The 49411-nt window shown below is 72.2% G+C and carries 39 protein-coding genes; 12 read left to right on the plus strand and 27 right to left on the minus strand.

The window, feature by feature from the left end; all coding sequences use genetic code 11:
- The 5 genes from BU204_RS31870 to BU204_RS31890 form a co-directional block, all read right to left on the minus strand.
- The coding region (locus tag BU204_RS31870) for a DUF6187 family protein (protein WP_233160829.1) at positions 1–284 on the minus strand (284 nt) is incomplete at its 3' end.
- A complete protein-coding gene (locus tag BU204_RS31875; protein ID WP_075129511.1) occupies positions 277–1569 on the minus strand; it encodes an FAD-dependent monooxygenase in 1293 nt (430 codons plus the stop codon). The genes BU204_RS31870 and BU204_RS31875, both read right to left, overlap by 8 nt.
- Entirely contained in the window at positions 1566–2114 is a 549-nt protein-coding gene (locus BU204_RS31880; protein WP_233160832.1) for a DUF6423 family protein, read from the minus strand. The genes BU204_RS31875 and BU204_RS31880 overlap by 4 nt, the downstream gene beginning before the upstream one ends.
- Positions 2115–2233: 119 nt before the next feature.
- Entirely contained in the window at positions 2234–3871 is a 1638-nt protein-coding gene (locus BU204_RS31885; protein ID WP_075129512.1) for an FAD-dependent oxidoreductase, read from the minus strand.
- Positions 3868–4449, minus strand: a complete 582-nt coding sequence (locus BU204_RS31890) for a DUF5987 family protein (protein ID WP_075129513.1) — start codon at positions 4447–4449, stop codon at positions 3868–3870. Before BU204_RS31890 ends, BU204_RS31885 begins: the two co-directional genes overlap by 4 nt.
- A 244-nt stretch (positions 4450–4693) precedes the next feature.
- On the opposite strand from BU204_RS31890, the gene BU204_RS31895 reads away from it, so the two are divergent.
- Positions 4694–5524 (plus strand): helix-turn-helix domain-containing protein, encoded by an 831-nt coding sequence (locus BU204_RS31895; RefSeq protein WP_075129514.1) that lies wholly within the window; start codon positions 4694–4696, stop codon positions 5522–5524.
- Between the two features lie 79 nt (positions 5525–5603).
- On the opposite strand, the gene BU204_RS31900 is transcribed toward BU204_RS31895, so the two are convergent.
- The 6 genes from BU204_RS31900 to BU204_RS31925 form a co-directional block, all read right to left on the minus strand.
- A complete protein-coding gene (locus tag BU204_RS31900) occupies positions 5604–6992 on the minus strand; it encodes a cytochrome P450 (protein ID WP_075129515.1) in 1389 nt (462 codons plus the stop codon).
- Positions 6989–8008: an RnfABCDGE type electron transport complex subunit D gene (locus tag BU204_RS31905; RefSeq protein WP_075129516.1), complete on the minus strand. Its 1020-nt coding sequence runs from the start codon at positions 8006–8008 to the stop codon at positions 6989–6991. The genes BU204_RS31900 and BU204_RS31905 overlap by 4 nt, the downstream gene beginning before the upstream one ends.
- Positions 8005–9936 (minus strand): CRTAC1 family protein, encoded by a 1932-nt coding sequence (locus BU204_RS31910; RefSeq protein ID WP_075129517.1) that lies wholly within the window; start codon positions 9934–9936, stop codon positions 8005–8007. Before BU204_RS31910 ends, BU204_RS31905 begins: the two co-directional genes overlap by 4 nt.
- Positions 9933–10913 (minus strand): DUF1702 family protein, encoded by a 981-nt coding sequence (locus tag BU204_RS31915; protein ID WP_075129518.1) that lies wholly within the window; start codon positions 10911–10913, stop codon positions 9933–9935. The genes BU204_RS31910 and BU204_RS31915 overlap by 4 nt, the downstream gene beginning before the upstream one ends.
- 106 nt (positions 10914–11019) lie before the next feature.
- Positions 11020–12018 carry a DUF1702 family protein gene (locus BU204_RS31920; RefSeq protein ID WP_075129519.1) on the minus strand — a complete coding sequence of 333 codons (999 nt, stop codon included), beginning with the start codon at positions 12016–12018 and terminating at the stop codon, positions 11020–11022.
- A gap of 30 nt (positions 12019–12048) precedes the next feature.
- On the minus strand, positions 12049–12885 hold the full coding sequence (locus BU204_RS31925; protein ID WP_075129520.1) for an AfsR/SARP family transcriptional regulator: 837 nt from the start codon (positions 12883–12885) through the stop codon (positions 12049–12051).
- Positions 12886–13076: 191 nt separating this feature from the next.
- Between BU204_RS31925 and BU204_RS31930 the strand changes: the two genes are divergently transcribed.
- Genes BU204_RS31930 through BU204_RS31955 form a run of 6 tightly spaced genes read left to right on the plus strand, consistent with a single transcriptional unit; the run spans position 13077 to position 23392 of the window.
- Entirely contained in the window at positions 13077–18914 is a 5838-nt protein-coding gene (locus tag BU204_RS31930) for a type I polyketide synthase (protein WP_075129521.1), read from the plus strand.
- 3 nt (positions 18915–18917) lie between these two features.
- Entirely contained in the window at positions 18918–19397 is a 480-nt protein-coding gene (locus BU204_RS31935) for an acyl-CoA thioesterase (RefSeq protein WP_075129522.1), read from the plus strand.
- Positions 19394–19969, plus strand: coding sequence for a flavin reductase family protein (locus BU204_RS31940; protein ID WP_408608066.1), 576 nt, complete (start codon positions 19394–19396; stop codon positions 19967–19969). Before BU204_RS31935 ends, BU204_RS31940 begins: the two co-directional genes overlap by 4 nt.
- A 19-nt stretch (positions 19970–19988) precedes the next feature.
- Positions 19989–21017 (plus strand): SDR family NAD(P)-dependent oxidoreductase, encoded by a 1029-nt coding sequence (locus BU204_RS31945; protein WP_075129523.1) that lies wholly within the window; start codon positions 19989–19991, stop codon positions 21015–21017.
- 44 nt (positions 21018–21061) lie between these two features.
- Positions 21062–22660: an acyl-CoA carboxylase subunit beta gene (locus tag BU204_RS31950; protein WP_408608069.1), complete on the plus strand. Its 1599-nt coding sequence runs from the start codon at positions 21062–21064 to the stop codon at positions 22658–22660.
- Between the two features lie 15 nt (positions 22661–22675).
- A complete protein-coding gene (locus BU204_RS31955) occupies positions 22676–23392 on the plus strand; it encodes a maleylpyruvate isomerase family mycothiol-dependent enzyme (protein ID WP_075129525.1) in 717 nt (238 codons plus the stop codon).
- On the opposite strand, the gene BU204_RS31960 is transcribed toward BU204_RS31955, so the two are convergent.
- Positions 23355–24059, minus strand: a complete 705-nt coding sequence (locus BU204_RS31960) for a TetR/AcrR family transcriptional regulator (RefSeq protein WP_075129526.1) — start codon at positions 24057–24059, stop codon at positions 23355–23357. The two genes, BU204_RS31955 and BU204_RS31960, sit on opposite strands and share 38 nt — an antisense overlap.
- 94 nt (positions 24060–24153) lie before the next feature.
- Between BU204_RS31960 and BU204_RS31965 the strand changes: the two genes are divergently transcribed.
- From BU204_RS31965 to aroH, 3 genes are all read left to right on the plus strand, one after another.
- Entirely contained in the window at positions 24154–24465 is a 312-nt protein-coding gene (locus BU204_RS31965; RefSeq protein WP_075129527.1) for a DUF6235 family protein, read from the plus strand.
- Positions 24466–24529: 64 nt separating this feature from the next.
- Entirely contained in the window at positions 24530–25321 is a 792-nt protein-coding gene (locus BU204_RS31970; RefSeq protein ID WP_075129528.1) for a TIGR03084 family metal-binding protein, read from the plus strand.
- A 27-nt stretch (positions 25322–25348) separates the two neighbouring features.
- Entirely contained in the window at positions 25349–25711 is a 363-nt protein-coding gene (gene aroH / locus BU204_RS31975) for a chorismate mutase (RefSeq protein ID WP_075129529.1), read from the plus strand.
- 48 nt (positions 25712–25759) lie between these two features.
- Here aroH and BU204_RS31980 read toward each other — a convergent pair whose 3' ends face one another.
- The 12 genes from BU204_RS31980 to BU204_RS32035 form a co-directional block, all read right to left on the minus strand.
- Positions 25760–29161 (minus strand): glycosyl hydrolase family 95 catalytic domain-containing protein, encoded by a 3402-nt coding sequence (locus tag BU204_RS31980; protein WP_075129530.1) that lies wholly within the window; start codon positions 29159–29161, stop codon positions 25760–25762.
- Between the two features lie 112 nt (positions 29162–29273).
- Positions 29274–30257 carry an ABC transporter substrate-binding protein gene (locus tag BU204_RS31985; RefSeq protein ID WP_075129531.1) on the minus strand — a complete coding sequence of 328 codons (984 nt, stop codon included), beginning with the start codon at positions 30255–30257 and terminating at the stop codon, positions 29274–29276.
- Between the two features lie 3 nt (positions 30258–30260).
- On the minus strand, positions 30261–31262 hold the full coding sequence (locus BU204_RS31990) for an ABC transporter permease (RefSeq protein ID WP_075129532.1): 1002 nt from the start codon (positions 31260–31262) through the stop codon (positions 30261–30263).
- A 34-nt stretch (positions 31263–31296) separates the two neighbouring features.
- Positions 31297–32904, minus strand: coding sequence for a sugar ABC transporter ATP-binding protein (locus BU204_RS31995; protein ID WP_075129547.1), 1608 nt, complete (start codon positions 32902–32904; stop codon positions 31297–31299).
- Between the two features lie 24 nt (positions 32905–32928).
- Positions 32929–34206, minus strand: coding sequence for an L-fuconate dehydratase (locus tag BU204_RS32000; RefSeq protein ID WP_075129533.1), 1278 nt, complete (start codon positions 34204–34206; stop codon positions 32929–32931).
- A gap of 305 nt (positions 34207–34511) precedes the next feature.
- On the minus strand, positions 34512–36539 hold the full coding sequence (locus BU204_RS32005) for an amidohydrolase family protein (RefSeq protein ID WP_075129534.1): 2028 nt from the start codon (positions 36537–36539) through the stop codon (positions 34512–34514).
- Between the two features lie 43 nt (positions 36540–36582).
- A complete protein-coding gene (locus BU204_RS32010; RefSeq protein WP_075129535.1) occupies positions 36583–37401 on the minus strand; it encodes a class I SAM-dependent methyltransferase in 819 nt (272 codons plus the stop codon).
- Positions 37402–37404: 3 nt separating this feature from the next.
- Positions 37405–39891: a DNA gyrase/topoisomerase IV subunit A gene (locus BU204_RS32015; RefSeq protein ID WP_075129536.1), complete on the minus strand. Its 2487-nt coding sequence runs from the start codon at positions 39889–39891 to the stop codon at positions 37405–37407.
- Between the two features lie 28 nt (positions 39892–39919).
- The gene (locus BU204_RS32020; RefSeq protein ID WP_143229898.1) at positions 39920–41971 is read right to left on the minus strand and encodes a DNA gyrase/topoisomerase IV subunit B; all 2052 of its coding nucleotides are present in this window, start codon (positions 41969–41971) and stop codon (positions 39920–39922) included.
- Between the two features lie 262 nt (positions 41972–42233).
- A complete protein-coding gene (locus BU204_RS32025; protein ID WP_075129537.1) occupies positions 42234–43163 on the minus strand; it encodes a hypothetical protein in 930 nt (309 codons plus the stop codon).
- A gap of 46 nt (positions 43164–43209) precedes the next feature.
- Positions 43210–44034, minus strand: a complete 825-nt coding sequence (locus tag BU204_RS32030; RefSeq protein WP_075129538.1) for an alpha/beta fold hydrolase — start codon at positions 44032–44034, stop codon at positions 43210–43212.
- The gene (locus tag BU204_RS32035; RefSeq protein ID WP_075129539.1) at positions 44031–45524 is read right to left on the minus strand and encodes a flavin-containing monooxygenase; all 1494 of its coding nucleotides are present in this window, start codon (positions 45522–45524) and stop codon (positions 44031–44033) included. The genes BU204_RS32030 and BU204_RS32035 overlap by 4 nt, the downstream gene beginning before the upstream one ends.
- Before the next feature lie 106 nt (positions 45525–45630).
- On the opposite strand from BU204_RS32035, the gene BU204_RS32040 reads away from it, so the two are divergent.
- Positions 45631–46269 carry a TetR/AcrR family transcriptional regulator gene (locus tag BU204_RS32040; protein WP_075129540.1) on the plus strand — a complete coding sequence of 213 codons (639 nt, stop codon included), beginning with the start codon at positions 45631–45633 and terminating at the stop codon, positions 46267–46269.
- Positions 46270–46277: 8 nt separating this feature from the next.
- Here the strand turns inward: BU204_RS32040 and BU204_RS32045 are convergent, their stop codons facing one another.
- Positions 46278–46556 (minus strand): hypothetical protein, encoded by a 279-nt coding sequence (locus BU204_RS32045; protein WP_075129541.1) that lies wholly within the window; start codon positions 46554–46556, stop codon positions 46278–46280.
- A 380-nt stretch (positions 46557–46936) separates the two neighbouring features.
- Between BU204_RS32045 and BU204_RS32050 the strand changes: the two genes are divergently transcribed.
- On the plus strand, positions 46937–47431 hold the full coding sequence (locus tag BU204_RS32050; protein WP_075129542.1) for an ATP-binding protein: 495 nt from the start codon (positions 46937–46939) through the stop codon (positions 47429–47431).
- 8 nt (positions 47432–47439) lie between these two features.
- Here BU204_RS32050 and BU204_RS32055 read toward each other — a convergent pair whose 3' ends face one another.
- Complete coding sequence (locus BU204_RS32055) at positions 47440–48387, minus strand: DNA double-strand break repair nuclease NurA (protein WP_075129543.1); 948 nt, start codon at positions 48385–48387, stop codon at positions 47440–47442.
- Positions 48388–48397: 10 nt separating this feature from the next.
- The coding region (locus tag BU204_RS41630; RefSeq protein ID WP_143229899.1) for an AAA family ATPase at positions 48398–49411 on the minus strand (1014 nt) is incomplete at its 5' end.

Below are 49411 nucleotides of genomic sequence, written 5' to 3' on the forward strand. Positions count from 1 at the left end.
GCGTCGGCCGCGGCCAGCGCGGGCCGGACCGCCCGCCAGCGCCCGGCGCCGGCCGCGACGGCCGAGGCGAGCGTGGGGTGGTCCCGCGTGCCGTGCCGGAGCTGGTCGACCAGGAGCGTCGCGCTCACCGGGTCGCCGGCCTCGCCGAGGACGGCCACCCCGAGCCCGGCGAGAAGCCGCGGCGACTCCAGCCCCATCAGCAGCACGCCGAGCTCGGTGTCCGGGTCGTCGTCCACCGACGGGAGGGAGAAGGCCGTGTCGTAACCGTCGGCCGGTTCAGACATGGGCGGCCACCTCCGCCCGCAGCCGGGCGGCCACGGTCGCCACGATCCGCGCGCTGGCGACCCGGTGGCCGTCGATGTTGCGAGCCGCCGGACCCAGCACCATGCAGGCCGCCGCCCCGGCGGCGAACACCCGGGGCGCGCGGCGGTAGGCGAGCGTGCGCTCGTCGAGGTCGGGCCAGCCGTCGCGGGCGCCGACCAGCCGGTCGGGCAGCAGGCCGGTGCCGATCGAGGGCACCGTGCCCAGCGCGAGCACGACGTGGTCGCCGGCCAGCCGCCGTCCGTCGCCGAGCACGACCGCTCCGGCGTCGACCGAACCGACCGGCCGACCGCGGTGCACCCGCAGCCGACCGTTCGCCTCGGCCTCGGCCAGGATCGGCCGGAACTCGAACATGACCGACGCCCGCCGCTCGCGGGCCATCAGGGCCAGGCGCCGCTCCCAGGGCACGCCGTCGAAACGGGCTCTGCCCTCGGCGCGGAAGAACGAGGCGTTGACGTCGGAGCACTGGTAGCGCTCGGACTCCGCGCGCAGCACCCAGTCGACCTCGCCACCCCGGGCGAGCGCGTTGTGGATCACGTGCGCGGCCGTGAGCCCGGCGCCGACGACGACCACCCGCCGGGCGTCCGCCGGCACCGGCTCGTCCCAGTAGCCCACCCGCGCCGGCCGGTCGCCGGTCCACCAGCCGGCGGGCGCCGCGCGGCGCTCCTCCCCCTGGCACAGCACGACGTACCGCGCGTCGAGGTCGAACCCCTCCGCCCGCACCGCGACCCGGTCCTCGCCGACCTCCAGCGCGCGCACCTCGGCCGGCCAGAGCCGGTCCGGCACGTGGTGAAGCTCGGCGGTGTGCCGGCAGTAGGCCTCGAACACGTCGACCGGCACCACCGAGCGGTGGCCTGCCTGGGACATACGGACCTCGCCGCGCTCGACAGCGGTCAGCACACCCCAGTGCACCCTGGCGAAGTCGCGCAGCTCGCAGTCGCGGTAGCCCTCGACGCCGGGGTGGTGCTCGTAGGGCGAGCGCAGCACCCGCTGCTCGAGCCGGTCGACCCGGTCCAGGAACCGGCCGGCCGGTCGGCCGTCCCGGTCCAGCAGGACGACGTCGCGCACCCCCACGTGCCACAGCGCGGCCGTGACGGCGAGCCCCGCCGGCCCGGCGCCGACGACGACCACCTGGGCCGCGGTGGGCGGCCGGTCGGCGCGTACCGGCCGCGCCGGTTCTGGCCAGCGCGGCCACGGCCGGTGGCGGGGTGAGCCCAGCAGCCGGGGGTGGGGGACGAACCGGGTCACCCGATGACCGTGACCGGCACGATCACCTCGATGGTCGACCGCTCGGGCATGCCGTCGGTGACCACCTGCTGGAGCAGTTCCTCGGACCTGTCCGCGCCGTCGGAGGAGACCGGGCTGTAGCGCGCGTGCGCGTAGGCCGGCCGGCGCTGCTCGGTCTCGATCTCGAACACCTTGAGCACGGCCTCCCCGGGCCGCACCTCGCCGTCGTAGAAGGTCAGCCGGCGCATGTCCGGGGTGAGGAACGTCTTGGCGAACTGGCGCGACATCACCATCGCCTCGCCGCCCTCGACGAAGTGGGTGTACTCGTCGGTGGTGACCTGCATGGCGACCCAGGTCTGGTCGGTCAGGTTGGTCTCGGACTTGATGATCTGCCAGCGTCCCGGCTCCGGCAGGTTGATCGAGACCGAGACGTCGTAGTCGACCGCGTCGATGGCCCCGGAGATCATCAGCACCCGGCGTCGCAGGTCCGCGACCCCGGCCATCTGGATGTCCCTGGCCCGTACCCGGCCGGAGACGTCCAGGCCGGGAACCTCCAATGACGACATGGCGCACCTCCCAGCAACGGGCGGACGCGGGTCGTCCACCCACCACGCTCGTGTCCGCCCAAGCGTGGCACACGTCACACCGCCGCTCAATACTCCACGTGGTCCATAGTGGACCTCCGTCAGGCAGCCGGTTCCGCGGTCGGCGGGGAGGTGGCGGCCGCCCTCGGCAGCGGCGCGCCGTAGGTCACCTCGACACCACGCTCGCGCGCGGCGCGGACGATCCCGGGCACCGCCCGCTCGGCCAGCGCGGCGATGGTCAGCGCGGGGTTCACGGTCAGCGCGCCGGGCACGGCCGAGCCGTCGGTGACGAAGATGCCCGGGTGGCCGCGCAGTTCGTGCCGGTCGTCCAGTGCCGAGGTCGCGGGGTCGTCCCCGATCCGGCAGGAGGACAGCGGGTGCACCGTGTACGCCCCGACCACGTCGTTGGTCCACGGCGCGACCGTGGCCAGGCCGTCCCGCTCGAGGATCTCCTTCACCTGGGCGTCGGCCTCGGCCCACCCGCGCAGCGTGTTCGGCGTCGGGTCGTAGCGCAGCGGTCCGCGACCGAGCATCTGCTGGGAGATGCGGTAGGCGTTGCCGGTGGGCGGGGGCGCGCCGAACACGCCCTCGTTGTCGTCCTCGGTCATCAGGAAGACGGTGAGCCACGAGCGCCAGCGCTTGAGGATCTCCTTCTTCTCCCTGCCGAACCAGCTCGGCCCGGTCGCGCCCGGCGCCTGGGCGAGGATCGTGCCCAGGCCCGGTGGGAAGTACAGCTGCTCCAGGGAGAACCGGGAGTACTCCGGACGGGCGGCGTCCAGGTAGTCCCAGCAGGCGACGACCGGGCCCTTGCCGATCTGGTTGGCCTCGTAGACCGACCCGTCCGGCCGGCGCAAGCCGAGCAGCTCGCCCGCCCGCTCCTCGTTGACGATGGCGGTGTTGAGGCGTTCGCCGTTGCCGGAGAAGTACCGGCCGACCGCGTGCGGCATCCGGCCGAGCGTCTCCTCCGAGCGCTGCAGGATCACCGGGGTGGCGCCCGCGCCAGCGGCCAGGATCACGATCTTCGCGTCGATCTCCCCGGCGCCGGTGGTGACCCGGTAGTCCTCGCCGTCGATGTGGTTGTAGTGCACCCGGTAGCCGCCGTCCTCGGTGCGCGAGATCCGCTGCACCTCGTGCAGGGGCCGGATCCGCGCGCCGTGCGCGACGGCCGCCGGGAGGTAGTTGAACAGCAGCGACTGCTTCGCGTCGAACTTGCAGCCGGCCATCATCCAGTTGCAGTTGACGCACTTGGCGTTGTCGATGCCCACGGGCACCGGGTTGGCGCTGCGGCCGGAGTGGTTGCACGCCGCGGCCCACAGACCGCCCGCGTAGGTCACGTCGCCCCACCCCTGCTGGCGCACCGGCATGACCTCGGAGACCCGGTCGTACCAGGGGTCGAGGCTGTCCCGGTCGATGGCCGACGGCCACATCCGGCGGCCGATCGACCCGTGCCGTTCGAAGACGAACCGGGGTGCCCTGGGCAGCGCGGCGAAGTAGACGACGCTGCCGCCGCCGACACAGTTCCCGCCGAGCACGCTCATGCCGTCGCCAGCGACGAAGTCGAACACGCGTGTGTAGGACTTGCCGAGGAGGTAGTCGTGGTCGAAGTCCTTGCCCTCCAACCAGGGCCCGCGCTCGAGCACCGTCACCTTCGCCCCGCCCGCGGCGAGGTGGTAGGCGGTGATCGAGCCGCCGAAGCCGCTGCCCACGATGAGGACGTCGGTGCTCTCGGTGGCGCTCATTCTGGGCTCCCCGACTCGGTCGTGTTCGGATGGCGCTTGGCGAGCTCCTGGCCGTAGCCGTAGTCCGGGAAGCGCCACAGGCCGTCGGCGTCCGGTTTGGCGAAGCCCATCGCGAGCAGCCCCGGGTGTCCGTCGGCGATGGCCTCGGCCGTGCTGCGGTGCGCCGCGCTGTCGTAGGCCATGTTGCTGAACAGGGCCAGCAGCACCCAGCCGTCGCGCTCCGGGTGACCGGGGGCGGTCAGCTCCGCGACCAACGCCGCGCGATCGTCGTAGGACAGCGCCACGAACGGCGGCACGTCGGTGTCCACCACCCGCCCGTGCCGCTCCGCGAACGCGCTCGCGTGGGCGTTGAGGGCCTGCGACAGCGGGGTGAGGCCCTCGCTGACGCCGGTCGCGGGCGTCGCGAGCAGCTCGAGCGCGCCTGCCTCGACCGCGCCCGGATCCTCGCACACCCCGGCGATCGCGCGATCTCCAGGGAATCGTTTCACGCCCGGGACGATCGTGTCCGCGAATGCCTCCAGGGTAATGGTCCGGACCTGCTCGTCGAATTCTTCGGCTGAGCTCACGGTTTCTCCCATCGCTACCGGCTCCTCATTTTGTCCGGGCGGCCCACGTCGCTGCATCTTCGTCCGTGCCCAGCCAGAAAGGACGCCCGCACCTGCACGGACGCACTCCGCTGAAGCATCCCTTGACCACCGTTGACCCGGCAGTAGTGGGGTCGTCGAACAGGACAGGACCATGGTTGTAACCAATTACCAGCCGACCTACCGTCACTTTCAGACGAGCTTTCGAGCCTCCCTATACCATGAGCGGTGCCATCAAATGGACGACGTTATCGAGAAGGCAGTCGAGCGGGTGATCCGGTCCATGCACGCCAATCTGGGCGAGCCGATCACAATCGACGACATGGCCCGGACCGCGATGTTCAGCAAGTTCCACTTCTCGCGGATCTTCCAGCGGGTCACCGGGATCTCCCCCGGGCGGTTCCTGTCCGCGCTGCGGCTGCAGCGGGCCAAGTACCTGCTGCTGACCACCGACCTGACCGTCGCCGACATCAGCCATGTGGTCGGCTACAACAGCATCGGGACGTTCAGCTCCCGGTTCCGCACCAGCGTCGGCGTCTCGCCGACCGAGTACCGGCAGCACCGGGGGTGTGTGCCCCCGCTGGCCGGCTGGGACCCGCTGCCCAAGCCCCGCCGAGAGCAGCAGGACCGGCGGCCGAGCGTGCGCGGCCGGGTCTGGCAGCCGCCGGCCTGCCGGCCGGGACGGGTCGTGGTGGGGCTGTTCCCCGACCGCATCGCCCAGGGCACGCCGGTCCGGCACACGACACTGCCCGCGGCGGGCGAGTTCGTCCTGGAGGACGTGCCCCCGGGGACCTGGCACCTGCTCGCGCACTCGATGGAGAGCGACGGCGAGGCGGGCGAGGACAACGGTCTGGCCGAGTACGGCGAGCTCACCGCCAACCAGGCCTACGTCGGCGCGTTCGGGCTGGACGTCGCGTCCGGCCGCGCGGTGCACGAGGTCGACGTCTGGTTGCGCGCCCGGCGGATCTTCGACCCGCCGGCGCTGCTCGCCCAGGTCGACGCGCCGATGTGGACGACCGAGGCACGGGCTGCTGGCAGGGTTGAGCACGCCGCCCTGCCAGGAGCCTGACCAACACCGTCGGCAGACCACGAGGAGGCGCCCGCGGCCAAAGCCGCGGGCGCCTCCTCGTCGTGGTCGCCGCGGGGGCTCACCGCCTCGACACGCGCATCGGCAGGCCGCCGCGCAGCCGCAGGGACAGCATCGGCTCGGCGACGACCTCGTGGCCCGGCACCTTCGTCAGCCGCAGCTCGCGGGCGAGCATGGCCAGCACGAACGTCGCCTCCATCAGCCCGAGGTGGTTGCCGACGCAGAACCGCGGCCCGGCGCCGAACGGGATGAACGCGTACCGCGGCCGGTCGTTGGGCCGGTCGGGGTCGAACCGGTCGGGGTCGAACCGGTCCGGCTCGGTCCAGAACGAGGGGTGCCGGTGCATCGTGTACGGGCACACCATGACGTCGGCACCGGCCGGGACGCGGTAGCCGCCCACGACGTCCTCCCCCAGCGCGCGGCGGGTGAGGATCCAGACCGGCGGGAACAGGCGCATCGACTCGTTGATCACCATGGCCGTGTAGCGCAGCCGAGCGAGGTCGGCGAAGGTCGGCAGCCGGTCGCCCAGCACCGCCACCGCCTCCTCGTGCAGCCGCTGCGCGACCTCGGGGTGGTCGTCGACCAGGTGCAGCGCCCAGCCCAGCGTGCTCGCCGTGGTCTCGTGCCCGGCCAGCAGCAGCGTGGTCAGCTCGTCGCGCATGCGCCGGGCACCGACGCGCGGGTCCCGCTCCAGGCTGGTCGAGTGGATCAGCCGGGTCAGCACGTCGTCGCCGTCCGGTCGCGGGTTGGCCAGCCGGTCGGCGACCAGGGTGTCGACGATGCGCTGCAGGTCCCGGCGGGCCCGGCGGAACCGGCGCTGCTTGGGCAGCGGCAGCCACAGCGGGACCATGCCCATCGACTCCATCTCGAACATGGCCTGGTCCTGCACGGCCTCGAAGCTGTGCCCGATCGAGTCGAACGCGCCGAGGTCCGCGTCGAGCAGCGTGTGGCCGAGGACGCCGAGGGTGAACCCGGTGACCTCACCCAGCACGTCCACCGGCGGGCCGCCGGCGTGCGCGCGCAGCCGACCGAGCAACGCCTGCGCCTCGGTGGCGACCACGTCGGCCAGTCCGGTGATGCGCTTGCTCTGGAACACCGGCTGGATGGTCCGCCGCTGCTTGCGCCACAGCTCGCCGGCGCTGGTGAGCAGCCCGTCGCCGAGCGCCCGCTTGGCCTCCTGGTACCCGATGCCCTTCTCGTAGTTCCCGGCGTTGTCCGCCAGTACGTACTTGGCCGTGTCGGGGTGGTTGAAGAAGTAGAGCGTCTTCGGGCCGATGCTCACCTTCACCGCGTCGCCGTAGGTGCGTGCCGCGGTGGACATGAGTGTCAGCCGGTCGCCGGCCAGCTGGCGCAGGAGCGTGAGGGTCGCGCTGCGCGGCGGGCCGGGCGGCACCCGGGGCTCCCCGGATGCCGCCCGGCCGCCCGCGACCGCGTCGTCGACAGCGGTCATGCCGCCCTCGCCTCCCGGCCACCGGCCGGCTCGGCGACCGGCTCGAGCGCGGGTTCGCTGTCCGGCCGCGGTGCCGCCTCGGCCGCCCTGTCCCGCGCCGCCTGCTCGCGTGCCTTGTCGACGAAGTGCAGCGACCACAGGAACAGCCCGCGGATCAGGCAGACCGCGGCGGTGGCGAAGAACAGGCCGTAGGCGATGTGGGCCACCATGAAGAACCCGTACATGACCGCGATGCCGGCGCCGAAGGCGAACTGCGCGGCCGGTTTGGACGGTGTGGTCCCGGGGTCGGTCACCATGTAGTTGGTGTAGAGCACGAACGCCACACCCGTCGCCATGGCGAGCGCCCCGGGGATCGACGTGCCGAACAGCAGGCCGCGGACGACGGCCTGCAGCACGAAGAACGAGAGCCAGCCGGCGATCAGCCACATGCGGTTGGTGAGCATCGCGTTGAGCACCGTGCCCGAGGCGAGGATGACGCCCACGATCACCCAGCCGACCCAGTGGTCCACCTGCTCGGTGAAGTGGTAGGGCGGTGCGATGCTGGCCCACGCGGGGAACAGCACCAGGATCATCGCGATCCCGAGGTTCGACGGGTTCATGTAGTGGCGCAGCTTGCCGCGCACCGGCGCCCGCAGCACCCACTTCGCGCTCACCGCGACGAACACCCCGAAGACCATCACCCAGATCCGGTCGTTCACGTAGATCAGCATGTTCAGCGCCAGCGCCGTGATGTGCGCGGGGAACAGGAACTCGACCATGCCCCGGACGCCGTTCCCGATGTACCTCGGCGCTCGTTTCTCGACGCGGGCACCGACCCACTCCAACGCGATCTCCGTCGTGTACGCGGTCAGCAGCGCGACGAACGGCCAGCTCCACGGCTGCTCGAACCCGAGGAACAGGTAGCCGACGATGTTGAAGACCGTGATCGAGATCGCGAAGCGGCGCAACGCGATGACGACCTTCGGGTCGTGCCGGGCCGGCGCCTTCTGCTCTGGTGTTCCAGCCACCTTGCTCATCCTTCCTTGGCCTGGCTGCCGAGCTGGATGTCATGCCAGCCGGCGCTCAACTCGAGGTCCTGTTCGTGGGTCTGGCCGTCGCGGTCCCGCCACCGCAGCGTGGTGTCGAGGTCCCCGCCGGACTCACCGAGTCCGATGTGGATGTCGGTACTGCGCTTGCCCGAGTGGCCGCTACCGCCGTCGACCCGCTGGATGAACCGCCGCCCATCCGCCGTCACCACCTCGACCTGGGCGCCGACCACCGGTGCGCCGTCCTCATGGGACAGCCGCAGCCCGAGGAAGTCGCCGTCGCCGGGGCTGGTGTTCTGGTAGAACACCGGAGCGGCGAACTGCCGCGCGACGGCGAAGTCGAGCAGCCCGTCGTCGTCGGCGTCCGCGGTGGCGATGCCGCGGGTGGGAACCGGGACAGCGAGACCCAGGTGCGGAGCGATGTTGGCGTACCGGCCGTCCTCGTCGCTCCTGGCGAACAGGTGCAGCGTCTGGTCGCCGGCGAGGTCGTCGCCCTTCTCCACGTTGGGCCAGAACAGCGGGTCGGACACGAGGCTGTCGTTCGCCGTGGCGAGCTCCTGCAGGTTTGGCCAGCGGTTGGTCTCACCCTGGACGAACCCCGTCGTCTGGGTGATCTCCAGCTCGCCGTCGTTGTCGAAGTCGGCGAACTTGACGTCCCACGCCCAGCCGGACCATCCCGTGCCCAGTTCGGCGCTGTGGTCCTCCCAGGGGGCCTCACCCGCGGCGAGCCGGGCCCGCACGTCCTTCTGGTCGTCCACGGTGGACAGGAAGTGCAGGTTCGACTCCTGGATGCCCCAGGGCGTGGTGATGTTGGAGACGAACATGTCGTAGACGCCGTCGTGGTCGAGGTCGCCGAAGTCGATCCCCATGCCCTTGAACGAGTCGTTGCCGAGCTGCTTGGACTTCGGAACACCAGGGGTGCGGTTCTGCTTCACGCCCCCGAACTCGATCCTGCCCGGCTTGGACTTGTTGTACAGCAGGTGGTCCACGCCGTGGTCGTTGGCCACGTACAGCTCGGGCAGCAGATCGCCGTCCAGGTCGTTGGCGGCGGCGGCGAGCGTCCAGCCCCACTGCGCCCCGTCCGGGAAGACCGAGTCGGGCGCCCGCATGAAGCTGACCGAGCTGGAGGTCGCCCCCTCGAAGCAGAAGATCATCTTCTTGCCGCTGTTCTTCGCGTGGGACAGCGAGTCGTTCATCTCCACGCCGCCGTCGACGGTCGGGTCGAGGACGGGGCTGTCCGGGAAGTAGTTCGCGACGAAGATGTCCACGTGCCCGTCGCCGTCGAAGTCGTCCACGGCGACGGCGTTGGTGTTCCACTGCGCGTCGGCGTACTCGCCGTCGACGACCTTGGGGTCGGGCACGAGCTCGGTCGGGGTGAACGCCGCGGAGTCGAGCTCGGTGGCGCCGGCACGGCCGAGGAAGACCACCGCCGTCCGGCCCCAGTAGTAGGCCAGCAGGTCCATCCGGCCGTCCTCGTTGAAGTCTCCCGGCGTGCAGCCCATCGGCGCGACGGCGTCGTTGGTCGGCAGCGGCGCCAGGTCGAGCTCGAACGGCTCGTACCGCTGGTCGCCCTCACCCGGCGTCGGCGTGACCACCACCTGGTCGGTCCGCGTGTCCACCAGGCACAGGTCGTTCGGCCGCCCGTCGCCGTCGAGGTCGTTGATCGCGATCCCGGCGCCGACCGAGGAGATCCAGGCCTGGATCCGCTCGTACTCCTTGTTCACCGGTCGGATCGTCTGCTGCTTGTCGGCCTCCGGCAGCGCGATGGTCATCGCCGTGAAGCCGTACCGGCTCGCCATGCGGTCCTGCTCGGCCGCCGACACCGACGGCAGGCTGACCACGACGTAGCCGACCACGGCCACCACCACGGCGATGACCCCGGGCAGCTGCCGGCGTAGCCGGCCCAACTTCGTGGTCATTTCCTCTCACCTCCAAGGGACATCAACTCGTTCGCTGTGCGCTGCCGCCACTGCTCGTAGCTGGGTGGCAGGTCGTTCTTCGCTCGCCGCGGCCGCGTCTGGACGCTGCACCGTGCGGCGGTCTCGGGGTCGGTCCCGCACAGCACCCGGGTGGCGACCTCGGTCTGCGGGATCACCAGGCCCGCCCGCACGCGTGCCTCCGCGGCGAACGCGGAGCCCTGCGCGAGCTGGGGCCGGAACTCGCCCGCGTGCTCGGCGAGCCGGGCCAGCTCGTCCGGATCGGCGCCGCAGGCGTAGGTCGCGGCCAGGCCGACGCCGGCCCACAGGTCGGCGTGGCGGCCGGCGGGGAACGCCGAGAGCAGCCGGATCACCTCCGCCACGTCGGTACAGCCCACGAACCACAGCGCCCGGCCGATGCCCTGGTCCACCGCGCGGTTGGAGTACGCCCGGGAGGCGTCGTCCGGCCACGAAAAGCGCGGGTCCTGGTAGTGCTCGTGCACGTAGCGGCGGGTGTGGAAGTAGGCCTGGTGGAAGCCGTAGCCGTCCAGGACCAGCCAGCGCAGCAAGGGGTCCAGGCTCTCCGCGGCCGGCCAGCGGAACCGCGGCAGCCGCGCCATCGCCCAGCCGATGCCGCAGTAGACGATGTAGACCTGGTCGCGTGCCGGCCCGGCGAGGAAGTCCTCGGCGTGGTGGCGATGGCCGAAGGGGAGGCCGTCGAGCATGGCGTAGCCCATGCCGGCGCCCTCGTAGGCGAAGCCGCGGAAGCGGACCGGGACCTCGGCCAGCCGGGCCGCGGCGTCGTCGAGCGAGCCGGCCTCGACCGCGTCCCCGTAGCCGCCGAGGAAGACGCGTCCGATCCGCTCCAGCAGTTCCTGGGACGGCCCGTCCTTCCGGTGGAACCCACGTTCCTCGAGCAACGTGTTCTTCTCGCTCGGTGTGAGAATTCTACGCCTGAACGCGCGCAGACTTGTGCCCAACAGACTCTCCCCCTATCGGGTGGAATGCAGGGGTTAATAGAAAATTACTTTCCCAATTCGGCGGCAAGGCGTCTACTCCGACTGTGCGAGCTTTCGCCCCGCGTTTTCACGCGGCTTTCAGCGCCGCCTGGGAGAAACTGTCACGGATTCGCCGGCGCCACACCTCGTAGGCCGGGCTCCCGTCCTCGCCCACCGTGTCCGGCGCGACGGCCGTCTCGTCGGCGAGGGCGACGGCGGAGGGGACCGGGAGTCCGGTGAGCACCTCGACGCCGACCCGACTGTGCTCGGGCACGTGCCCGGCGTAGGTCCTGGCCCTGGCGGCGAACACCGCACCCAGCGCCACCTCGCCCGCGTGCCGCCCGGCGGCCGCGCGCAGCTCGGCGAGCCCGGCCGGTCCACAGCCCCCGGCGAACGTCGCGGCCAGGCCGACACCGGCCCACAGGTCGGCCCGCCGGGGGCCGGCGAACCGCTCGACCGCCGCGGCCACCCGGTCCGGCACGCCGGCGTCGATGAACCAGAGGGCGCGGCCGATGCCCTGGTCGACGGCGCGGGGGAAGTAGTCCGGGGCGCCGGCCCAGGGGTAGGGCCGTGGCTCCCGCTGCTCGTCGACCACCCGCCGGGTGTCGAAGTAGGCCCGGTCGAAGCCGTAGCCGTCGACCGCGAGCCAGCTCATCGTCGGATGGAACGGCGAGCCGGGCAGCTCGGGCAGCACCCCGCGCCACAGCGCCCTGGGCAGCCGCGCCATCGCGAACCCGATGCCGATGTAGGTGAGGAAGATGTGTGGCTCGCCGGGGCCGGCCAGGAGCTCCCTGGTCCGGGTGCCGCGCCCGCCGGCCATGGCGTCCCGCACGACGGCGGCCATCGCGGCGCCCTCGTAGGCGAACCCGCGCAGCTCCGGCGAGACGGTCTCCAGCCTGCGTTCCACGTCCCACAGCCGGCGGTGCTCGATGCCCCACTCGAACCCGCAGACCACGGACTGCGGGATCGCCTCGAGCGACGTCGCGGCGGGGGCACCGGCGCCGGGGAAACCGCGCTCGGCGAAGGTGACGGCACGCAGCCTCGGTGTCAGCAGCAGTCTGCGCAGGGTGCCCAGGATCGCGGGCATCGCTCCTCCAGGTTCGGGATCGGTGGGGGCTCAGGCGCCCTGGCTGGCCATGGCGTCCGGTGCCCAGCTGTTGGCCAGGTAGGTGGGGTCGTCCAGGAGCGAGTCGCCGTTCAACATCGCCTGGTGCAGCTCGCGCAGCCGGGCCGAGGGGCCGACGCCCAGGTGGTCGCGGATCGTCGACCAGGCGTCGTGGTAGGCCTCGAGGGCCTGGCCGGGCCGGCCGCACCGGTGCAGCGCGAGCATGTACTGCGCCCGGAAGTTCTCCATGTACGGGTGCCGGGCGCACAGCGCGGCGAGGTCGCCGAGCAGCTGGTGGTGCCGGCCCAGGTAGAGGTCGGCGTCGATGCGCAGCGCGAGGTCCGCGAGCCGGCTCTCGGTCAGGCGCATGACCTCGATCTCCAGCTGGGGACCGGCCGGGACGTCCACCAGGACCGGCCCGTGCCACAGGTCGAGCGCGGCCGACAGCAGCCGCCGCGCCTCGGCGAAGTCCCCGGCGGCCCCCGCGGCACGGCCCGCGGCGGCGAGCCGCTCGTACCGGACCGCGTCCACGTCGCCGGCGTCGACCGCGAGCAGGTACCCGGTGTGCCCGGTCGCCAGCAGCTTCCTCGCCTGGTAGCGCTGGTTGCCGGGCAGGGCCGCGGCGATCAGCTTGCGGAGCAGCATCACGTAGGTCTGCAGCGTGCTCACGGCGCTGCGCGGCGCGCTCGCGCCCCACAGCTCCTCCATCAACATGGAGCCGGTCACCACCCGGCCGGCGTTGACCGCGAGCATGGCCAGCAGCTGGCGTGGCTTGCTCGCGGTCGGCACCACCGAGACTCCGTCGATGGTGACCTGCAACGCGCCAAGAACCTTGATTTCAGCTCGCATCAGTCAACTCATTTCACCGGTAGACCTCTTCGAGAGTAGGTCGGACCGCATTACGCCGAATCTCCTGAAATGCGGCCGTGGCCCTCGTCGGGCCCACTCCGCGCCCAGCGCACAACGGGAGTAGGCGCGCTCGTCGGCGCTGTTGCACGCTGGGTCTAATCGAAATTGTGCCCGGTCTTAGGCGGTGAACGTTGATTAGCGAGCGGATCGCCATCGTTGGCATTGGCCTGCGTTATCCGGACGCGTCCTCTCCCCAGGAGCTGTGGGAGAACGTGTTAGCCGGACGACGGGCGTTCCGGCGGTTGCCAGACGAACGAATGCGACACGCCGACTACTGGTCGGAGGACCCGCAGGCACCCGACCGGTTCTACTCGAGTCAGGCGGCGGTGCTGCGGGACTTCGAGTTCGACCGGGTGAAGTACAAGATCGCCGGCAGTACGTACCGGTCGACCGACCTCACCCACTGGCTAGCCCTGGACACCGCGGCGAGGGCGCTCGCCGACGCGGGCTTCGCCGACGGCGAGGGCCTACCGCACCGGGCCACCGGCGTGGTGCTGGGCAACAGCCTCACCGGCGAGTTCTCCCGGGCCAACCTCATGCGGCTGCGCTGGCCCTACGTGCGGCGCACGATCGCCGCGGCGCTGGGCGAGAAGGGCTGGTCGGACGAGGAGACCGGGGAGTTCCTGCGCGACCTCGAACCGAGGTACAAGGCGCCGTTCCCCGCGATCGACGAGGACACCCTCGCCGGCGGGCTGTCGAACACGATCGCCGGCCGCATCTGCAACTACTTCGACCTCGCCGGCGGCGGGTACACCGTCGACGGCGCCTGCTCCTCCTCGCTGCTGTCGATCGCGACCGCGGCGCGGGCGCTGACCGAGGGCGACCTCGACGTGGCGCTCGCCGGCGGTGTGGACCTGTCGATCGACCCGTTCGAGGTGATCGGCTTCGCCAAGACCGGCGCACTCGCCACCGGCGAGATGAAGGTCTACGACCGCGGCTCGAACGGCTTCTGGCCCGGTGAGGGCTGCGGCATGGTCGTGCTGATGCGGGAGAGCGAGGCCATCGCCCGCGGCTGCCGGATCTACGCCTCGATCGCCGGCTGGGGCGTCTCCTCGGACGGCAAGGGCGGCATCACCCGGCCCGAGGCCGCCGGCCACCGGCTCGCGCTCACCCGGGCCTACGCCAGGGCCGGCTACGGCGTGGAGACCGTCGGCTACTTCGAGGGGCACGGCACCGGAACCGCGGTCGGCGACGAGACCGAGATCGAGGCGCTGTCCTCGACGCGGCGCGAGGCCGACCCGACCGCCGCCCCCGCGGCGCTCAGCACGGTCAAGGGCAACTTCGGGCACACCAAGGCGGCCGCCGGCATTGCCGGGCTGATCAAGGCCGCGCTGGCCGTGTACCACCAGGTGATCCCCCCGGCGACCGGCCACGTCGAGCCCCACCCGAAGCTGACCGAGCCCGACACGGCGATGTACGTGCCGACCGAGGCCGCGCTGTGGCCGGCGGAGGGCCCCGTCCGCGCCGGCGTCTCCGCCATGGGCTTCGGCGGGATCAACTCGCACGTCGCGCTCGCGGAGGCGCCCGGGCGGGCCCGGCGCACCGAGCTGTGCCAGCGCACGACCACGCTGGTCGCGGGCCGCCAGGACGCCGAGGTGCTGCTGGTCGACGCGCACAGCGCCGAGGACCTGATGGCGCGGCTGAACCGGCTCGCCGGGCTGGCCGAGCGGCTCGCCATCGCCGAGCTCGCCGACCTCGCCGGCACCCTCGCCGCCGAGCAGAGCGGCGGGCGGCACCGGGCGGCGGTGGTGGCCGGCACGCCGGCCGACGCGGCCCGCAGGCTGCGGCGTGCGGCCGAGGAGCTCGCCGAGGGCCGGAGCACCCTGCACGCGCCGGCCGACGGGGTCTTCCTCGGTCACTCGACCGAAGCGCCGCGGGTCGCCTACCTGTTCCCGGGCCAGGGCTCGGGGCGGGGCGCGGTCGGCGCGATCCGCCGCAGGTTCACCGCGGCCGAGAACATCTTCCGTACCGGGGAGGTGCCGACCGGGGGCGACCACACCGCGACCGAGGTCGCCCAGCCCCGGATCGTGGCCGGGTCGGTAGCCGGCCTGCGCGTGCTCCACGCGCTGGGCATCGACGCGGACGTGGCGGTCGGGCACAGCCTCGGCGAGCTCACGGCGCTCTCCTGGGCCGGCGCCCTCGGTGGCGGCGACCTGCTCCGGCTGGCCGGGGTGCGGGGCCAGGTGATGGCCAGGGCCAGCCGGACCGGCGGCGCGATGGCCGGCCTGTCCGCGGCTCCGAGCACCGTCGAGGCACTGGTCGGCGACCGGAACGTGGTGATCGCCGGCTACAACGGGCCAGAGCAGACCGTGGTCGCCGGCCCCGCCGCCGAGGTCGACGAGGTGTGCGAGCAGGCGCGGGCCGACGGGCTGACCGCGACCCGGCTCAACGTCTCGCACGCCTTCCACTCCCCGCTCGTCCAGCCGGCCGCGGACGCCATGGCCGAGCGGCTCGGCGAGTTCGAGTTCGCCGCGCCGCGCCGCAAGGTGGTCTCCACGGTCACCGGTGAGCCGCTGGACGCCGACAGCGACCTGCGGGCGCTGTTGGTCGAGCAGATGGTGCGACCGGTCCGCTTCCACGAGGCCGCTGCCGCCGCGGTCGCCGACGCGGACCTGGTGATCGAGGTCGGCCCCGGCCGGGTGCTGGCCGGCCTGGTCGCCCAGCACGCGCCGGACAAGGCGGTGCTGGCCCTGGACACCGACAACGGGTCGCTCACCCCGCTGCTCGCGGCGGTCGGCGCGGCCTACGCGCTCGGCACCGAGGTCGACCCGACCGTGCTGTTCGCCGACCGGGTGGTGCGGCCGATGGACGAGGACGCCGAGCCGACGTTCCTGGCCAGCCCGTGCGAGACCGCGCCGGACATCGAGGCCGGCCGGACCGAGGAGATCGCCGCGGCGACGACCGAGGGCGCGGCGGAGACAGGGACGGAGACAGGGACGGAGACCGGGACCGGGGACGGCCCGTCGGCGACCCTCGACGTGCTGCGCCGGCTGGCCGCCGATCGGGTCGAGCTGCCCCTGGAGACCGTCACCGCGCAGAGCCACCCGCTTGACGACCTGCACCTGAGCTCGATCACCGTGGGGCAGATCGTCAACGAAGCCACCCGCGAGCTCGGCCGCCCGGCACTGGCCGCGACGGCGAACTTCGCCACGGTCACGCTCGGCGAGCTGGCCGAGATGATCGACCAGCTGGACGAGACCGAGCAGGACGGCGCCGCCGGCCCGACCGAGGTGGCCGGGTTCGCACCGTGGGTGCGCCCGTTCTCCGTCGACCACGTGCCGGCGGCGAGGCCGAGCCTGACGATCGGCACCGGCGGTCAGGGCAGCTGGGCGCTGTTCGCCCCGCCGGCCCACCCGCTGGCCGAGCGGCTGCGCGCGGCCCTGGTCGAGGCCGGCGTGGGCAGCGGCGTGCTGCTCTGCCTGCCGGCGAGCGGCGAGTCCCATGTGGACCTGCTGTTGCGGGCCGCCCAACAGGCCGCGGCCGACGCGCCGGAGACCCGCTTCGTCGTGGTGCAGCAGGAGCTGGGCGCCTCCGGCCTGGCGAGGACGCTGCACCTGGAACACCCGTCCGTGCCGACGACCGTCGTCGAGCTCGCCGACGTCGTCCCGACCGACCCGGCCGACGTCGAGGCGGCGGTGGACCGCGTCGTGGCCGAGGTCTCCACCACCACGGCCGGGTACCGCGAGGTGCGCTACACGGCCGAGGGTGAACGGACCATCCCCGTGCTGCGGGCGCTGCCCGAGCGCGCGGCCGCCGGGCCCGCACCCCTCGGGGAGCAGGACGTGCTGCTGGTCAGCGGGGGCGGCAAGGGCATCACCGCGGAGTGCGCGCTGGCGATCGCCCAGGACTCCGGCGCCGGGCTGGCGCTGCTGGGCCGGGCCGACCCGGACACCGACGAGGAGGTCTCGGCCAACCTCGCCCGGATGCGCGCCGCGGGCGTGCGGGTGAGCTACGAGCGGGCCGACGTCACCGACGCCGAGCAGGTCGCCGCGGCGGTCGAGCGGGCCGAGGCCGAGCTGGGACCGGTCACCGCCGTGCTGCACGGCGCGGGCCGCAACGAGCCGAGCGCGCTGGCCAACCTGTCAACCGAACAGGTCGAGCGCACGCTGGCGCCCAAGGTCGCCGGCCTGCGGGCCGTGCTGGCGGCCGTGCGCCCCGAGCGGATCAAGCTGCTGGTCACCTTCGGCAGCATCATCGGCCGGGCCGGCCTGCGCGGGGAGGGCCACTACTCCACCGCCAACGACTGGATGACCGAGCTCACCGTGCGCTTCCAGCGCGAGCACCCGAACGCCCGCGCGCTGGCGCTGGAGTGGTCGGTGTGGTCCGGCGCCGGCATGGGCGAGCGGCTGGGCGTGGTCGAGGCGCTGATGCGCGAGGGCATCACGCCGATCTCCACCGACGCCGGCATCGCGGTGCTGCGCCGGGTGCTGGCCGACCCCTCGGCCGGGCCGGTGCTGGTCATCAGCGGCCGGGCGGCCGGGCTGCCCACGTTGGACCTCGCCCGCGAGGAGCTGCCGCTGACCAGGTTCATCGACCGGGTGCTCGTGCACTACCCCGGCATCGAGCTGGTCACCGACGCCGAGCTGAGCGCGGGCAGCGACCCCTACCTCGCCGACCACCTGCTCGAGGGTGACCTGCTGTTCCCGGCGGTGCTCGGCATGGAGGCCATGACCCAGGTGGCCACGGCGCTGACCGGGCACCCGGTCCCGCCGCTGCTGGAGGACGTCGAGTTCCTGCGGCCGATCGTGGTCCGCCAGGGCGAGTCGACCACCGTCCGGGTGGCCGCGCTGGCGGCCGACGGCGAGGTGGTCTCGGTGGCCATCCGCAGCGAGGAGACCGGGTTCGGCGCGGACCACTTCCGCGCACGCCTGCGCTTCCCCCGCCCGGACCTGCCTGCCTCGACCGCGACTCCCGACCAGGGGCTGCCGGCCGTGCCGGTGGACCCGGTGGCCGAGCTCTACGGCGGCGTGCTGTTCCAGGGCAAGCGGTTCCAGCGGTTGCAGGCCTACCGCACGGCCCGCACCCGGCACGTGGTCGCGGAGCTGTCCACCACCACGCCGGCGCCCTGGTTCGCCGCGTTCCTCTCCCAGGAGCGGGTCCTGGCCGACCCCGGCACCCGCGACGCGGTGATGCACGCCCTGCAGTGCTGCGTGCCCGACGCGACGCTGCTGCCGCAGGGGATCGACCGGCTGTACCTGGCGAACCCGGGCGACCAGGACGCCGAGGTCGTGGTGATGGAGGCCTGGGAACGCGAGCAGGACGGCGACAGCTACGTCTACGACATCGACGTCCGCGACACCGGCGGCGAACTCGTCGAACGCTGGGAGGGGCTCACCCTGCGCGCCGTGCGCAAGCGCGGCGGCGAAGGCCCGTGGGTGCCCTCGCTGCTCGGCTCCTACCTCGAGCGCTCGGCCGAACGGGTCCTCGGCGACAGCCGCGCCGTCGTGGTGGAGCCCGACCCGGTCACCGGTCTGGTCGAGGCGGCCGACCGGCGGGCACAGACCGAGCTCGCGGCCAGCCGCGCGCTAGGCCGCCGGGCCGGGATCCGGTACCGCCCGGACGGGCGGCCGGAGGTCGACGACGGGGTCGTGTCCGCCTCCCACGGCGCCGGGGTGACCCTGGTCGTCGCCGGGGCGGGACAACGCCTCGCCTGCGACGTCGAGGTCGTCCTCGACCGGGAGCAGCGCGACTGGGTGGACCTGCTCGGCGAGCGGCAGCTGCCCCTGCGCGACCTGGTGGCGCAGGAGACCGGTGAGTCGCCGTCGACTGCCGCGACCCGCGTGTGGAGCGCGCTGGAGTGCTTGCGCAAGACCGGCGTCACCACGCAGGCGCTGACCCTCGACCGGATCGACGAGGAGGGCTGGGTGCTGCTGTCGGACGGCGACACCCGGATCGCCACCTGGGTGACCACACTCAACGGCTCGCCCGACCCCGTGGTCTTCGCCGTCCTGTCCGGGAAGGAGAACTGAGAGATGTCCGGCTACTACGAGATCCGCCACACGGTGGGCTTCGAGGAGACCAACATCGTCGGCAACGTCTACTACGTCAACTACCTGCGCTGGCAGGGGCGGTGCCGGGAGATGTTCCTCAAGGAGCACGCCCCGGACGTGCTGGCGGACCTACAGCAGGACCTGAAGCTGTTCACGCTCAAGGTGGAGTGCGAGTTCTTCGCCGAGATCACCGCGTTCGACGAGCTGTCCGTGCGGATGCAGCTGGAGGAGCTGACCCAGACCCAGGTCCAGTTCAGCTTCGACTACGTCAAGCTCGAGGACGGTCTGGAGAGCCTGGTGGCCCGGGGCCGCCAGCGGATCGCGTGCATGCGCGGGCCGAACAACGACACCGTGCCGACCCGGGTTCCGGCCGCTCTGCGTACCGCGCTCGAGCCGTACTCGGCCGACTCGGTGAACGCGGCGGCCGGGGCCGAGTCCGCCGGCGTCAGGACCGGGCGGTGACCGCGGCGCGGCGGGAGCCGGCCGCGGCTCCCGCCCAGCCGGTCGCCCGGCTGCGCCCGGACCAGGACCCGGAGAGCGCGAAGCTGGCGCTGCGGGACGTGATGTCCCACTTCGCCACGGGGATAACCGTGCTCACCGCACGCGGCGAGCGCGCCCACGGGATGACCGCGAACGCGTTCACGTCGGTCTCGCTCGACCCGCCGATGGTGCTCTGCTGCGTCGCCCGCACCGCCCGCATGCACGAGGCCATCCTGGGCGCCCGCAACTTCGGGGTGTCGGTGCTGTGCGCGGAGCAGGAAAGCGTCGCCCGCTACTTCGCCAGCCGGGAACGGCCGGCGGGGATGGCCCAGTTCGAGCGGGTGGACTGGTTCCCCGGCCGGCACACGGGCGTGCCGCTGCTGGTCGGATCGCTGGCCTGGCTGGAGTGCGACCTGACCGAGGTCTACGAGGGCGGCGACCACTCGATCTTCCTCGGCACGGTCCGCGGGGCCGGCCGGGGCGGCGGCCAGGCGCTGCTGTTCCTCGGCGGCGGCTTCCACCGCCACGGCCACCCCACTGCGCGCAGCGCCTGACCCGACGAGGAGTGTGGCGATGTTGGTGTGCGTGACGGGCGGTACCGGGTTTGTCGGTGCCCACACGGTCGCCGCGGTCCTCGCGGCCGGTCACCGGGTCCGCCTCCTGGTCCGCGAAGGTTCCGCTGTGGACAGTCCACTCGCCGCGGTGGGGGTTCCGCCCGGCGCGGTCGAGGTGGTCGCCGGCGACGTCCTCGACGAGGCGGCCGTCGCGCGGGCCGTCCGCGGCGCCGACGCGGTGCTGCACGCGGCCGCGGTCTACTCGTTCGACCCCAGGGACCGGGCGCGGGTCCGCGCGACCAACCGCCGCGGGACCGAGGTGGTGCTCGAGGCGGCGTGGCGGGCCGGCACCGGGCGCGCGGTCCACGTGTCCAGCGTCGCGGCCCTGTACCCGGCCGCCGGACCGGTCGACGAGAACTCCCCGGTGGGCCGCGCCCGCGAGCCGTACTCGGCCAGCAAGGCGGCCGCCGAGCGGGTGGCCCGCCACCACCAGAAGCGGGGCGCGCCGGTCGCGATCACCTACCCACCCGCGCTGCTCGGGCCGCACGACCCCCGGCTCGGCGACCAGACCCGCCGGCTGCGCGACACGCTGCGCGGCCTGATGCCGGTCTGGCCGGACGGCGGGTTCCCCCTCGGGGACGTCCGGGACACCGCGGCCCTGCACGCCGAGGTGCTCACCGGGTCCGGCGCGGGTCGCCACTTCGGCCCCGGCCGCTACCTGACCACCCGCGAACAGCTGCGGACCCTGCGCGAGGTCACCGGCCGCGCGCTCCCCGCGGTCCACCTCCCGGCCCGGGCGCTGCTGCCGGTGGGGCTGTTGGCCGGGCTCGCCCAACGGGTCTGGCCCTGGCACCTCCCGGTGGAGCACGGCGCGATCCACACCTGCGCCACCGCCACCCCGGTCGCCGCCTCGGCCGCCCGCGGCCGGGTCCCGGCACGGCCGGTGGCCGAGACGGTCGCCGACACCGTGGCCTGGCTGCACGAAGCGGGCCACATCTCCGCCCGGGCCGCCGGCCGGGCCGTCACCCGGGAGGTGCGGATCGGATGAGCTCCGCAGAGTACGACTACGTCCCACCACCGCCACCGCCGCTGATGTCGGTGGACGGTCCACACCGGAAACGGCAGCGGCCGCAACAACGGCCCGCGTCCATGCGGGCGCTGCGCGCCCGGCTCGACGGGCTGCGCGAGCAGGTGCTCGACGGGCGGGCCGAGGCCGTCGAGCGACAGCGCGCGCTGGGCAAGCGCACCGCGCGCGAGCGGCTGGACCTGCTGCTGGACGAGGACTCCTTCCTCGAGGTCGACATCTACCGGCGGCACCAGGCCAGCGGGCTGAAGGTCAGCGAGAGCCGGCCGCACACCGACGGGGTGGTCGCCGGGTCGGGCACGATCGACGGGCGCCGCGTCTTCGTCTACGCGCAGGACTTCACCATCTTCGGCGGCTCGCTGGGTGCCGCGCACGCGGCCAAGATCCACAAAGTGATGGACCTGGCCCTGAACGCGGGCGCTCCGCTGATCGGCCTCAACGACAGCGGCGGCGCGCGGATCCAGGAGGGCGTGCCCGCCCTCGACGGGTACGGCGGCATCTTCCGCCGCCACGTCGCGGCGTCGGGCATCATCCCGCAGATCAGCGTGATCCTCGGGCCGTGCGCGGGTGGCGCGGCCTACTCTCCCGCGCTGACCGACTTCGTGTTCATGGTTCGTGAGACCGCGCAGATGTACCTCACCGGCCCGGACGTGATCGCCTCGGTCACCGGTGAGCAGGTGAGCCACCAGGAGCTCGGCGGGGCGGACGTGCACGGCACCCGTTCCGGCGTGGCCACGTTCGTGCACGACGACGAGGAGAGCTGCCTGGCCGACGTGCGCTACCTGGTGTCGATCCTGCCGCCCAACAACATGGAGCCGGCACCCGAGTTCCCCGCCTGCGACGCCGAACGCGACGAGCGCCCACGACTGGCCGAGATCGTGCCGGCGGACCTGTCCAAGCCCTACGACATGCGCGCGGTCCTCGCCGAGGTCGTCGACGACGGCGAGTACCTGGAGATCCACGAGCACTGGGCCACGAACGTGGTCTGCGCACTGGCCCACATAGACGGTCGGCTGGTCGGCGTGGTGGGCAACCAGCCGGCCGTGCTCGCCGGCGTGCTGGACATCCCCGCCTCGGAGAAGGCGGCCCGGTTCGTGCGGTTCTGCGACGCGTTCAGCATCCCGCTGGTGACGCTGGTGGACGTACCCGGGTTCCTGCCCGGGACCGGCCAGGAGTACGACGGCATCATCCGCCACGGCGCCAAGCTGCTCTACGCCTACTGCGAGGCGACGGTCCCGAGGATCCAGGTGATCGTCCGCAAGGCCTACGGCGGGGCCTACATCGTCATGGACTCCCGCTCGGTGGGTACCGACCTCTCCCTCGCCTGGCCGACCAACGAGATCGCCGTACTGGGCGCGGAGGGCGCGGTCGACGTGCTGTTCCGCCGCGAGCTGGCCGCCGCGGAGGACCGCGTGCGGCTGCGCGGGGACCTCGTGGCGCAGTACACCGAGCAGCTCATGCACCCCCAGTACGCGGCCGAGCGCGGCCTGGTCGACGACGTCATCGACCCGGCGTGGACCAGGGCGGTGGTCGCCAAGGGCCTCGCGATGCTGCGCACCAAACGGAAGCACGCACCACGCCGCAAGCACGGGAATATTCCACTGTAGACATCGGGGGATGCAATGGACGCGAACCTCAACGAGGTGGGGAGGCCGACCCTGCGCGGCACCCGGGTGCCCAACCAGGTCAGCTACCGGCAGGTGCGCGAGAACGTCACCGAGCTGCTGCTCGCCGGCCGCCCGGACGAGCGGTCACCCGTGCCGGCCTGTCCCGAGTGGAGCATCAGGGACCTCGTCGAGCACCTCGTCGGGGTCGCCGCACTGGGCATCGGACGGCTCTCCGGGTGGCCGGCCGACAGCTCGCGCCCGTCGACGGCGATGGACCTGGCCGAGCTGCTCGAGGAGTGGGCTCGACTCGGGGAGGTCGCCGACCGGCTGCTCGCCGACCACGGCGGCCGCGCGGGGACGATCCTGGTGATGGACGCGTTCACCCACGAGCTGGACCTCCGCTTCGCGCTCGGCACCCCGCTGCCCGACGAGCACCCGGCCTTCGCCGGCGCCTTCGGGGTGCTCGCCGCCGGCTTCGCCGCCTCGGTCGCCGCGCACCACCTGCCCGGCGTGCGGCTGTCGGTCGGGCCCACCCAGTGGACGGTCGGCGACGACGAGCCGGCCGCCACGGTGCACGCCGACCGCTTCGACCTCTACCGCTCGCTGGCCGGCCGGCGCACCCATGAGCAGATCGCCGAACTGGGCTGGGACCGCGACTCCCACCGCTGGCTCCCCGCGTTCACCTGGGGGCCCTTCACCCCGCCGGCGTCGCCTGTCGAGCGCGCCCGCTGACCTCCGCCGAGGCCGGCGCCGACGCCGGCTTCGACGCCCGCACCGACGCCCGCACCGACGCCTCGGCCGCAGCCGTCGAGTCGCCCGCCCCGACCATCAGCGTGACCAGCTGGGTCTCGAAGCACCGGTCGGGGCCGCACGGGTCCACCAGGTACTCGCCGATCTCCATCGTGACCAGCCCGTGGACGGCGAGCCACATGTGGTGGGCCACCAGCTCCGGCTCGACGTCGCGGAACCGTCCTGCCTCGACGCAGCTCCGGGCGCACTCCACGACGCGGCTCAGCGTGAACCGGCCGTACTGGCGGTCCTCCTCGGTGAGTCGGAACCCGGCCAGCGTGCGGCCGCCGAACATCACCGAGTACAGGTCGGGGTTGTCCACCGCGGTCCGGCGGTAGGCGCGGCCGAACGCGGCCAGGTCCGCGACCGGGTCGTCGGACTCCGCAATCTGCGAGAAAGCCCGCTCCAACCTGCTGAAACCCTCGTGGACGATCTCCCGCACGAGGCCGCTCATGCTGCCGAAGTGGGTGTAGACCGCCATTGTCGAGGTACCCGCTTCAGAGGTGATCCGCCGGGCCGACAACGACTCGGGGCCCTCCTCGGCAAGCAGCCGGGCGGCGATCTGGACCAGTTCGACGCGGGCTGCGGGATCCCGCCGGCGAGGACTCATGTTTGACAGTGTTACATAACACCCGTATCTTTAGAAGTACAACGGCGTTATGGATAAGGAATCCGACGTCTTCCGTACAGATGAGGCGAATGCCATGAGAGAACACGACGTGGGCGGTGCGCTTCCCCGCTCCCGTTTTCGGATGGAGACCGGCCTCGAGGTGCTCGAGGAGTGGACGCAGACCGCTTCCCAGTCCCAGAAGAACGCCGTGTACGAGGCGCTGTTCGCCATGCTCGACGGCTCCCTGTTCCGCCGGTACCGCATCGTGGACGACTTCCAGCGGCCGAGCGAGCTGTTCGTGATCGTGCGCGACGACCTGGTCGTGAAGATCCGGGTCAACTGCTTCGACTCCTTCGGCGTCGTGCACATCGGCGCCTGCGGGCCCCGACAGGGCATCTGCGGATAAGACTCCGCGTTCCCCGCCCGGTCATGCTTGAGGCGGACCTGACACCGGGCGAGAGGACAGACACGTGATCCAGCGGGACGTGATCTCCGACCTGACCGCGGAGGCGAACGAGGTCGACCAGCTCGTCGCCGGTCTCGACGCGGCCGGCTGGCAGCGGCCGACGCCGGCCCCCGGCTGGACGGTCGCCCACCAGGTCGCCCACCTGGCCTTCATCTTCCGGCTGGCCGGGACCGCCGCCGCCGACCCAGAGCTGTTCACCGCGATGACGGCCAAGGTCGGCCAGGACTTCGAGGCGGCGGTGAACGGCGCCCTGCGTGAGTACCTCGACGACCAGCCGGAGGTGCTGCTCACCCGCTGGCGGGCCGAGCGGGACGGGGCGATCAAGGCGCTGGCCGCGGTGCCGGCCGACCAGGTCGTGCCGTGGCTGGTCCGCCCGCTGCCGCCGGCGGTGCTGGCCTGCGCGGGAATCATGGAGCTGTTCGGGCACGGTCAGGACATCGCCGACGCGCTCGCGGTGACCCGAACCCGCACCGACCGGCTCTGGAACCTCGCCTGGTTCGCCACGCTCACCTGGGACTTCGGCTACCAGTCACGCGGGCTGACCCCGCCGGACGTGCGGTTCCGCTACGAGCTCACCGCACCCTCCGGGGAGATCTGGGAGTTCGGTCCCGCCGACGCCGAGCAGCGGATCAGCGGTCCCGCCGAGGACTTCTGCCTGCTGGTCACCCGGCGCCGGCACCGCGACGACCTCGCCCTGACGGCGGTCGGCGCCGACGCCGACCACTGGCTGGACATCGCCCAGGCCTACCGCGGGCCGGCCGGCGAGGGCCGCCGACCGGGCCAGTTCTCGGCCTGAGGCCGAGGCGGACCCGGGAGCGGGCACATGTCGGTCCGAGCCGTCCGCGGCGCGACCCAGGTGGACCGGGACGACCCGGCCCTCATCGCCGAGGGCACGACCGAGCTGCTCACCGAGGTGATCGGGCGCAACGGGCTGGACCCGGATGACCTGATCAGCGTCGTGTTCACCGTGACACCAGACCTGACCAGCGGCTTCCCCGCCGCGGCCGCCCGGGCGCTCGGGCTGACCGACCTGCCCCTGTTGTGCGCCACCGAGATCGACGTTCCGCACGCCCCGCGGCGGGTGGTCCGGCTGCTCGCCCACGTGGAGAGCGACCGCCCGCGGGCGGCGATCCGGCACGTGTACCTGCGCGGCGCGGCCGCACTGCGACCCGACCTGGCCGCGTAGGCGGTGTGCCGCCCCGGTGGGGGCGGCACACCGCCTCGGTGCGTCGGCTCAGCCGAACGCGTGGTCCCGCCACCTCGGGACCTCGGCCGCGCTCAGGGCGACCGGCAGGATCGCTGTCCGGTCGACCGAGCCGGTCAGCCGCTGACCGCCGCCCTGGTCCGCACCGAAGCGCAGCTCCCGGGTGGCGCAGCCGTTGATGCCGTCGTCGGGCACCGAGCCGGTCCCGGCCCGTACCCCGTCGACGTAGACGGCCAGCTCGCCCGCGTCGGTCATCGTGACCACGAGGTCGACCCACCGGTCGCGCGGGACCACCGCCGAGGTCGTCGTGCCCGTGCCCGACCCGATGAACCGCAGCTGGTCCGATGGGGTCAGGTCGATCAGCACGCCGTCGGTGCCCGGGTCGCCGCTGCGCTGCCAGTCGAACAGGCGGCGGTAGCCGGCGCCGGAGACCTTCACCTCGGTCGCGAACGTCGCCTGGCGGAGGAAGCCGAGCGAGGTCGGGGCGGTGGCGAGGTAGGTGTCGCCGTCCAGGACGGCGCCGCTCCCGGTGGGCGCCGTGCTGTCGTAGGTCGCGCTACCCCGGACCGTCGCGTCCCTGCCGTTCGCCGAGAGGTCCTCCACACCGGACCCCGCGGACGGGTCCCAGGCCACCAGCGGGGTGTCGGCCGGCGGCACCGGGCAGGGCGGCAGCGGCTCGATCGACACGCCGGTCCGACCGGTGTGCCGCCACCCCTGCCCGGTCAGTGTGACCGCCAGCGGCTCGAACTCGCTCTGCCCGGCCCGCGGCGTCACCGCGATCGTGAACGTCCGCGAGCGGCCCGGGCGGAGCGCCGGGACCTCGACCGCGACCGGCTCCGCCGTCCAGCCCTCGGGCAGGGTCACGGCCAGCCGGCCGGCCGGCAGCGTGCGGTGCAGTGCCGAGACCGTCACCTCGAGGTCGAACGGGGTCTGGGCGAGCGCCGCGTCCGGCGCCTCGACCCGCACCGAGGCGAGTGCTCGGAGAACGTAGCTCCGGCCTCGCTGCGCCGCGATCGTGATGGTGCCGTCGGCCTCGGTGACCCGGACCGGACGGCCTCGCGAGTCGACCACCTCGTAGCGGCCGGCGAGCAGGTCCGAGGACACCGTGATGGGGCCGGAACGACCGGCGGCGAGCTGGATCCGGGTCGGCGTGCCACCGGTCCAGTCGACGTCGACCGTCACGTCGCCGCGCGCCCGCAGGCCGCGGACCGACCCGTCGGCCCACTGGTCGGGCAGGGCCGGCAGCACGTCCACCACGCCGGTGTGGCTCTGCAGCAGCATCTCGGCCACGCCCGCGGTCGCGCCGAAGTTGCCGTCGATCTGGAACGGCGGATGGGTGTCCCACAGGTTGTCCAGCGTGCTGGTCTTCAGCAGCTCGGAGAGCATCAGGTGGGAGTGGTTGCCGTCCAGCAGCCGAGCCCAGAAGTTGATCTTCCAGGCCTTGCTCCACCCGGTGCCGCCGTCACCCCGGGCCTCCAGCGAGGTCCGCGCCGCCTCGACCAGCTCCGGGTCGCGCCGAGGAGTGATCTGGCGGCCGGGGTGCAGTGCGAACAGGTGCGACACGTGCCGGTGCTCGTTGTTCGGGTCGTCCCAGTCGAGCTTCCACTCCTGCAGCTGACCCCACGAGCCGACCCGCAGGCCCGGGTCCAACCGGTCGAGCGTGGCCTTCGCCTCTGCGGCGAACGCCCGGTCCCCGAGCGTGTTCGCCGCCTCGACGGTGTTGGTCAGCAGGTCCCACACGATCTGCTGGGACATCGAGGCGCCGGCCGAGAACGGCCCCTGCTCGGGCGAGTAGCTCGGGGTGACCACGAGCTTGCCGTCCCGCGGGTCGACGACCAGCTCGTCCATCCAGAACTCGGAGAGCGACCTGAGCATCGGGTAGGCCCGTTCACGCAGGAACCGCTCGTCCCGGGTGAACAGGTAGTGCTCGTAGTAGTGCTGGGCGAGCCAAGCGCCGGACTCGGGGAACCAGAACGCGGTCGCCCAGTCGTGCACCCCGGTGAAGCCGAACGGGTTGGTCTCGTTGTGCACCACCCAGCCCCAGTTGCCGAACATCTCCCGGGCGGTGACCTCACCGGCCGGCACCAGGGAGTCGACGTAGTCGAACAGCGGCGCCGTGGTCTCGGACAGGTTCGTCGTCTCCGCCGGCCAGTAGTTCATCTGCAGGTTGATGTTCACGTGGTAGTCCGCGCTCCACGGCGGGGACGTCGAGTTGTTCCAGACGCCCTGCAGGTTGGCCGGCAGCGAACCCGGCCGCGAGGACCCGATCAGCAGGTAGCGGCCGTACTGGAAGTACAGCGCCTCCAGGGCCTTGCGGTGCGCCGCCGGGGTGGCCGGGTCGCGGTAGGCCCGGAGCAGGTCGTCGGTCGGGATGTCGGGCATCTCCTGGCCGATGTCCAGGCTCACCCGGTCGAAGAGCTCCCGGTAGTCGGACACGTGCGCCGAGCGCAGCCGGCCGAACCCCTTGCCGGCGGCCCGGTCCACGCGCTGGGTGACCTCCTGGTGCGGGTCGCGGCCGGTGCGGTAGGTGGGGTACTCGGTCGAGTAGTCGGTGCCGGCGGCGAGGAGCAGCGTGACCGCGTCCGCCCCGCTGACGGTCACCGAGCCGTCGGCGTTGTCGGTGCGCCGACCACCCTCGTTGAGCACCTGGATCTGCGACTCGAACCGCATCCCGTTGTCGTTGAGCGCGCCGGCGAAGGTGATCCGGCCGCCGCGCGCGGTGATGTTCCGGGACCGGTTGTCCGGCGCGCTGACCGAGGCGGTGAACCCGACCTGGCCCGGCCGGTCCGCCGAGATCCTGGCCACGATGACGTGGTCCTCGCCGGAGGCGAAGTACTCGCGCGAGTGCCGGACGCCGTCGGCGGTGTAGCCGACCCCCGCGACGCCCTCGGCGATGTCGAGGTCGCGGCGGTAGCCGGTCACCTCGCCGGGCGCGGTCGGCTGGGTCAGCCGGAGGTCACCGAAGAGCTGGTAGGCGCCGAAGCCGGTCTTGGGCTGGCCGAGCTGGTCGGCGACCCACTCCGGGTCGGCCTGGCCCTGCGCCCAGATCCGGTCCTGGACCGCCTCGAGGGCGCCCGGGCGGGGCTCGCGCCAGTTGCCGAAGTCGTAGCCGGGTGAACCCGGGCCCCCGGTCCACAGCGTCTTCTCGTTGAACTGCACCAGCTCCGACTGCACGCCGCCGAAGATGTTGGCCCCCAGCGCGCCGTTGCCGACCGGCAGTGACTGGGACTCCCAGTCGGTGGCCGGCTCGTCGTACCACAGCGTCAGGTCAGCATCGCGACCGCCGCCGCCCCCACCGTGGCCGTGGCGTTGCCCCCCTTCGGAAGCCGAGGCGCTGCCTGCGACCAACGCGGTTCCGGCGAGCGCGGTGGTCGCGACCACCACCGCCGCCAATGCCCTCGTCGTCCTCTCGCGTAAGCGTTTGCTCGTCATCACGACTCCTCTGTCACGACACGAAACCGCTGATAGCAGGGTGTGCAGCTGGTTGTGCGGTAGAGAAGAGCGGAGCGGCCGGGCCCATCCGGGCCCGGCCGCCGCCGGTGGATCACTCGTAGAGGACCGCCTTGATCTCGGCGTCGTCGATGTTGCTCTTGTCGTACCACTTGAAGCCGGTGTCGATGGACTTCGGCAGCTCCTCGCCGTCGATCGCCTTCATCGCGGCGATCACGAGCTCGCGGCCCATGTTGACCGGGTCCTGGGTGACCGCGCCGGCCATGGAGCCGTCACGGATCGCGTCCACCTGGGCCTTGCCCGAGTCGAAGCCGACCAGCTTCAGGCCGGTCTTGCCGCTCTCCTCGACACCCTTGATGACGCCGATCGCGGAGCCCTCGTTGGCGGCGTAGATGCCCTTGAGGTCGGGGTTCGCCGAGATGATCGACTTGGTGATGTTGGCCGACTCCAGCTGGTCGCCACCGCCGTACTGCGGCTCGAGCACCTCGATGTCGGGTGCGTTCTGCTCCATCCACTCCATGAAGCCGTCGCGCCGGTCGGTACCGGACTTGCTGGTCTGGTCGTGGACGACCAGCGCGACCTTGCCCTTGCCACCGACGAGCTCGGACATGTGCTTGGCGGCCTCGGCCGCGGCGGCCTTGTTGTCCGTGCTGACCGTGGTCACCGGAACGTCGCTGTCCACACCGGAGTCGAAGGCGATAACCGGGATGTTCTGCGACTTCGCCTGCTGGAGCAGGGGCTCGGCGGACTGGCTGTCGAGCGCGGCGAAGCCGATGGCGGCCGGCGACTTGGCGAGGTCGTTGGTGAGCATGTTGATCTGCTCCTCGACGTCCGACTCGGTCGGCGGGCCGACGAAGGTGACGCGTGCGCCCTGCTTCTCGGCCTCCTCCTCCGCGCCGTTCTTGACCGCCTGCCAGAACTGGTGCTGGAAGCCCTTGGACACGATCGCGATGTACGGCTGCTCGCCGTTCCCGCCACCACCACCTCCGCCGGCGTTGCCGCCGTCCTCACCGCACGCGGTGAGCGAGAGTGCCAGGGCGGCACCGGCCATGATGGCGCCGGCCTTCCGAATCTTCATTGATCAGGCCTCTTTCTTTCGGAGAATGTCGGTGTAGACGGCTACGAGGATCACGCAGCCGAGGATGACGTTCTGCCACTCCTGCGGGATGGACATGATCTGTAGTCCGTTGTTCAGCGTGGAGATGATCAGCGCGCCGATGAGCGTGCCGAGGATCGAGCCCTTGCCGCCGGACAGGGAGGTTCCCCCGATGACCACGGCGGCGATCGCCTGGAGCTCGTAGCCCATGCCGGTCGCGGGCTGGGCCGACCCGAGCCTGGCGGAGATCATGATTCCGGCGAGGCCGGTGAACAGTCCGGCGAACGCGTAGATCGCGATCTTCCACTTGCGCACGTCGATGCCCGACAGCGCGGTTGCCTCCTCGTTGCTGCCGATCGAGTAGGTGTAGCGGCCGAGCACGGTCTTGGTGAGCAGCACGCCGGCGATGACCGCCACGACGATCAGCACCAGCACCGCGTTCGGGAACTCCACGCCGGGGATGAGGTTCCCGGTGGAGATCTTGGTGTAGCTCGGCTCCTCGCTGAAGTAGATCGGGGCGCTGTCCGACACCACCAGCGCGAGCCCTTCCGCCACGAGCATCATCGCGAGGGTCGCGATGAACGGCGGGATCTTCAGCAGGGCGATGTTGATGCCGTTGATCAGTCCCATCATTCCTCCGAAGAGGACTGTCGCGACCAGACCAACGACCAGTGGTAAGTCCATGTTGACGATGAACACGCCGGACATCACCGCGCACAGGGCCATCCCGGTACCGACCGCCAGGTCGATACCGCCGGTGATGATGACGAAGGTGGTGCCGATCGCCAGCGTTCCGATGACGACCGTCGAGAACAGGATCGCGGTGAAGTTGCCGTAGGTGAAGAAGAACGGGCTCGCCACCGAGAAGAACGCGAAGATCGCGATCAGGCTGGCGAACGCCAGCAGCTGCTGCAGCCGTCCCTTGGCGACCGCGGCGAAGCCGCCGCCGGCCACCGACTCGCGTGGCGGCGTCTCGAGGGCGGTCATGGCGCCTCCGCGGTTGCGCGTACGTCGGCCCTGGTCATGGCTTCCCTTCCTCTTCCGCCTCCGCCGCACCGGTGTCGACGGGGTCGAGCCCGAGCTCCACCGCGTCCTCGACGTTCTCGTCCGGACGCAGCGTGGCGTAGTGCATGATGCTCTCCTGGGTCGCCTCGCCGGCGTCGAGGATCCTGGTCACCCGGCCCTCGCTCATCACCACCACGCGGTGGGACATCCGCAGGACCTCGGGCAGCTCCGAGGAGATCATGATGATCGACTTCCCCCGCTCGGCGAGCTCGTTGAGCAGCTGGTAGATCTCCTCCTTGGCACCGACGTCGATGCCCCTGGTCGGCTCGTCGAAGATCAGGATGTCGCAGTCACGCGCCAGCCACTTCGCGATGACGACCTTCTGCTGGTTCCCCCCGGAGAGGAACTTCGTCGTCTGGTCCACCGAGGGCGTCTTGATGCGCAGCGAACCGACGTACTCGCTCGCCCTCGCCCGAGCGGCCCGGTCGTGGATGAACCCGGCCGTGGTGAACTTCTCGCGCAGCGCGCCGAGCGTGACGTTCGCCTTGACGTCCTTGTCGAGCAGCAGGCCGTAGCGCTTGCGGTCCTCGGACAGGTAGCCGATGCCGTGGCGGACCGCATCGGCCGGATGCCCGACGCGGATCTGCTCGCCCCGCAGGGTGATCACGCCGGCGTCGACCGGGTCGGCACCGACGATGGCCCGCGCGGTCTCGGTCCGGCCGGCCCCCATCAGACCCGCGAACCCGAGGATCTCCCCCGCCCGTAGGTCGAACGAGACGCCCTTGAGCAGGGTCCTTGTCGACAGGCCGGTCACCTCGAGCAGCACCTCGCGGTCGGGCCGGACGCCCCGCGGGCCCGCGCCGTCGGCCAGCATCCGGCCGACCATCATCGCGATGATCTCCCGGGTGCTGGTGGACCCGACGTCCACCGTGTCGACGTACTGCCCGTCCCGGATGACCGTCACCCGGTCGGCGATCCGCTTGATCTCCTCCATGCGGTGGGAGATGTAGATGACGCCGGTCTCCGGCCGGACGAACCGCCGGATCAGGTCGTGCAGGGTCTCGACCTCGACGTCGTTGAGCGCCGCCGTCGGCTCGTCCATGATCAGGACCCGGGGGTCGTATGACAGCGCCTTGGCGATCTCGACCATCTGCTGGTTCGCCACGGTCAGGTCGCCCACGACGGCGGTCGGGTCGAGCGGCAGGTGCAGTCGTTCGATGAGCTCCCGCGCCTCGCGGACCAGCCGACGCTCGTCGAGCAGCAGCCGCATCCGCCGCGGCTCGCGGCCGATGAAGATGTTCTGCGCGACGGTGAGGTGCGGCACCAGGTTGAACTCCTGGTGGATGATGCTGATCCCGAGCTCGGTGGCGTGCTTGGGCCCGGTGATCTCCAGCTGCTCGCCGTCCAGGGAGAACGTGCCGGTGTCCGGGGTGTAGATGCCGGAGAGCAACTTCATCAGCGTGGACTTGCCCGCGCCGTTCTCGCCGACCAGCGCGAGGACCTCGCCCGCGCGCAGGTCGAGGCGCATGTCCGACAGCGCCCGCACCCCGGGGAAGGACTTGTTCACCCCGACCACCTCGAGCAGGGGCAGCGAGGCGGTCGGGGGCCTCGTGGTACTGGTCACCACCTCGCCTCCTTCCCGTCGGTCTCAGCCATGGGTGTACTCCACAATGGATTCCTCGAGTAGCTGGGCACCCGCGCCGGGCGCCTTCGGGGCACGGTATCGCCCGCCGGTCACCTCGACCGGGGTGACGAAGTGCTCGTGCAGGTGATCCACGAACTCGATCATCCGGTTCTCGGTCGTGCCGGACACCGCGACGAAGTCGAACATCGCCAGGTGCTGGACGACCTCGCAGAGCCCCACCCCGCCCGCGTGCGGGCAGACCGGGACGCCGAACTTGGCGGCCAGCAGGAGGATCGCGAGGTTCTCGTTGACCCCGGCGACCCGGGTCGCGTCGAGCTGGAGCACCTGGAGCGCACCGGCCTGCAGGAACTGCTTGAACATGATCCGGTTGGCTGCGTGCTCGCCGGTGGCCACCGGCACCGGCGCGACCCCCCGGGCGATCGCGGCGTGCCCGAGGACGTCGTCGGGGCTGGTGGGCTCCTCGATCCAGGCCAGGTCGAACCGCTCGAGCTCTTTCACCCACCCGATGGCCTCGTCGACCTCCCATCGCTGGTTGGCGTCCACCGCGATCCGGATGTCCGGCCCGCACACCTCCCTGGCGATGGCCATTCGTCGGATGTCCTCACCGAGGTCGGCACCGACCTTGAGCTTGATCTGACCGAACCCGTCGGCGACGGCCTCCCGGCAGAGCCGGGCGAGCTTGGCGTCGTCGTACCCGAGCCAGCCCGGCGTGGTGGTGTAGGCGGGGTAGCCCCGCGCCAGCAGCGCCGCCTCCCGTTCGGCCCGGCCGGGCTCCGCGGCGCGCAGGATCTCCAGCGCCTCCTCGCGGGTCAGCGCGTCGGTGAGGTAGCGGAAGTCGACCAGGTCGACCAACTCCTCGGGGGACATGGCCGCCAGCAGCTTCCACAGCGGCCGCTCGGCGCGCTTCGCCTTGAGGTCCCACAGGGCGTTGACCACCGCCCCGACCGCCATGTGCATGACGCCCTTCTCGGGGCCGAGCCAGCGCAGCTGTGAGTCGTGGACCAGCTCCCGCCATACCCCGCCGAGGTCGGCCAGCAGCTCCTCGGCGTCGCGGCCCACGAGGTGGGGTGCGAGCGCACGGATCGCGGCGACCTGCACGTCGTTGCCGCGGCCGATCGTGAAGACGAACCCGTGGCCCTCGAGCCCGTCGGGTGCGTCGGTTCGGAGGCGGACGTAGGCCGCCGAGTAGTCGGGGTCGGGGTTCATGGCGTCCGACCCGTCCAACGTCAGTGACGTGGGGAATCGCACGTCACTCGTGTCCAGCGCAACGATGCGAGTCACGACGCTCTCCTGCTCCGGGGGGCGAGATCTGCTCGGGAGGTTAGACATCCGATGTATAGGGAGTCAAGGCTGCGATCACGGCTCGCCACACACTGCAACTTACCGTGACCACTCGCCCACGCAAACCGCTCATTCGTCCGATCTCTCGGACCCAAAGCTCAGCGGGAACCTGCGCAACCCCTCCAGCAGCGCCACGGCGACCTCGGCGTGAGGACCGCGGGTGCAAGCGCGAACCCGACACTGCCGCCGAGCGCTCGGCTACACCCCCGGACGCCACCGGGGCCAGGTCAGGTGAGCGGACCGGGTCAGGGGGTGGCGCGTTCCCAGGTCTGAAGGTAGGTCTCGGCCCCGCGCGCCATGTCCGCGGTGACCTGCTCGCCGTCGGCGCCGGCCGCGAGGCGCAGGTCCGCCAGCCAGTCGGGGAGCAGGCCGTAGTGGGCCATGCCGTCGACGTTCAGGTCGTAGACCCGTTCGCCGGTGTGCTGCTGGTCCACTGTGGAACCGCCGTCGAAGGTCTCGAACGGGTACTCCAGGGGGTGCGCGGCGGCATCCGCGCGCGGCGGGGGTTGGTGGCCGAAGCCGCCGGTGTCGAACCCCGCGCCGGTGCCGAACGGGTAGCGGGGGTCGGCGGCGGCGCGGATCGTGCGCCACTCCCGCACGAACTGCGCGGTGCCGTGACCGTACGGGCCGGCCACCCCGCCCAGGGACAGGATGCGCGGGTAGAAGCTCGGGTCCAGCCACGAATGGCTCGACACCACGCCGGGATACTCGTTCGCCTCCAACAGGTCCAACGCCTCGTCCATGGCCTTCACGCTCATGTGGTCGACGTCGATCAGCATGCCCCTGGCCATCATCCCCTCGATCGCGTAGCGACCGAGGTCGGTCAGGCCGTGCACGTTGCAGTGCGGGGCACTCGGGTACACCGGCAGCGTCACGCCCGGCGGCAGCAACGCCTGCAGCGGCCCGGCCAGCACGTCGCTCTCCACCGCGATCGTGTTGTCGCTGGCTGGCCCGGTGCACCGCTGTGCCTCCCAGAACCGGCCGGTGGAGTAGAAGTTCGCCGCGTTCACGACAAAGCCCGAGGTGCCCGCGTCGAACCGCACGCCGCACAGCGCGTTGTCGAACTTGTGGCAGACGAACATCCGGCGCACGCCCAGGTCGTACAGCTCGTCCAGGCCGGCGTCGATGTCCGCGCGGTCGCACAGCGGCTGCCCGTCGCGGATCCCGCAGCCGAACGGCTGGGACACCTCCACGCCCAGCACCACCGCGAGCTTGCCCTGCTCGATGACCTCCCGCGCCTGCGCAGGGTCGGTCACGATCCGGAACCAGCCCCGGCCCGGACCGCCCCACTGGGTGTCGATGAAGTCCTGTAGCTCGTAGATCCGTTGCGCCTGCAGCCGGACCGAAGCCATGTCCTCGCACGGGTTGCGCTTCAACGGGTAGATCTCGCACAGCGCCGCGTTGTTCACGAACAGGTTCGTGTAGACACGCAACCCGCCCCGCCACGCGCGCTCCAGCCACCGGTAGTAGGAGGCCTCGTGGGTCCACGAGTTGTGCTTGGGCCAGTCGCGGAACGTGGGCCAGCCCCGCGTGTCGTGGGTGAACGTCGGGTAGCCGCCGCCGGCCAGGTTCTCCCACCAGGCACCGAGCCCGTTCGGCTCGTGGTCGGGACAGTCGACCAGCGCGTCGGTGATCCCGTACCGGCTCCACGGTTGTCCACAGTGGATCTCGCCGCCGATGAACTCGAACGCGGTCAGGTGGTTGTGCAGGTCGACGACCCCGCGCACCTCGCCGTCGGGCGTGGTGCCGGTGAACGGGGTGCCCTCGATGTTGAGGTCCGCCTCGGGCGCGTCGGCACATCCCGACGCCGGTTCCGGCGTGAACGGGGTGGCTGTGGTCCGCAGCGCGAGCGTGGCGAGCAGCGGGTCCACCGCGAGCTGCCGGTTGGTCGACACCGAGGTGATCGTGACCGTGTCGCCGGAGCCCGCGGCGAGCCGCCAGTCCGTGCTCGGCCCCGCGGCCCTGGCCGAGAGCACGCCGAGCGTGCCGAGCCCGGTGCCGAGGAAGTCCTCGCCGGTCCCGTACAGCAGGTAGGTCGAGGAACCCGTGCCCTGCAGGCGGAACGGCTGCGTGGGCCCGGCGCCGGTGGCCTGGTACCCGCCGAGCGCGTTGCGCACGACGTACTTCCCGGACGGCGCGCGCAGGGCGACGCAGGCGCCGTCGAGCGCCGTGACATCGGTCTGTGCGACCGCGACCGGCGCCGGCGCACTCACCACCCCGGCGAGGAGCACCGCCGAGACCACACCCAGAACCCGCGCGCGGTAGGACGTCACCGATCCACCCTCACCCGGGACTGGGACCGAGTCAATCGGCTGATCAGCGGCGATTGGCGTGCGCCAGGAGGATGTCGCGGCTGTGGGCGAACGCGTCCGGCGTGAGCCCGGCCAGGCGGTCGCGGACCGCCTCGAGGAACACCTCGCGCGCCGCCCCCGGCATTCGGGACAGCCTGCGCGAGGTGACGCCGAGCGTCCGGCGGTGCCCGACGAACTCCTCCAGATCCGGATGGTAGGACCACGGCACGCGCAGGACCCGGATCTCGCCGAACCCCGAGCCGCCGAGCAGGGTGGACAGCTTGTCCTCGCTGTCGACCACCGCGTGCCGGCTGAACAGCGAGGAATCCGAGGGCGCGCCGTGCCGGTCCAGCTCCTCGTTCCAGATCTCCAGCGCCGGCACCGGGGTCTCAGGGCCCCACACGGCGACGCCGAGCGCGCCGCCCTGGCGCAGCACCCGATGTGCCTCACGCACCCCCGCCGCCGGCTCGGGCAGGTGGAAGAGCATGAACGCCTGCACGACGACGTCGAACGCCCCGCCGGCGAACGGCAGCCGCGCCGCGTCGGCGACCAGGCGCGGGAAAGCGGCCGGGGCGCGGCGCACCATCCCCGCGGCGCGGTCGGCCGCGACCACGAGCGCCTCGGGCGCGTGCCGGCGCAACGCCGGCAGCAAGGTGCCGACCCCCGAGCCCAGGTCGAGCACGGCGCCGGCCCGCGTCAGCGGCAACTCCTCGAGCAACCGCAGGCTCGCCGGGTTCAGCAACCCCGCCCACCGCCGCTCGTAGTCCCCGGCGGAGCCGGAGTAGTGCTCGGCGAGCGCGCGGACGGCACCGTCGCCGGCCGGCGGGCTCTCCGGCTTCCCCACGTGTCAGCTCCGCTCGACCAGCCGCCCGACCACGTCCGGACCGGGGTGCGCGGTGCCCGAGCCGTCGCGGCGCGGATCGGGCTCGGGCAGCTCGACCGACGAGCCGTTGCGGGCCATCCCGGCCGGGCGCGGACCGACCCAGGCCAGCATCAGCCTGGTCTCGCCCTTGAGGAACCGGTGGGTCCGCACGCCGCCGGTCGCCCTGCCCTTGGCCGGGTACTTCGCGAACGGGGTGACCTTGACGCTCTGCCCGGTGGCGGTGACCACCATCGGCTCGCCGTGCTCGTCGTCGTCGGTCCGCACCGCGCCGAAGAACACGGCCTGCTCGCCGGGGGCGAGGTTGACCCCGGTCATGCCGCCGCCCTTGAGGCCCTGCGGGCGAACGAGCGAGGCGGGGTAGCGCAGCAGCGAGGAGTCCGAGGACAGGAACACGCAGGTCTCGGTGCCGTCGGTGAGCCAGGTCGCGCCGATGACCTCGTCGTCGCCCTTGAGGCCGATGACCTCGAACTCGTCGGAGCGCACCGGCCAGTCGGGCGAGCAGACCTTCACCATGCCCGAGCGGGTGCCCAGGGCGAGCCCGGGCGAGCCCTCGGCCCGCTCGCCGAGCGGGGCGATGCCGACCACCCGCTCACCTTTCTCCAGCGGTACCAGCTCGCTGGCCGCCATGCCGCCGCCGAGCGAGACCGTGCCGGCGTGCTCGGGCAGCACCGGCAGCGGGAGCACGTCAGTCTTGAACGCCCGGCCGCGGCTGGTGACCACGAGGATCTGCCCGCGGGCCGTGGTGTGCACCAGCGCCGCCACCGCGTCGTGCCTGGCGCGTCCGCTGCGCCGGCGCGCCTCGGTCGCCTCCTCGGACTCCGCGGCCGTCCTGGCCACCAGGCCGGTGGCCGACAGCAGCACCTGGCAGGGGTCGTCGGCCACCTCGAGCGGGCCGGCCGGCTTGGAGGCGGCGAGCACCTCCTTGAGGTCGCCGTCGATCAGCGCGGTCCTGCGCTCGACGGCGAGGTCCTTGGCGACCTTGGCGAGCTCGGTGGAGACGAGCTTGCGCAGCACGGACTCGTCGTCGAGGATCTTGGAGAGCTCGGCGATCTCGGCCCGCAGCCGCTCCTGCTCCTCCTCCAGCTCGATCCGGTCGTACTTGGTGAGCCGGCGCAGCGGGGTGTCGAGGATGTAGGTGGCCTGGATCTCGGAGAGCTTGAACCGCTTCATCAGGCCTTCCTTGGCCTCGGCGGCGTTCTCGCTGTTGCGGATCAGCCGGATCACCTTGTCGATGTCCAGCAGGGCGATCAGCAGACCCTCGACCAGGTGCAGCCGCTCCTCGCGCTTGCGCCGGCGGAAGCGGGTGCGGCGGGTGACGACCTCGTAGCGGTGGCGGAGGAAGACCTCGAGCAGGGCCTTGAGCCCCAGGGTCTGCGGCTGCCCGTCGACCAGGACGAGGTTGTTGATGCCGAAGGACTGCTCCATGGGCGTCAGCCGGTAGAGATCGGCCAGCAGCGCCTGCGGGTTGACCCCGACCTTGCACTCGATGACCAGACGGGTGCCGTTCTCACCGTCGGTGAGGTCCTTGACGTCGGCGATCCCGGTGAGGCGCTTGGACTTGGTCACCTCGTCGGTGATCTTCTCGATGATCTTCTCCGGGCCGACCGCGTAGGGCAGCTCGACGACCGTGATGGCCTGCCTCCCCCGGCTCCCCTCCAGCGGGCCGATCTCGACCTTGGCCCGCATGCGGACGACGCCGCGACCGGTCTCGTAGGCGCGGCGGACCTCGTCGAGGCCGAGCAGCATGCCCCCGGTCGGCAGGTCGGGCCCCGGGACGAACTCCATCAGCTTGTCGAGTGTCGCGTTGGGATGGTTGATCAGCCACCGCGCGGCCCCGATGACCTCACCGAGGTTGTGCGGGATCATGTTGGTCGCCATGCCCACGGCGATCCCGGAGGTTCCGTTCACCAGCAGGTTCGGGAAGGCCGCCGGGAGTACGACCGGCTCGGCCAGCGACCCGTCGTAGTTCGGCCGGAAGTCGACGGTCTCCTCGCCCAGCTCCCCCACCAGCAACATCGCCTCGGGCGAAAGCCTCGACTCGGTGTACCTGCTGGCCGCCGGGCCGTCGTCCGGGGAGCCGAAATTGCCATGCCCGTCGATGAGCGGGGCGTTCATCGAGAAGTCCTGGGCCAGCCGGACCATGGCGTCGTAGATCGCCATGTCGCCGTGGGGGTGGTAGCGGCCCATGACGTCGCCGACCACGCGGGAGGACTTCACGTAGGCGTGGGTGGGCCGGTAGCCGTTCTCGTGCATCGAGTAGAGGATGCGGCGGTGTACGGGCTTGAGGCCGTCCCGGGCGTCGGGGAGGGCGCGGGAGTGGATGACCGAGTAGGCGTACTCCAGATAGGAGTCCTCGATCTCGGTCTTCAGTGAGTTGTCGAAGACCTGCGCGCCCGCCCGGTCGAACGCGGCGGGGTCGACCCGGGTCGTGCGGGCCTTGCGGCGTGCCATTCTCGATCCTGCCCTGTCGTCGCTGTGCTCAGATGTCGATCGCGGACTGGTCCACGCGGGCCGAGGACTCCACCAGCCAGGCCCGCCGGGGTTCGACCTTCTCCCCCATCAGCAACTCCAACGCCGCCTCCGCGGCCTCGGCGTCGTCGAGGGTGATCCGGCGTACCGATCTGGTCGCCGGGTTCATCGTGGTGTCCCACAGCTCGTCGGCGTCCATCTCGCCGAGCCCCTTGAACCGGGGCACCGGCGTGACGATCTGCTTGCCGGCCTTCTCCAGCTCGGCGAGCTTGGTCTCCATCTCGCGCTGGGTGAAGGTGAAGTAGGTCTGCGGGTTCTTGCCCTTGGTGGTGATCTTGTGCAGCGGCGGCATGGCGGCGAACAGCCGGCCGTCCTCGATCACCGGCCGCATGTAGCGGGCGAACAGGGTAATCAGCAGCGTACGGATGTGCGAACCGTCCACATCGGCGTCGGCCATCAGGATCACCCGGCCGTAGCGCATGGCCGGCAGGTCGAACGTGCGTCCGCTTCCCGCGCCGAGCACCTGGACGATCGAGGCGATCTCCGCGTTGCGCAGGGTGTCGGCGAGGCTCGCCTTCTGCACGTTGAGGATCTTGCCGCGCAGCGGGAGCAGGGCCTGGTACTCCGACACCCTGGCGTGCCGGGCGCTGCCCAGTGCGCTGTCGCCCTCGACGAGGAACAGCTCGCTGCGGGAGATGCCGGTGGCACGGCAGTCGACGAGCTTGGCCGGCATGGCGGCGCCCTCGAGCGCGGTCTTGCGCCGGGCCGCGTCCTTCTGCTGCTTCTGGGCGAGCCGCACCCGGGACGCGTCGACGATCTTCTGCAGGACCGTCTTGGCCTCGGTCTTGGTCTTGCGGTTCTCGGTCCAGGCCTTGATCTGCTGCTCGACGATGCCCTGCAGCACCCGGGTGATGCCGGCGGTGGACAGCTCGTCCTTGGTCTGCGAGGTGAACTGCGGCTCCGGCAGCCGGACGTGCACGACCGCGGTCATGCCCTCCTGGACGTCCTCCAGCGTCGGCGGGTCCTCCTTGGGCTTGAGCATCCCGCGGGTGCGCCCGATGGCGTCCTGCACGGCCTTGAGCACCGCGCGGTCGAACCCGCGGCGATGGGTCCCGCCGTGCACGTTCCGGATGGTGTTGGTGAAGCACTCGACGGTGCGCTCGTAGCCCGTGCCCCAGCGCAGCGCGACCTCCACCTCCGCCCGACGCTCTACTTTGGACTGCATGACGCCGTTCTCGTCGGCGGCGTTCTCCCGGTAGGTGCCCTCACCGGTGATCATCAGGGTGCCGGAGACCGCCTTCTCGTCCGACGGCGCGAGGAAGTCCACCATGTCGGCGAGGCCGTTGGGGTAGGAGAACGTCTCCTCCCCGATGGCACCGTCGGTGGCGTTGCGCAGCACGTAGGTCACGCCGGGCACCAGGAAGGCGGTGTTGCGCAGCTTGGCCCGCACGGCCTCGACGTCGAGCGCGGCGCCGTTCTCGAAGTAGCGGGCGTCGTACCAGTAGCGGGTGGACGTGCCGGTGGCCTCGCCCCGCTTCATCTTCCGGACCACCTGGAGGCCGGAGCGCTTGGTGAACTTGGCCTTGGGGCCGGGACCGTCGAACTCGCCGGGCACGCCCCGGGCGAACGACATCTGGTGGACCTTGCCCTCGCGCTTGACCGTGACGTCGAACCGGTGGGACAGCGCGTTGACCGCGGAGGCGCCGACGCCGTGCAGGCCGCCGGAGGTCTTGTAGCCGGAGCCGCCGAACTTGCCGCCGGCGTGCAGCCTGGTCAGCACGAGCTCGACGCCGGAGAGCTTGGACTTGGCGTGGACGCCAGTGGGGATGCCGCGGCCGTCGTCGTCGACCTGGACGCTGCCGTCGGCGTGCAGGGTCACCACGACCTTGGTGGCGTGGCCGGCGACGCCCTCGTCGGTCGAGTTGTCGACGATCTCGTTGAAGAGGTGGTTGATGCCGCGGCTGTCGGTGGACCCGATGTACATGCCCGGCCGCTTGCGCACCGCCTCGAGTCCCTCGAGATGCGTCAGATCGTCGGCCCCGTACACCGTCTCCGCAGTCACCGTCAGCTCCTGTGTCCCTCGCCACGCCCTGCTCCGGCCACCCACCGGCGGCGCGGCACCACCGTAGACGAGGGTATCGGCACGGCCCGACAATCCCGTGCATTCGCCGGGGCCGGTCCGCGGGTTCGGCCACGGCCTCCGAGTTGACCTGCGCTTTCGCCTCGGTATCTCCACGATAGGCCCTGCTCGGCGCGCGCGCCGGCCGCGGTCACGCTGGGTGAGGCCGACCGGTCCTGTTCGGACCTTTCCCTGGCGGGCGATCTCACCCGGGGGTGAGGCGCCGGGGGCCGACCAGGGCCGCGACCCCGCTGAGCACGAAGCCCAGCGCGGGGCCGTAGGCCCCGATGTCCAGCGTGGCGGGGTCACCGGCGAAGTCGCGGACGGCGAGCACGTGCACCGCGGCCAGGGCGAGCAGCACCAGCCCGGCGACCCGCCGGAACATCGCCATCGCCGTGCGCAGCATGAAGATCACCAGAACCAGCACGCCCACCGCGACGCCCACGGTGATGATCTCCGCGCGGGAGAGGTCGGGCCCGCCGTCGCCGAACAGCTCGAGCAGGCCGTAGCGCAGCACGAGGTACCCGACGCCCAGGATGGCGAGGCCGGCCCAGACCACCTTCATCGCCACCGACTCCAGTACCGACACCAGCGCCAGCAGGATGCCCAGCGCGGCGAGCGGGTAGCTGAACAGGAACACGTACCAGCCCCCGAACCCGCTCGCCCCGACCCCGGTGACCAGGTCCCACAGTTCGGGCAGCGGCACGGACTCGCCACCGGTGGCCGACGCGGAGACCCATGGCAGCACGAGCAGGCTCAGCACCTGCACGACGAGGCCGAGCAGGGTGAGCAGCAGCCCCAGCCCGGGCAGCCGCAACCGTGGGCCGTCGTCGTCATAGGCCTGCCGCGGAGGCGGCGCTGGCGGGCGCTGCCGCCTCTCGGGCGGGTACGGCTCACCGTGGTACCGCTCGAACCCGCCGGACGGCCCGTAGCCCTCCCGAGAGCCGCCCTCCCGAGAACCGTAGCCCTCCGACCGGCCGTAGCCCTGCGGCGGCCCATAGCCCTGCGCGCGCCCGTAGGTCTCCTGCTGGCCGTAGCCCTCCGGCGGCCCGTAGTCCTGCGGCCGCTGCCCCTGCCGCGGCCGGTACCCGGGCTGCCAGTCTGGTTCGCCCTGGTAGGGGCCGGAACGCGACATGCGGGCACCGTACCCGTCGGTGGGCCAGGAGCCCAGCCGAAACCTCTCAGTCCCCCTCGGCCCAGAACTTCTGGACGAGCGCGGCGAACTCCTCCGCCCGCTCGATCTGGGGCATGTGCCCGGTGTCCGGGAACAGGTGGGTACGCACGTGCGGCAGCAGCGTCCTCGCCTCCGCCAGGTGCGCCGCCGGGAGGATCAGGTCGTGCGAGCCCCACACGACCAGGGTCGGCGCACCCGCCCGCGCGGTCGCGGTCAGCAGCAGCTCCCGCCAGCCGGGCCGCACCCCACGGAAGGTGCCCAGCGACCGGCACAGCTCCAGCATCACCCGCGCCCCGTGCGGGCGACGGGCGAAGGCGAGGGAGCGCTCCACCCGTTCCTCGGTCACGAACGACCCGTCACGGAAGAGCGCGCGTTCCATCCGGCGCGCGCCGGCGCGCGAAGGCCGCAGCAGCAGCCGGCCGACCGGGCGCAGCGCGAGCAGGCGCAGCGCGATCGTGACCTCCCGACCGAAGCCGGCGCTGGCCACCAGCACCATGCTCCGCACCCGGTCGGGGTGGCGCAGGGCGAGCAGCATGGCGACGGCCCCGCCGAGCGAGTTGCCGACCACGTGCACCGGCTGCCGCTCGCCGACCGCGTCGAGGAAGCCGCGGACGTGCTCGGCGTAGGGCGGCAGCGTGGCCCGGCCGGGCAGCGGGTCGGACTCGCCGAAGCCGGGGAGGTCGACGCTGTAGACCCGGAACCCCTCGAGCAGCTGGTGCTGCTCGGTCCAGTCCTCGAGGCTGCGGGCGATGCCGTGCAGCAGCAGCACGGGCGGGCCGTCCCCGGTGACCCGGTAACGCACCCGCAGGCCGTCCACCCGGACCTCGGTCATCCAGTCCGTCCACTGAGGACGGAGCTGCGGAACGCCATGTCGTCGTCCACCGGGCCGTAGCGCATCAGCAGGACATCCCGCGGGTAGTTCTGGTAGAGCCGCCACGGTGCGGCCGCCCCCTGCTTGGGCAGGCCCTCGACGCTGCGCAGGACGTACCCGGAGCGCAAGTCGACCAGCGGCACGGTGGCCGCGGTGCCCGGGGGCGGGGTGGGCGTCGCGACCCGCAGGCCGCGCGCCGCCATGTGCTTGAGCAGCCGGCAGACGTACCGGGCCACCAGGTCGCTCTTGAGGGTCCAGGAGGCGTTGGTGTACCCGATCGTGAGCGCGAAGTTGGGCACCCCGGAGAGCATCATCCCCTTGTAGGCGAGGGTGTTCCCGAGCTCGACCGGGTCGCCGTCGACGGTGAGTGACATACCGCCGATCGGCAGCAGGTTCAGGCCGGTCGCGGTGACCACGATGTCGGCGGGCAGCTCGGTGCCGGACTCCAGCCTCACCCCGCCGGCGGTGAAGCCGGCGATCCGGTCGGTGACGACCGACGCCCGTCCCTCCCGCAGCGCGGCGAACAGGTCGCCGTCGGGGACGAAGCACATGCGCTGGTCCCACGGCTGGTAGCGGGGCCGGAAGTGCGTGTCGACGTCGAAGCCGGCGGGCAGCAGCCGCAGCGCGCCCCTGCGCAGCAGGGCCTTCATGAGCGTGGGCGCCCGCCGGGAGAGCTGGTACGCCGCCTGTGCGCCGAGCACGTTCTTCCACCGCACGAGCGGGTAGAGCAGCCGGCCGGGGACCCGGTCGCGCAGGATCCGGGCGAGCGGGTCGATGGCCGGCAGCGCCAGGACGTAGCTCGGCGAGCGCTGGAGCATCGTCACGTGGGCCGCGGTCTCGGCCATCGACGGCACGAGCGTCACCGCGGTGGCGCCGCTGCCGATCACCACCACCCGCTTGCCGGCGTAGTCGAGGTCCTCGGGCCAGTGCTGGGGGTGGACCACCGTCCCGCCGAACGCCTCGATGCCGGGGAGCTCCGGGGTGTAACCCCGGTCGTAGCGGTAGTAGCCGGAGCAGACGAACAGGAACGAGCAGGTGATCGTCACCTCCTCGCTCCCCTCGGGGCGCTCGTGCCGGGCGCGCACGGTCCACCTGGCGTCCTCGCTGGACCACTCGGCGCCCAGCACGCGGTGGCGGAACCGGACCAGCTCGTCCACGCCGTACTCGCGCGCGGTGTCCCGCACGTACTCGCGGATGGAGGTGCCGTCGGCCATCGTGCGGGACTTGGTCCAGGGGCGGAACGAGTAGCCGAGGGTGAACATGTCCGAGTCCGACCGCACGCCGGGGTAGCGGAACAGGTCCCAGGTGCCGCCGATCGCGTCCCGCGCCTCCAGGACCGCCACCCGCCGGTCGGGGCACTCGCGCCGCAGGTGGCAGGCGGCGCCGACGCCGGACAGGCCGGCACCGACGATCAGCACGTCGACGTGGTCGACGGAGGTCGCAGCAGACATGTGGTCCCCATCCACGATCCGGGCCGTCGACCCACGGTATCGACAGGGTGTCGAGTGGGTCAACACAGTGTTGAGCGGATCTGGCGGCCGGCGGTAGCCTGCGGGCATGGGCCCCGCCACGTCGAAGCGCGGCCGGCGCTCCCCCCGGCCCTCCGGCGACGACCGCGAGGGCGCGATCCTGGCCACCGCCGAGCGCCTGCTCGGCGAGCGCTCGATGCGCGACATCTCCATCGACGACCTCGCCCGCGGCGCGGGGATCTCCCGGCCCACGTTCTACTTCTACTTCCCCTCCAAGGACGCCGTGCTGCTCGCGCTGCTGGACGGCGTGGTCCAGGAGGCCGACGCGGCGCTGGCCGCGGTATCGGCGGACATCCTGGCCGCCGACCCCTCCCGTTACTGGCGCGACTGCATCGCCACCTTCCACCGGACCTTCGGCGCGCACGCGGCGGTCACGCTGGCGTGCGCGGAGGTTCGGCTGACCAACACCGAGGTGCTCGAGCTGTGGTCGCGGGTCATGGACTCGTGGAACCAAGCCGTGGCGGCCGCGATCGAGGGCGAGCGGGTGCGCGGCGCCGCGCCGCCGGGCCTACCGGCCCGGGACCTGGCCATCGCGCTGAACTCGATGAACGAGCGGGTGCTGTACTCCTCGTTCGCCCACGACGTCCCGACCGTCGCCGCCGAGGACGTGGTGGACGTCCTGCACACGGTCTGGCTCAACGCGATCTACCAGACCACGGACCCGTAGCCGGCGGGTCAGGTGCCGCCGCTGAGCTGGAAGCGGATCGTGCCGGTGACCGAGTCGTCGACGTCGAGGACCTTGTCCGCCAGGTACTCGGCGGTCGAGGAGTCCACCAGCACCCGGGCGCCGGTCGTCGCCTCGGTCACCACCAGGTCCGTCTCCTCGGGAAGCGTCGCGACCGAGAGGGACAGCCTGCCCTCGCCCGCCCTGGCGTGTACCCGAAGCCCTGCCCGGCTCCGTCCCGCGACGAGCCGCTTGATCGCCGTTCCGGCCGCCGGCGTTATCCGTAACACCGTCCACCACCTCCATCGGTCGGCGGACACGCTGCATACCCGGCCCAGCCGCGGCCAACCACCGATGTTTCGCCCGCCGCCTCCCGGGTAGGCCAGCACTCCGACCAGGAGGACGTGATGTGCCATGAGGCACCCGAACACGAGCCGATGAACAGCGCCGGCCTACGGGTCGAGGAGCACGACCTCGCCGGTGCGTGCGTGCTCGAGCCGCGCGGCGTACTCGAAGGACTCGCCTGCGGTGCGCTGAGCGAGTCCCTGGTGCGGACCGGGGCCGGCGAGCCGAGCGCGGTGATCGTCGACCTCGCCGGGCTCGAGATCCCGCCGACTCCGCCCTGTCGCTGTTCCGCTCGGTTGGCGACCAGCTCGCCCAGTGGCCGGGTGTGCCGCTGCTGCTGGTCGCCGGTCGTGCCGAGCACCGCAGGATGCTGGACCGGTACGAGGCGTGCGCCCACCTGCCGGTACACCCGTCCGTGTCGGCCGCCGCCGCGGCGGTGGGCCGTCCGCCACCGCGCCGCGTCGCGCGGCTCACCCTGCCCAACGACCTGGTCAGCGCCCGGCTCGCCAGGGCGTTCATCCTGCGTACCTGCGCGGAGTGGGACGAGGTGGGCAAGGCGCTGGACGCGGTGACGGTGGTCAACGAACTGGTCGAGAACACCCTGCTGCACACCTACAGCGCGCCCTCGGTTCGCCTCGAGCTGCGCCACGGCCTGCTGACCGTCGCGGTCTACGACGACGACCCGGCACCTCCCCTGATGGTCCCGCCGACCCCGGGCACGACGGGGCGGCGGGGCCTGGTGCTCATCGACCGGCTGGCGGCGGTGTGGGGCTGCTCGCCGACCCGGTCCGGCGGCAAGGCGGTGTGGGCGGTCCTGTGAGACGCCGCTCAGGCGGCCAGCGCGGCCCGCAGCGAGCGGTACAGCAGGGCAGCGTCGCCCAGCCGGTGGCGGAGCTGGCGCTCGAGGCCGCCGATCGGCACCAGGTTCTGCGGGGCCCGCGGGTCCTTGTGCGGGGAGCTGGCCAGCCGGGGCAGGACGAGCGCGGTCACGTCGGCGAGCGCGGCCGCCTCCTCCGCGCGCAGGTCCGCCGAGCACTCCAGGCGCACGACCCCGGCCCACGGCGCGCGAGCGGCGCCGGGCAGCCGCAGGTACCAGGAGGTGCGCTCCCAGGAGGTGCCCATGCCGAACACGGGGCTGCGCTGTCCTGGCTCGAGCGCCGCCACCACCGCCGCCTGCTCGGCCTGCAGGTAGGACTTCTGGTGGGTCTTGACGTAGCCGACCGTGCGGGCGAGGTGGGTCCGGCCGCGCAGCGGGCCGTCCACCACGAGCAGGTCGTCCTCGACGTTCCCGTGCCGTCGCCAGGCCGTCGCCAGCTCCACCTCCAGCGCCGCCAGCCGGCCCTGGACGCCGAGGGTCAACGCGTCCAGCCCGCCGGGGGTGTGGCGGAAGGCGTAGGTGGCGTGCCGGGTCTTGATGTCCTCGCCGGTGGCGGCGTAGAGCCCGCGGTCGACGGCGACGTCCACGATCCGGGCGGCGCCGTCGCAGCACACCAGGCCGGCCGCGAGCGAGGCGACGACGCCGGGCTGCGGCTCGGGTTCGCGGGCGTGCACCCAGACCCGGGCGTCGATGCGCCGCACGCCGTCGAGGAACAGCACCGAGCCCGGCACCGTGCCCTCCCGCGGCGTCAGCGGGCGCCACCGCGAGGCGGGCAGCTCCAGGTCGAGGGTCAGCGTCGCCGAGGACTCCCGACCGTCCAGCTCGTCGCCCCGCGCGACCCCGTAGCCGGGGTCCCACGGGTCCACCGTGTAGGACGGGGGCGACAACAACGCGGTCATGGCGCCACCCTCACACCTCGACCCGCCGCAGCCGCGACGACGCGCCGTCCCGGGTCACCGCGAACTGCACGGGCACCCGCTCGGCCAGGGCCGGGACGTGGGTGACGATCCCCACCATCCGGTCGGTCTCCTCGGCGAGCCGCTCGAGCGTGGCCGCGACCGTGTCCAGCGTCGCCTCGTCCAGGGTGCCGAAGCCCTCGTCGAGGAACATCGAGTTGAGGTCGCGCTTGCCCCCGGAGAGCCCGACGACCTGGTGGGACAGGGCCAGCGCGAGGGCAAGCGAGGCCTGGAAGGTCTCCCCGCCGGACAGCGTGCTGACCGGCCGCCGGGTCCCGGCGTCGTTGTGGTCGATCACCACCAGCTCGTTGCGCTCGGCGCGGTGCAGCTCGTACTGCCCGCCGGAGAGCTGCAGGAGGATCTCCGAGGCCTCGGTGACCAGCGAGTCCAGTGCCTCGGCGCAGAGCCAGGCCTCGAACCCGTTGGACTTGAGCAGGTTGCCCAGCGTGCGGGCGACCCGCTCCTCCTCGCGGCACTGCTCGACCTCCTGGGCCAGCGCCGCCGACCGGGAGCGGCGGGCCTGGAGATCGTCGAGGTCGCGCCGGGCCTCGGCCAGGTGGGTGGCCAGCACGACGTCCGGCTTCGCCTCCCGGGGGAGCGCGATCCCGTGCCGGTCGAACAGCTCGGTCAGCGTCGCCCGGGCGGCCCCGCCGCTGGCCCGCAGGTCCTGCTCGGCCCGCTCCAGCTCGGCCACCCGGCCGGACAGCTCCTCGCGGTGTGCCCTGGCCCAGTCGAGCAGGGCCTGCCACGCCCTGGCCAGGTCGTCGCCCTCGACCGGCGGCGCCCCCGCGGCCGTGAACCTGTCGCGTGCCGCCCGCAGCGCCGCCCACGCCCGCCGCTCCTCCTCGACCAGCTCGGTGCGCTGGCGCTGGGCCCGCTCGACGGCGGTTCGAGCGGCCCTGGCCTTGGCGCGGGCGGCCTCGGCCGCGGCGTCCGCGGCCTGGCGCTCGGCCAGCGCCGCGTCCAC

Origin of the sequence: Actinophytocola xanthii (assembly GCF_001921205.1) — a bacterium.
Taxonomy (GTDB): Bacteria; Actinomycetota; Actinomycetes; order Mycobacteriales; family Pseudonocardiaceae; genus Actinophytocola; species Actinophytocola xanthii.

Coding starts and splice junctions, on each gene's coding strand:
- BU204_RS31880 (WP_233160832.1), bottom strand. CDS start 2,114: ATGTCGTCATTGGAGGTTCCCGGCCTGGACGTCTCCGGCCGGGTACGG.
- BU204_RS32055 (WP_075129543.1), bottom strand. CDS start 48,387: ATGACCGCGTTGTTGTCGCCCCCGTCCTACACGGTGGACCCGTGGGAC.
- BU204_RS31920 (WP_075129519.1), bottom strand. CDS start 12,018: ATGCCCGCGATCCTGGGCACCCTGCGCAGACTGCTGCTGACACCGAGG.
- BU204_RS32030 (WP_075129538.1), bottom strand. CDS start 44,034: ATGACCGAGGTCCGGGTGGACGGCCTGCGGGTGCGTTACCGGGTCACC.
- BU204_RS32035 (WP_075129539.1), bottom strand. CDS start 45,524: ATGTCTGCTGCGACCTCCGTCGACCACGTCGACGTGCTGATCGTCGGT.
- BU204_RS31945 (WP_075129523.1), top strand. CDS start 19,989: ATGTTGGTGTGCGTGACGGGCGGTACCGGGTTTGTCGGTGCCCACACG.
- BU204_RS31985 (WP_075129531.1), bottom strand. CDS start 30,257: ATGAAGATTCGGAAGGCCGGCGCCATCATGGCCGGTGCCGCCCTGGCA.
- BU204_RS31885 (WP_075129512.1), bottom strand. CDS start 3,871: ATGAGCGCCACCGAGAGCACCGACGTCCTCATCGTGGGCAGCGGCTTC.
- BU204_RS31905 (WP_075129516.1), bottom strand. CDS start 8,008: ATGAGCAAGGTGGCTGGAACACCAGAGCAGAAGGCGCCGGCCCGGCAC.
- BU204_RS31965 (WP_075129527.1), top strand. CDS start 24,154: ATGAGAGAACACGACGTGGGCGGTGCGCTTCCCCGCTCCCGTTTTCGG.
- BU204_RS31900 (WP_075129515.1), bottom strand. CDS start 6,992: ATGACCGCTGTCGACGACGCGGTCGCGGGCGGCCGGGCGGCATCCGGG.
- aroH (WP_075129529.1), top strand. CDS start 25,349: ATGTCGGTCCGAGCCGTCCGCGGCGCGACCCAGGTGGACCGGGACGAC.
- BU204_RS31910 (WP_075129517.1), bottom strand. CDS start 9,936: ATGACCACGAAGTTGGGCCGGCTACGCCGGCAGCTGCCCGGGGTCATC.
- BU204_RS31955 (WP_075129525.1), top strand. CDS start 22,676: ATGGACGCGAACCTCAACGAGGTGGGGAGGCCGACCCTGCGCGGCACC.
- BU204_RS31890 (WP_075129513.1), bottom strand. CDS start 4,449: ATGGGAGAAACCGTGAGCTCAGCCGAAGAATTCGACGAGCAGGTCCGG.
- BU204_RS32040 (WP_075129540.1), top strand. CDS start 45,631: ATGGGCCCCGCCACGTCGAAGCGCGGCCGGCGCTCCCCCCGGCCCTCC.
- BU204_RS32015 (WP_075129536.1), bottom strand. CDS start 39,891: ATGGCACGCCGCAAGGCCCGCACGACCCGGGTCGACCCCGCCGCGTTC.
- BU204_RS31990 (WP_075129532.1), bottom strand. CDS start 31,262: ATGACCGCCCTCGAGACGCCGCCACGCGAGTCGGTGGCCGGCGGCGGC.
- BU204_RS31895 (WP_075129514.1), top strand. CDS start 4,694: ATGGACGACGTTATCGAGAAGGCAGTCGAGCGGGTGATCCGGTCCATG.
- BU204_RS32025 (WP_075129537.1), bottom strand. CDS start 43,163: ATGTCGCGTTCCGGCCCCTACCAGGGCGAACCAGACTGGCAGCCCGGG.
- BU204_RS31925 (WP_075129520.1), bottom strand. CDS start 12,885: ATGCGAGCTGAAATCAAGGTTCTTGGCGCGTTGCAGGTCACCATCGAC.
- BU204_RS31950 (WP_408608069.1), top strand. CDS start 21,062: ATGTCGGTGGACGGTCCACACCGGAAACGGCAGCGGCCGCAACAACGG.
- BU204_RS31960 (WP_075129526.1), bottom strand. CDS start 24,059: ATGAGTCCTCGCCGGCGGGATCCCGCAGCCCGCGTCGAACTGGTCCAG.
- BU204_RS31980 (WP_075129530.1), bottom strand. CDS start 29,161: ATGACGAGCAAACGCTTACGCGAGAGGACGACGAGGGCATTGGCGGCG.
- BU204_RS31935 (WP_075129522.1), top strand. CDS start 18,918: ATGTCCGGCTACTACGAGATCCGCCACACGGTGGGCTTCGAGGAGACC.